At 41.2% G+C, this 57,671-nt stretch carries 51 protein-coding genes, 1 riboswitch and 1 other annotated feature (2 of these 53 running past the window's edge); of the genes, 13 read left to right on the plus strand and 38 right to left on the minus strand.

Annotated features, from left to right (window positions below):
* Together leuS and AADZ70_RS09680 are read right to left on the minus strand one after the other, a co-directional pair.
* Nucleotides 1-1,492: the 5' portion of a leucine--tRNA ligase gene (gene leuS / locus AADZ70_RS09675; RefSeq protein ID WP_342006961.1), read on the minus strand. 923 nt of this gene lie to the left of the window's left edge; 1,492 of the gene's 2,415 nt are visible here — the first part of the coding sequence; it begins with the start codon at nucleotides 1,490-1,492; the stop codon falls past the left edge of the window.
* Nucleotides 1,493-1,601: 109 nt separating this feature from the next.
* Nucleotides 1,602-1,815, minus strand: a binding site (T-box leader).
* 102 nt (nucleotides 1,816-1,917) lie between these two features.
* A complete protein-coding gene (locus AADZ70_RS09680) occupies nucleotides 1,918-2,253 on the minus strand; it encodes a DUF4257 domain-containing protein (protein ID WP_015418038.1) in 336 nt (111 codons plus the stop codon).
* Nucleotides 2,254-2,642: 389 nt separating this feature from the next.
* On the opposite strand from AADZ70_RS09680, the gene AADZ70_RS09685 reads away from it, so the two are divergent.
* Nucleotides 2,643-3,428: an STAS domain-containing protein gene (locus AADZ70_RS09685; protein ID WP_016938511.1), complete on the plus strand. Its 786-nt coding sequence runs from the start codon at nucleotides 2,643-2,645 to the stop codon at nucleotides 3,426-3,428.
* Between the two features lie 39 nt (nucleotides 3,429-3,467).
* On the opposite strand, the gene AADZ70_RS09690 is transcribed toward AADZ70_RS09685, so the two are convergent.
* The 21 genes from AADZ70_RS09690 to AADZ70_RS09790 all read right to left on the minus strand — a co-directional run bounded on the left by AADZ70_RS09690 (nucleotide 3,468) and on the right by AADZ70_RS09790 (nucleotide 34,778).
* Nucleotides 3,468-4,652, minus strand: a complete 1,185-nt coding sequence (locus AADZ70_RS09690) for an MFS transporter (RefSeq protein ID WP_045926419.1) — start codon at nucleotides 4,650-4,652, stop codon at nucleotides 3,468-3,470.
* Nucleotides 4,653-4,847: 195 nt separating this feature from the next.
* Nucleotides 4,848-5,567 carry a TIGR02206 family membrane protein gene (locus tag AADZ70_RS09695; protein ID WP_342006962.1) on the minus strand — a complete coding sequence of 240 codons (720 nt, stop codon included), beginning with the start codon at nucleotides 5,565-5,567 and terminating at the stop codon, nucleotides 4,848-4,850.
* A 105-nt stretch (nucleotides 5,568-5,672) separates the two neighbouring features.
* Nucleotides 5,673-7,613, minus strand: a complete 1,941-nt coding sequence (locus AADZ70_RS09700; RefSeq protein ID WP_342006963.1) for an ABC transporter permease — start codon at nucleotides 7,611-7,613, stop codon at nucleotides 5,673-5,675.
* Entirely contained in the window at nucleotides 7,610-8,365 is a 756-nt protein-coding gene (locus AADZ70_RS09705; RefSeq protein WP_342008054.1) for an ABC transporter ATP-binding protein, read from the minus strand. Before AADZ70_RS09705 ends, AADZ70_RS09700 begins: the two co-directional genes overlap by 4 nt.
* Before the next feature lie 101 nt (nucleotides 8,366-8,466).
* Nucleotides 8,467-9,471 carry a sensor histidine kinase gene (locus AADZ70_RS09710; RefSeq protein WP_342006964.1) on the minus strand — a complete coding sequence of 335 codons (1,005 nt, stop codon included), beginning with the start codon at nucleotides 9,469-9,471 and terminating at the stop codon, nucleotides 8,467-8,469.
* A complete protein-coding gene (locus tag AADZ70_RS09715; RefSeq protein ID WP_016938505.1) occupies nucleotides 9,464-10,159 on the minus strand; it encodes a response regulator transcription factor in 696 nt (231 codons plus the stop codon). The genes AADZ70_RS09710 and AADZ70_RS09715 overlap by 8 nt, the downstream gene beginning before the upstream one ends.
* Before the next feature lie 65 nt (nucleotides 10,160-10,224).
* Nucleotides 10,225-11,538 carry an FtsX-like permease family protein gene (locus tag AADZ70_RS09720; protein ID WP_342006965.1) on the minus strand — a complete coding sequence of 438 codons (1,314 nt, stop codon included), beginning with the start codon at nucleotides 11,536-11,538 and terminating at the stop codon, nucleotides 10,225-10,227.
* Nucleotides 11,528-12,223, minus strand: a complete 696-nt coding sequence (locus AADZ70_RS09725; RefSeq protein WP_045926413.1) for an ABC transporter ATP-binding protein — start codon at nucleotides 12,221-12,223, stop codon at nucleotides 11,528-11,530. Before AADZ70_RS09725 ends, AADZ70_RS09720 begins: the two co-directional genes overlap by 11 nt.
* Nucleotides 12,224-12,238: 15 nt before the next feature.
* Nucleotides 12,239-13,225, minus strand: coding sequence for an ABC transporter permease (locus AADZ70_RS09730; RefSeq protein WP_342006966.1), 987 nt, complete (start codon nucleotides 13,223-13,225; stop codon nucleotides 12,239-12,241).
* 36 nt (nucleotides 13,226-13,261) lie between these two features.
* Complete coding sequence (locus AADZ70_RS09735; RefSeq protein WP_342006967.1) at nucleotides 13,262-14,248, minus strand: ABC transporter permease; 987 nt, start codon at nucleotides 14,246-14,248, stop codon at nucleotides 13,262-13,264.
* Between the two features lie 15 nt (nucleotides 14,249-14,263).
* Nucleotides 14,264-15,250, minus strand: a complete 987-nt coding sequence (locus tag AADZ70_RS09740; protein WP_342006968.1) for an ABC transporter permease subunit — start codon at nucleotides 15,248-15,250, stop codon at nucleotides 14,264-14,266.
* The gene (locus AADZ70_RS09745; RefSeq protein ID WP_342006969.1) at nucleotides 15,244-16,122 is read right to left on the minus strand and encodes an ABC transporter ATP-binding protein; all 879 of its coding nucleotides are present in this window, start codon (nucleotides 16,120-16,122) and stop codon (nucleotides 15,244-15,246) included. Before AADZ70_RS09745 ends, AADZ70_RS09740 begins: the two co-directional genes overlap by 7 nt.
* Nucleotides 16,115-16,507: a GntR family transcriptional regulator gene (locus AADZ70_RS09750; RefSeq protein ID WP_016938498.1), complete on the minus strand. Its 393-nt coding sequence runs from the start codon at nucleotides 16,505-16,507 to the stop codon at nucleotides 16,115-16,117. The genes AADZ70_RS09745 and AADZ70_RS09750 overlap by 8 nt, the downstream gene beginning before the upstream one ends.
* A gap of 38 nt (nucleotides 16,508-16,545) precedes the next feature.
* Nucleotides 16,546-16,662 (minus strand): hypothetical protein, encoded by a 117-nt coding sequence (locus AADZ70_RS09755; protein ID WP_016938497.1) that lies wholly within the window; start codon nucleotides 16,660-16,662, stop codon nucleotides 16,546-16,548.
* A 194-nt stretch (nucleotides 16,663-16,856) separates the two neighbouring features.
* Nucleotides 16,857-17,129 (minus strand): YtzC family protein, encoded by a 273-nt coding sequence (locus AADZ70_RS09760; protein ID WP_016938496.1) that lies wholly within the window; start codon nucleotides 17,127-17,129, stop codon nucleotides 16,857-16,859.
* 130 nt (nucleotides 17,130-17,259) lie between these two features.
* On the minus strand, nucleotides 17,260-18,909 hold the full coding sequence (locus AADZ70_RS09765) for an AMP-binding protein (RefSeq protein ID WP_342006970.1): 1,650 nt from the start codon (nucleotides 18,907-18,909) through the stop codon (nucleotides 17,260-17,262).
* Nucleotides 18,910-18,915: 6 nt separating this feature from the next.
* Nucleotides 18,916-20,028 (minus strand): metalloregulator ArsR/SmtB family transcription factor, encoded by a 1,113-nt coding sequence (locus AADZ70_RS09770; RefSeq protein ID WP_342006971.1) that lies wholly within the window; start codon nucleotides 20,026-20,028, stop codon nucleotides 18,916-18,918.
* Between the two features lie 9 nt (nucleotides 20,029-20,037).
* Complete coding sequence (locus AADZ70_RS09775; RefSeq protein WP_342006972.1) at nucleotides 20,038-22,797, minus strand: beta-ketoacyl synthase N-terminal-like domain-containing protein; 2,760 nt, start codon at nucleotides 22,795-22,797, stop codon at nucleotides 20,038-20,040.
* A 37-nt stretch (nucleotides 22,798-22,834) separates the two neighbouring features.
* On the minus strand, nucleotides 22,835-33,076 hold the full coding sequence (locus tag AADZ70_RS09780; protein WP_342006973.1) for an amino acid adenylation domain-containing protein: 10,242 nt from the start codon (nucleotides 33,074-33,076) through the stop codon (nucleotides 22,835-22,837).
* Nucleotides 33,073-34,056, minus strand: coding sequence for a SagB/ThcOx family dehydrogenase (locus tag AADZ70_RS09785; RefSeq protein WP_342006974.1), 984 nt, complete (start codon nucleotides 34,054-34,056; stop codon nucleotides 33,073-33,075). Before AADZ70_RS09785 ends, AADZ70_RS09780 begins: the two co-directional genes overlap by 4 nt.
* Nucleotides 34,057-34,073: 17 nt before the next feature.
* Nucleotides 34,074-34,778 (minus strand): thioesterase domain-containing protein, encoded by a 705-nt coding sequence (locus AADZ70_RS09790; RefSeq protein ID WP_342006975.1) that lies wholly within the window; start codon nucleotides 34,776-34,778, stop codon nucleotides 34,074-34,076.
* 266 nt (nucleotides 34,779-35,044) lie between these two features.
* On the opposite strand from AADZ70_RS09790, the gene AADZ70_RS09795 reads away from it, so the two are divergent.
* The 4 genes from AADZ70_RS09795 (at nucleotide 35,045) to AADZ70_RS09810 (ending at nucleotide 38,667) form a co-directional block, all read left to right on the plus strand.
* A complete protein-coding gene (locus AADZ70_RS09795) occupies nucleotides 35,045-36,712 on the plus strand; it encodes an MFS transporter (RefSeq protein WP_342006976.1) in 1,668 nt (555 codons plus the stop codon).
* A gap of 86 nt (nucleotides 36,713-36,798) precedes the next feature.
* Nucleotides 36,799-37,767, plus strand: coding sequence for a TIGR01212 family radical SAM protein (locus AADZ70_RS09800; RefSeq protein WP_342006977.1), 969 nt, complete (start codon nucleotides 36,799-36,801; stop codon nucleotides 37,765-37,767).
* Nucleotides 37,764-38,345 carry a class I SAM-dependent methyltransferase gene (locus AADZ70_RS09805; protein ID WP_326352368.1) on the plus strand — a complete coding sequence of 194 codons (582 nt, stop codon included), beginning with the start codon at nucleotides 37,764-37,766 and terminating at the stop codon, nucleotides 38,343-38,345. The genes AADZ70_RS09800 and AADZ70_RS09805 overlap by 4 nt, the downstream gene beginning before the upstream one ends.
* Nucleotides 38,346-38,472: 127 nt before the next feature.
* Nucleotides 38,473-38,667: a hypothetical protein gene (locus tag AADZ70_RS09810; protein WP_095241463.1), complete on the plus strand. Its 195-nt coding sequence runs from the start codon at nucleotides 38,473-38,475 to the stop codon at nucleotides 38,665-38,667.
* Nucleotides 38,668-38,686: 19 nt separating this feature from the next.
* Here the strand turns inward: AADZ70_RS09810 and AADZ70_RS09815 are convergent, their stop codons facing one another.
* The 3 genes from AADZ70_RS09815 to AADZ70_RS09825 form a co-directional block, all read right to left on the minus strand.
* Complete coding sequence (locus tag AADZ70_RS09815; RefSeq protein ID WP_342006978.1) at nucleotides 38,687-39,493, minus strand: glycerophosphodiester phosphodiesterase family protein; 807 nt, start codon at nucleotides 39,491-39,493, stop codon at nucleotides 38,687-38,689.
* Nucleotides 39,494-39,585: 92 nt separating this feature from the next.
* Nucleotides 39,586-40,665, minus strand: coding sequence for a tetraprenyl-beta-curcumene synthase family protein (locus AADZ70_RS09820; RefSeq protein ID WP_029575344.1), 1,080 nt, complete (start codon nucleotides 40,663-40,665; stop codon nucleotides 39,586-39,588).
* 20 nt (nucleotides 40,666-40,685) lie between these two features.
* A complete protein-coding gene (locus AADZ70_RS09825) occupies nucleotides 40,686-41,465 on the minus strand; it encodes an alpha/beta hydrolase (protein ID WP_049627221.1) in 780 nt (259 codons plus the stop codon).
* A gap of 46 nt (nucleotides 41,466-41,511) precedes the next feature.
* Between AADZ70_RS09825 and AADZ70_RS09830 the strand changes: the two genes are divergently transcribed.
* Entirely contained in the window at nucleotides 41,512-42,027 is a 516-nt protein-coding gene (locus tag AADZ70_RS09830; RefSeq protein ID WP_342008055.1) for a gamma carbonic anhydrase family protein, read from the plus strand.
* Nucleotides 42,028-42,202: 175 nt separating this feature from the next.
* Here AADZ70_RS09830 and alaP read toward each other — a convergent pair whose 3' ends face one another.
* From alaP to metK, 3 genes are all read right to left on the minus strand, one after another.
* Nucleotides 42,203-43,606: an alanine permease AlaP gene (gene alaP, locus AADZ70_RS09835; protein ID WP_342006979.1), complete on the minus strand. Its 1,404-nt coding sequence runs from the start codon at nucleotides 43,604-43,606 to the stop codon at nucleotides 42,203-42,205.
* A gap of 200 nt (nucleotides 43,607-43,806) precedes the next feature.
* Complete coding sequence (gene asnB / locus AADZ70_RS09840) at nucleotides 43,807-45,705, minus strand: asparagine synthase (glutamine-hydrolyzing) (RefSeq protein ID WP_016938486.1); 1,899 nt, start codon at nucleotides 45,703-45,705, stop codon at nucleotides 43,807-43,809.
* A gap of 143 nt (nucleotides 45,706-45,848) precedes the next feature.
* On the minus strand, nucleotides 45,849-47,051 hold the full coding sequence (gene metK, locus AADZ70_RS09845) for a methionine adenosyltransferase (protein WP_016938485.1): 1,203 nt from the start codon (nucleotides 47,049-47,051) through the stop codon (nucleotides 45,849-45,851).
* Nucleotides 47,052-47,220: 169 nt separating this feature from the next.
* Nucleotides 47,221-47,359, minus strand: a riboswitch (SAM riboswitch).
* Nucleotides 47,360-47,556: 197 nt separating this feature from the next.
* Here metK and pckA point away from each other — a divergent pair.
* Nucleotides 47,557-49,140, plus strand: coding sequence for a phosphoenolpyruvate carboxykinase (ATP) (gene pckA / locus AADZ70_RS09850; RefSeq protein WP_049627222.1), 1,584 nt, complete (start codon nucleotides 47,557-47,559; stop codon nucleotides 49,138-49,140).
* 42 nt (nucleotides 49,141-49,182) lie between these two features.
* On the opposite strand, the gene AADZ70_RS09855 is transcribed toward pckA, so the two are convergent.
* Together AADZ70_RS09855 and AADZ70_RS09860 are read right to left on the minus strand one after the other, a co-directional pair.
* On the minus strand, nucleotides 49,183-49,425 hold the full coding sequence (locus tag AADZ70_RS09855; protein ID WP_013353269.1) for a DUF2584 domain-containing protein: 243 nt from the start codon (nucleotides 49,423-49,425) through the stop codon (nucleotides 49,183-49,185).
* 57 nt (nucleotides 49,426-49,482) lie between these two features.
* A complete protein-coding gene (locus tag AADZ70_RS09860; protein ID WP_016938483.1) occupies nucleotides 49,483-50,256 on the minus strand; it encodes a prolyl oligopeptidase family serine peptidase in 774 nt (257 codons plus the stop codon).
* A gap of 166 nt (nucleotides 50,257-50,422) precedes the next feature.
* Here AADZ70_RS09860 and AADZ70_RS09865 point away from each other — a divergent pair, with 166 nt between their 5' ends.
* The 3 genes from AADZ70_RS09865 to AADZ70_RS09875 are packed head-to-tail and all read left to right on the plus strand — an operon-like array spanning nucleotide 50,423 to nucleotide 52,981.
* Nucleotides 50,423-51,400, plus strand: a complete 978-nt coding sequence (locus AADZ70_RS09865) for an ABC transporter substrate-binding protein (protein WP_342008056.1) — start codon at nucleotides 50,423-50,425, stop codon at nucleotides 51,398-51,400.
* Nucleotides 51,401-51,411: 11 nt separating this feature from the next.
* Entirely contained in the window at nucleotides 51,412-52,194 is a 783-nt protein-coding gene (locus tag AADZ70_RS09870; RefSeq protein ID WP_016938481.1) for an ABC transporter ATP-binding protein, read from the plus strand.
* Nucleotides 52,169-52,981: an ABC transporter permease gene (locus AADZ70_RS09875; RefSeq protein ID WP_016938480.1), complete on the plus strand. Its 813-nt coding sequence runs from the start codon at nucleotides 52,169-52,171 to the stop codon at nucleotides 52,979-52,981. Before AADZ70_RS09870 ends, AADZ70_RS09875 begins: the two co-directional genes overlap by 26 nt.
* Before the next feature lie 34 nt (nucleotides 52,982-53,015).
* Here the strand turns inward: AADZ70_RS09875 and ytkD are convergent, their stop codons facing one another.
* The 3 genes from ytkD to AADZ70_RS09890 all read right to left on the minus strand — a co-directional run bounded on the left by ytkD (nucleotide 53,016) and on the right by AADZ70_RS09890 (nucleotide 54,617).
* Nucleotides 53,016-53,495, minus strand: a complete 480-nt coding sequence (gene ytkD / locus AADZ70_RS09880) for an RNA deprotection pyrophosphohydrolase (protein WP_016938479.1) — start codon at nucleotides 53,493-53,495, stop codon at nucleotides 53,016-53,018.
* 132 nt (nucleotides 53,496-53,627) lie between these two features.
* Nucleotides 53,628-54,032, minus strand: a complete 405-nt coding sequence (locus AADZ70_RS09885) for a holin family protein (protein WP_016938478.1) — start codon at nucleotides 54,030-54,032, stop codon at nucleotides 53,628-53,630.
* Nucleotides 54,033-54,179: 147 nt separating this feature from the next.
* A complete protein-coding gene (locus tag AADZ70_RS09890) occupies nucleotides 54,180-54,617 on the minus strand; it encodes a Dps family protein (RefSeq protein WP_016938477.1) in 438 nt (145 codons plus the stop codon).
* A gap of 124 nt (nucleotides 54,618-54,741) precedes the next feature.
* Between AADZ70_RS09890 and ytzI the strand changes: the two genes are divergently transcribed.
* Nucleotides 54,742-54,891 (plus strand): YtzI protein, encoded by a 150-nt coding sequence (ytzI, locus tag AADZ70_RS09895; protein WP_016938476.1) that lies wholly within the window; start codon nucleotides 54,742-54,744, stop codon nucleotides 54,889-54,891.
* Here the strand turns inward: ytzI and AADZ70_RS09900 are convergent.
* Together AADZ70_RS09900 and AADZ70_RS09905 are read right to left on the minus strand one after the other, a co-directional pair.
* Complete coding sequence (locus AADZ70_RS09900; protein ID WP_016938475.1) at nucleotides 54,888-55,331, minus strand: FixH family protein; 444 nt, start codon at nucleotides 55,329-55,331, stop codon at nucleotides 54,888-54,890. The genes ytzI and AADZ70_RS09900 overlap by 4 nt on opposite strands.
* Before the next feature lie 114 nt (nucleotides 55,332-55,445).
* Entirely contained in the window at nucleotides 55,446-55,919 is a 474-nt protein-coding gene (locus tag AADZ70_RS09905; RefSeq protein WP_003152237.1) for an S-ribosylhomocysteine lyase, read from the minus strand.
* A 125-nt stretch (nucleotides 55,920-56,044) separates the two neighbouring features.
* Between AADZ70_RS09905 and yidD the strand changes: the two genes are divergently transcribed.
* Nucleotides 56,045-56,272, plus strand: a complete 228-nt coding sequence (gene yidD / locus AADZ70_RS09910) for a membrane protein insertion efficiency factor YidD (RefSeq protein WP_016938474.1) — start codon at nucleotides 56,045-56,047, stop codon at nucleotides 56,270-56,272.
* Here yidD and AADZ70_RS09915 read toward each other — a convergent pair.
* Both AADZ70_RS09915 and AADZ70_RS09920 read right to left on the minus strand, forming a co-directional pair.
* Nucleotides 56,269-56,838 (minus strand): carbonic anhydrase, encoded by a 570-nt coding sequence (locus AADZ70_RS09915; protein ID WP_016938473.1) that lies wholly within the window; start codon nucleotides 56,836-56,838, stop codon nucleotides 56,269-56,271. The genes yidD and AADZ70_RS09915 overlap by 4 nt on opposite strands.
* Nucleotides 56,839-56,964: 126 nt before the next feature.
* Nucleotides 56,965-57,213 (minus strand): type B 50S ribosomal protein L31, encoded by a 249-nt coding sequence (locus AADZ70_RS09920; protein ID WP_003152229.1) that lies wholly within the window; start codon nucleotides 57,211-57,213, stop codon nucleotides 56,965-56,967.
* A gap of 195 nt (nucleotides 57,214-57,408) precedes the next feature.
* Between AADZ70_RS09920 and AADZ70_RS09925 the strand changes: the two genes are divergently transcribed.
* Nucleotides 57,409-57,671 carry the 5' portion of a cytochrome ubiquinol oxidase subunit I gene (locus AADZ70_RS09925; protein ID WP_029575342.1) on the plus strand. Its footprint extends 1,069 nt past the window's final position, so the window shows 263 of its 1,332 coding nt (coding positions 1-263); its start codon is at nucleotides 57,409-57,411; its stop codon lies off the right edge, out of view.

Here is a 57,671-nt window from a genome sequence, read left to right on the forward strand (position 1 = left end):
AGCAGCTTCCCGCCCATTGCGGCATCGTGTTCGTTTCTCTTCTGCCTTTTCTGCCCGTTTCAGGATCAGTGACCTCTACCCACTCTTTAATGTTGGCAAGCGGTGATTCACCTGTTCCGCTCGGTTTGATCTCATCGGTTTTCGGCAGAATCAGCGGCAGCTCTTCTGCCGGAACGGCTGTTGAAATGCCGTCTTCCCAATGAATGACCGGAATCGGCTCGCCCCAATAGCGCTGGCGGCTGAACAGCCAATCACGCAGACGGTATGTCACTTTTTTCTCACCGTTTTTCGTTTCTTCAAGCCAGGCGATCATTTTTTCAATCGCTTCCGCTTTATTCAGTCCGTTCAGAAAGCCGGAATTGATATGTTCTCCGTCTCCCGTGTACGCTTCCTCTTCCGTGTTTCCGCCTTTTACGACTTCTTTGACAGGCAGGCTGAACACTTTGGCGAATTCAAAATCGCGTTCATCATGCGCCGGCACGGCCATTACAGCACCCGTTCCGTAAGAAGCGAGGACATAATCAGCTATCCAGATCGGCAGCTTTTCCCCGTTTGCCGGGTTTACCGCATATGCGCCCGTGAAGACACCCGTTTTTGTTTTCGCAAGATCCGTCCGTTCCAGGTCACTTTTCGCCTGAACTTCTTTAATATAAGCGTCTACTGCTTCTCTTTGTTCAGCCGTCGTGATGGCCTCCACAAGCTCATGCTCTGGAGCCAGCACGGCATAAGCCGCGCCGAACAGCGTGTCCGGTCTTGTCGTAAACACCGTGAATGTGTCGTCAGTGCCGTCGATCGCGAAATGGACGTTTGCGCCTTCTGAGCGTCCGATCCAGTTGCGCTGCATGTCTTTAATGCTTTCAGGCCAGTCAAGCTCTTCTAAATCTTCAAGAAGCCTGTCCGCATAAGCAGTGATTTTCAGCATCCATTGTCTCATCGGGCGGCGTTCAACCGGATGGCCGCCCCGCTCGCTTTTGCCGTCAATGACTTCTTCGTTCGCAAGCACCGTTCCGAGTGCCGGGCACCAGTTGACCGGCACTTCGTCTACATAAGCGAGACCTTTTTCATACAGCTTGGTGAAGATCCACTGCGTCCACTTGTAGTAGTCAGGATCCGTCGTATTGATTTCACGGTCCCAATCATATGAAAAACCGAGCGATTGGATCTGGCGGCGGAAATTATCGATATTGTGTTTCGTAAACTCAGCCGGATCATTCCCCGTGTCAAGCGCGTATTGCTCGGCGGGAAGCCCGAACGCGTCCCATCCCATCGGATGAAGCACGTTGTACCCTTGCATGCGTCTCATGCGTGAAAGAATATCGGTTGCCGTATAGCCTTCCGGATGCCCGACATGAAGGCCGGCTCCTGAAGGATACGGGAACATGTCAAGCGCGTAAAACTTCGGCTTGTCACTCTCTTCGCTGACGGCGAACGTTTTATGCTTCAACCAGTAATTCTGCCATTTCTTTTCTATTTTTTCGTGCTGAAAACTCAACGCAAAAACCTCCTTCTGATTGAATACGGCGTATGTAGTCCAAGTATTGACGGGATAAGGAAGATGATATTCAGATTATTCTAAAACTAAAAAAAACTCCCTCATCCCAAAAAGGGACGAGAGATTTTTGTTTCCCGCGGTACCACCCTCGTTAGCGCGGTTTTAAGCCGCACTCACTTGATACTTTTAACGCAGTTATGCGTCAGCGGTTTTGCCGCTGCAACTCTGAGGCGAGTTCGGAAACAGACTTGATTGACTTGCACCGGCCGTCAACTCTCTGACTGCAAAATCTGCTTCTTACTGCTCCTCTTCACTGTTCTTATCGCTACCGTAATCTTACCTGTATTTTATAGAATTCTGTTCATAAGTGCAAGCAGGTTTGTATACAATGGGAATGTACCCAGAACGGGTCATGAGCGGGGATATTATTTTGATGGAGGATTTTTTTGCTGGTGTGGTTTTGCTTCGGCCGAATCACTGTTTTGTTCCCTGACAAAATCAAAGCTCCTGAGAACAGCTTCTCCGCCGTAGCCTGCGATTATGGATAAGATGACGAGTTGAATTCCTGAATCGGGGTCAGCGGATAAGACAAGTAAGATGGAAGCAGCCATTCCGATAAAACCATCTTCCAAAAAACCGAGATAGATAAACCGCTTTGTCATTCTGGGTTTCTCCAGCCTGCCTCTTTTTTTCACATGACCGAGAACCCCCATGATTCCTCCAATTACACAAGCAATAATTACCTGATGCAGCATCTTCATCACCTTCCTAAAGCCCTTATTTAGTAAAGCGACTTCAGGCCATCCAGCCCCCTTACGAATACGATGATTTTCGATATCTACATACCGGCGAATGAGCAGGAAAGTAAAAAGCTTGTTTCTTCCATTATATGTGAACACATGATCGGTAAGCTTGATGCATTAGATTCATTTTTCACCCAGTGACAATGACCTAGTCACTTACTTAGCGATGATGTGCCTTCCCCTTATATATTCAGTGTATATGAGGACAAGCCCGAATGACAAATTGCAAACTGCGGCTGCTTGAAACAGAACATGTGTTATGCTACGGTTACTGTAGATTCATTTAAAAAGGGGAGAAACAATGGCTGAAAAAAGTGCGCAGCTTTACGGCCAAAAGGGGGTTTTATATGGCTGACTCAAATGTACTCGGAAATCTGGAGCAGCTGGAGCTTATCAAAAAGGCGCTTGATCACGCACGCATCGGCGTGGTGATTACAGACCCCTCTCTTGAGGACAATCCCATCATTTATACGAATCAGGGATTTATGGATATGACAGGCTATTCTTCCGAAGAGATATTAGGTAAGAACTGCAGATTTCTGCAAGGAAAAGAAACCGACCGAAAACAAGTCGCGAAAATAAGAAAAGGCCTAAAACATAAAGAAAAGATCACGGTGCGGCTGAAAAATGTAAAAAAAGACGGCACCCCGTTTTGGAATGAACTCAATATTGATCCTCTTTATGTTGAAGACAAGCTCTATTTTGTCGGTTTTCAAAAAGACATCACAGAGCAGAAAGAGTACGAAAAGCTTCTTGAGGATTCCCTCGGAGAAATTGCGACGCTGTCAACGCCGATCGTTCCGATTCGAAACGGGATCTCCGCCATGCCGTTAGTGGGGAATTTAACAGAAGAACGATTTGATTCCATTGTGACAACTTTGACAGACATATTAACCGCATCTAAAGATGATTACTTAATTATAGACTTATCAGGTTTAGCTGAGGTAAACGAACAGACCGCAGACCGGATTTTCAAATTGCATCATCTGCTTAATTTAATTGGCACAGAATTGATCATCACCGGTATCAAGCCTTCCCTTGCCATGAAAATGAATCAGCTTGATGCCAGCTTTACTTCATTAAAGACATATTTAAATGTTAAGGACGCCGTCAACGTGCTTCCGCTCTTATAATCAAAAAATCCCGCCGAAACAGCGGGATTTTTTATGTCGTCATCGCACTTGGACGTTTTGTTTATTAACGGTTTTCAGACGTTTGTCATACAGCACCGTCGCTAGGATGCTGACGACAAGAAGCGCCATCAGGAACAAAAGCAGCACGCTCATGCCGTATTGATCAACCAGCACGCCGCCAAGGAGCGGCCCGATCATTCTGCCGCCCGTCGCCGCACTGTTGACGAACCCTTGGTAAAACCCTTCTTTCCCCTTAGGCGCAAGCTGATTGGCAATAGTAGGCACGGCAGGCCAGACAAGCATTTCTCCGATCGTTAAAATCACCATCGCGGTAAGGTACATCGGAAAGTGCTTGGCGCCAAGGAGCACGCCGAACGAGACGATAAAAATACAAAAGCCGATGACCATCTGCGTTTTTAACGCACCGGACCATTTTTTCAGAACAGCACCTATAAGCGGCTGTCCGGCGACAATCAGTATTCCGTTTACGGTCCAGAGCACACTGTATAATGAAAGCGGCATACCGATGCTTTGAGTATGTGACGCAACGGTTGTGGACCACTGCGAATAGGCAATCCACCCGAGAACATACCCGCCGCTCAGTATAAGAAGCGCCGTAAATTTCGTTCTGCTGCTGACAGGCTCGTAGTCCAGTACAGAGACCTGGCCCGCATTTCCGGTTTTAATATTTCGAAACCCGAAAAATACGATAAGGAAAAACAGCACATACAGCAAAGCATTGGCTAAAAACACGTACGTAAACGAGTACGCCGCAACCATTCCGCCGAGTGCTGAACCGACCGCGACACCTGCGTTCTGAGCTACATAAATCGCATTAAAAGCTCTCCGTCCGCCCTCTTTCCAGACCGCTCCCGCCATGGCGTAGCTGGCCGGAAACACGATGCCGGAACCGAACCCGACAATGACGAGCAGCCAAATATAAACGGGCCACTGGTGAAACAGAACGAGTCCGAGAAGACTTGCCAAGGTGATGATAATGCCCAGCATAATGGATTTGAATCCGCCGATTTTATCAAACAAAAATCCGCCGCATAAATTCCCCGCCACACTGGCTCCGGAATTCAGCATCAGAACAACCCCCGCGACAGTCAGCGATTTCCCTAAATGATTATGAATATAGATCGTATTCAGCGGCCACAAAAAAGATGCGCCCGTCACATTGATAAACATTCCGATAATTAATATCTTCAAAGCGCGCGGCATACCGATCCCCCTTTCTCTATAAAAAAACCCATGAAAAAACGGAAACCGCAAGCTGCAGCTCCGTATCGATCCCATTATCATAGCAGATTCATTTTATCGCCGCGGACGTCTTTTTACAACATCAGAATCTGAAAAAAATAATGCCGGAATGTTGAAAAAATTCCAAATGATCGGCTTCACAAACATAAGCGGGCTTCATGCTCTTTTCCTCAGCAGCCAAAACGGAATATACAGAATGAAAAAGCTCAGCATCACCGCCGCTTCCATTGAAAGAAGATACCACGGCCAAGGGCCGAGAACATTCAGAAGCGAAGCGGTCTTCGGTTTTTTCATTAAATAGAGGTAGTTTGCATTCAGCACATGGTCAATCAAAAAGACACACGCCCCGTACAGATTTACGATCAGCAATGACACCCAGAGCGCGCGCACCGACGGCCTGTACTTTTGGGCACCGGCCATAAACAGACAGGCTAGAAACACACAGCCGTGCGAGATGAAAAATACGATGTACCGAAAATGAGGGAAAGAATACGCCCCTAAATCAGGTGTGGCCATCGCTTGTATGGCGCTGCCCAAGCCGGCAAAATAGAGAAAGGAGAACAGCTTTTTGCTTTTTGTCATGACCATCAGCATCGCCAAATAGACGGAAAGGTCGCTCAGCTGCAGCGGCAGAGATATTTTCAGCGACCAGGCATGATGCCAGAGCAGCCATATATGATAGCTGATCTGCGACACGGCTAGAAGAATGAACAGCACATATCGGAAAACGCGATTCGGCCGGCCGTGATGGAGCGTTTTCCGGAATACGATCACGCCCGCCCCCAGCAATCCGATGATCAACAGCGTGAAAATGTGTTCCTTGGAAAAAAGATGAAAAGCCCCTGTTTCAGATTTCAATTGAAAATACTTCTGCATAAGGCTCCCCCGCGCGAAAAAATGACGTATGTCTATTCTTTTAAAAATCGCTTTTTTCTATTCATGCAGAAAAAAGCCCCGCACAGCGGGGCTCCTCAACCTGTTTTACAATGCGGACCGAATGACCTTTTTATAATAAAGCACCGACAGCATGCCGAAAATGGAGTACAGCAGCGTATACAGCGCCATGACGATAATCATCGGCGTCCATACTTCCGTTCCGAATAAAAACCACCCTGACTGAATGGCAAAATAGCTGTGGAACAGCCCGAGAACGAGCGGAATGCCGAAATGATACGCCTGCTTCCGGCGGATGCCTTTCAGCAGATCTCCCGTTGTGAAGCCGAGCTTCCGCAATATCGTGTAATCAGCCTTCTCATCCTCACACTCGCCCATTTGTTTAAAATAAAGGATACAGCCTGAGGTGATCAGAAAGGTTAATCCCAAAAAGCCGACAATAAACATGATCAGCCCCATGTTTTTCTTTTGCGTGTCAGCCGTTTCAAATTGTGAAAGCGCGCCGTCTGAATAGTGCTGCGCCTGAAACAAACCATCAGCTTTTTGGATGTCCTCTTCTCGTTTGAGTGTAATGCCGAAGAACCGATTTGATTTTCCCTGAATGGACGGATCGATATCTTTCTCGATCCTGTCAAATACGTGCTGCGTGACGATAACGGTCGGCAGCCCTCCGCTTGTAAATGTATATGACAGGAGGAAGTCGTTCTTCAAGCCCTTATACGCCAGCGGTATTTTATCCGTTTTGCCGTTTATATCAATGGAACCTGACGTTTTCAAGTCGAGAAATCTTTTCATCATATCATTATATCCGGTAAACACGGCTTCTCCGTCAGAAAGCTCCGTCCCTTCTGCGTCTTTCTCGCTTATAATCGGCAGCGCCAAGCTGGACGGGTCTTGTTTGAAGCTTTTCATATCGCCGTTTACGATATTCTTCATATTGACACCGGCTTGAATGGTCTTGATTGTTTTTACTTTGTGTTCAATTCCGTTTTTCTTCAATAAAGCGGTAAATGAGTCAGTCTCCTTTTGGTTATCAAACGCAAAGTCCGCGGCTGTATTTTGCTCAGCCGATTTTTCCGCGGAGTAGTACGAGATATAGCTTAAAGACAGCAAACCGATTGCCAGTGCCGAAAGCGTCGTAATAATCGTCAGCAGCACGGCGTTTGACTTCATTCGGAACATGATGGATGACAAAGACAGCACTTCACTGACATTCAGATACCCGCCTTTTGATTTCCGGATGAGATTTGCCAGAAAGCTGACCGAACCTTTATAAAACAGATAGGTTCCGATAATGACCGAGCCGAGAATAAACACCATTGCCGAAAACAGTTCATTCATGGTTGTAAAACTGCCTCCGAATAAATCTGCGGACACGGCATAGCCGGCGATAATGGCCGCAATACCGACAACGCCGATTGTCATCTGCACCCAAGAGAGCCGTCTTATACTGCTTTCTGACGATGACGCGGTTTTAAATAAAGACAAAATGCTTTGCCGTTTAATAAATAGGTAATTCATCATCATAATCAGCACATAAATTGCCCCGAACACAATTAACGTCTGAACGAGCGCCTTGCTTGAAAAAAACAGTGAGACAGAGGCTTTCACACCGACTGTATGAAACAGCATCATCATACATAATTTCGAGAGAGAAAAGCCGGCAAAAATACCGATCCATATCGATCCGAAATACAAAATGAAGTTTTCTGTGCTGAGTATGCGGAAAATATGCATTTTCGTCATGCCGATTAATCGGAATAAGCCGATTTCCCGGCCGCGGCGTTTGATAAAAATGGTGTTGGCGTATAAAAGAAATACCGAGACGATCGCCACAAGCAGTATGGAGGCGGCCCGGATTGCCGCCGCCCCTTTTATGGAGCTTTTCATTTCATCAAGCGCCGGATCGTATTGCATCGTGACAAACGCGAAATAAAGGGCCGCGCTGAACACCAGCGCAAAAACGTAAAGGTAATAGTTTTTCATATTCTTTTTCAGGTTCTGGAAGATTAAATGATGAATGCTCATGCCTGAACCCCGCCCAATACACCTTGCGTTTTCATAATATCATGAAAAAAGTCCGGTCTGTCCTGGCCGCCTTTATTCAGCTGTGTATACACGCGGCCGTCTTTAATGAAAACCACACGGCCGGAATAGCTGGCGGCAACCGGATCATGCGTCACCATCACAATGGTAGCGCGGCGTTTTTGATTCAGGCGGCTGAGTTTATTCAGCAAGTCGGAGGCGGCTTTAGAATCAAGCGCTCCCGTCGGCTCATCAGCAAAAATAATGCCCGGCTCGTGAATAACAGCTCTCGCGGCAGACGTCCGCTGTTTTTGTCCGCCGGAAATTTCACTCGGATACTTATCTCTCAACTCATAGATGCCAAGCTCCTCTGCCGTCTCGGCAAATCGCCGGTCCGCCTCTTTTTTAGGCATTTTCGTAATGGATAACGGCAGGAGTATGTTTTCTTTCACGGTCAGCGTATCCAATAAATTATAATCCTGAAAGATAAAACCGAGGTGCCGTTTTCTGAATTCGGCAAGCTGTTTTTCTTTCATGGATGTGATCTCCGTCTCATTCAGTCTGATCGTGCCCGCGCTCACTTTATCAATGGAAGATAGCACATTTAAAAGAGTGGTTTTCCCTGATCCTGACGGGCCCATAATGCTGACAAATTCCCCTTTTTGGATCTGAAGATCAATTCCTTTCAGCACCTCCTGCTTATTCAGCTTATTTCCGTAGTTTTTTCGAATATTGCCTGCTTCTAAAATCATCAGTTACGATTCTCCTTTTACATTGGTTATCTTCATTTTAAAAACAAAAGCCGTTTTTTTCGTTTGATTAAGCGAACAAAAGAGAAAAGCATGTGACACTTTTGTCACACGCTGAACATGCTGACGGCGTCGTTTTGTTTCGGAAATACCAAGGTGAAAACCGTGCCTCGTTTCGGCTCTGATCGCACGCTGATCTGGATGTGAAGCGGAGCCGCAACTTTTTGAGCCAAATACAGACCCATTCCCGTTGACGCGTGATCACGGCTCATCCGCGTGGAAGTAAACCCCTTTTCAAAAATGCGCGGAAGATCTTTAGGCTTGATGCCGATGCCGCGGTCTTTGATATCCACATGCACCCGGCCGTTTAGTTCATAGCTTTTTACGGTTATATCATCCGCTTCACTGTATTTGACGGCATTGCTTAACAGCTGTCTGATAATGAAGGAAAGCCATTTTCCGTCACTGAGAACGTCCGGTGCCTCAAGCTGAATGTCAAATCCGATTCCTTTTTGTATACACCATGATTGCAGATTTTTAATTTCTTTGAAAACGAGCGGGCGGAGCTGAATGCGCTGGAACGATAAATCATTTTCGATAAAGGACAATCGTTTCTGATGAAGCTGCTGGTCGAGGAGATGGTGAATCCGCAGCCATTCATAATGCAAAGGGGCTTTCAGCGGCTGTTCATCAAGGCGCTCGATCATGAGATGCATCGCTGTCAGCGGTGTTTTGACTTCGTGAATCCACGACATCAGCTCATCCTTCTCATGCTCTGATGCCGCCTGCATATGAAGTGAGCTACTTCTTAATAGCTCTGTTTGTTCTTCAATGCTTTCTTCAATGATCGACTCAAACGGACTGTCGGGCGTTTTAAGACCGGAAATATCTAAATCAGCGTCCCAATCTTTTAAGCTTTTATAAAAAGCTGTCTCTTTCCGATAGCGGAACAAGAGAAAAACAAGAAACACAAGAAGCGACAGGTAAACAAAATACAGCACTGAAAGAAACGGAATAGACGGATCAATATATGCCGCAAAAAGGAGCACAGCCTGCTGAAAAAGAAACATCGCGATCCAGCTTTTTCTTTCGAGCAGAAATGATTTAATCATAAAGACCGTCTTCTTCCTTTGCGATGTATCCCTGCCCCACCTTGGTTTCAATCATTTTCCCGATGCCTAAATGATCGAGCTTTTTCCGCAGCCGGTTGACATTCACCGTCAGTGTGTTATCGCTGACGAAACGTTCATCATTCCATAGGCTTCTGATGAGTTCTTCGCGGCTGACGATTTTATTTTTCTGCTCGGCCAGCAGTTTTAAAATCAGCATTTCGTTTTTGGTCAGTTCGACCGAACCGTTTTTATGGCTGACTGTGCCGGTTTCTGTGTCAATGACCGCCCCGCACCATCTTTTCATCAGCGCCGGTTCTGTGCCATATTGGTGCACGCGGCGGAATACCGCCTGGATTTTCGCGATTAACACATCAAAATGAAAAGGCTTCTGTATAAAATCATCCGCTCCGAGCTGCATCGACATGACCATATCTGCCGGATGGTCGCGCGAGGACAAAAACAGAATCGGTACGTTTGATTGAGAGCGTATCATTCTGCACCAGTGAAAGCCGTCAAATTTCGGCAGCTGTACATCAATGATCACCAAATCAGGCTTGATTGCTGCAAACTCCTGAATGATCCGGCTGAAATCCTTTATTCCGTGCACCGCAAATGACCAGCCCGTTAATCTTTCTTTCATCTCGTGAAACAAAGTGTTATCATCTTCTATTAACAAAATGTGAAACATGGTATCCGCCCTTTTCTGATAGATAGATGAAAAACCGGCTGTTGCGTCCAGCCGGTTTTTTCTCTTTACAATTCTCTTCTTAATGCGGTCAGAACGTTGGTTTTTGTCGCTTTCCGTGCCGGATTCATACCCGAAATCACCGCGACCCCCGCACAAATGACAACTGCGATCACCACGAGGCTGAGCGGTATATAGGAGAAGGTATAATGAAGATCTTCAGCTCCGGTATTTCCCCCTACCGCTTTCAAGATAACCGGCACAGCCAGATTGACGGCAAAACTCACTCCGTAAGAAATGATAATCCCGATGACAGAGCCTAGTATCCCGATATAGGCGCTTTCCATCAAAAACATTCTGCGGATAATGGACGGGCTTGCGCCGATCGCTTTCATAATCCCGATTTCCTGCGTTCTTTCCGTAACCGCCATCGTCATCGTATTGAAAATACCGATGGCAGAAATGACGACGGCGATAAAGCCGACAAAGATCAGGCCGATTTTAAAGACGAGGAAAAAGGTGTTGACGCCTTGCAGCTCGGTTGTGACGGACATGACTTGATAACCGTCATCACTCAAATCATTCGTTAACTGTTCAACATTGTCAAATTTGTCAGCGTAGACTTTTATGCTTTTTTCAGCATTTCCGCCTTTAAAATCTAAGAATTTCGAAAAATCCTTTTTGAATTGATCACTGATAAAAATATTTGTGTCCTCCATCCAATCTTGGGACGGTTTTTTTGTAATCCCGACAATTTTAAAGTCGTATGTTCTGGTTCCTTCCGTTTTTCCGCTATCATTGTTCGTCTTAGAAATGCTCAGCTGTATGGTTTTATTCAGCAGATCCTTCGTGTAGCCTTTTGGCTTTTTCACATCTGAGACATCGTCTTGATGATCCTTTAAGTCCTTGTTGTAAGCCTCAGCTTCTTTTTTCGTCAATAGGTTTTTCGCGAAATCATAACCGACCACAATTTCATTTTCTGATTTGGCTACTCTTCCCTGATCAAGCTCCATATTGGCTTTTACTTCGTCTTTCATATTTGTTAACACGATCGTTGAACCTTCGTTTGTCCTGTTATCCAATGACGCTTTATTCGGTTCATATACTTCGGTTCTTTCAACGACAGACTTGACATTCTTATATTTTTCCAAGTTTGATTTCTTCACGGCTTTTCCGTTCTCTTGGCCGAGCACTCTTATTTCCGTTACGATCTGCTGGCTCATGGTTATGTCTGTTATCGTTTTTTGAATGCCGAATCCGACGGAGGCCAGCACAACCAAAAATGCACATGCCATCGTTGTTGCAAGCACAGTCATGAAAACACGCAGGCGGTTTTTTTTCATATTTCTTCTGATAAAGTGAACCTGATCCTTAAATCTCAACAGTAACGCCCCCTTTTAATACGCCGTCATGCAGCTGGAATTTTGAGTGCGCAATCGAAGCGACTTCATCGTCATGCGTGATGATGACAAAAGTAATCCCGCGCTCCCGGTTCAGCTGCTGAATTAATGAAAGCACCTCAAGTTCCGTTTCTGAATCAAGGCTTCCCGTCGGCTCATCTGCTAAAATGATCGACGGATTTAAAATCAGCGCTCTTGCGATACTGACACGCTGCTGCTGGCCGCCCGACAGCTCATTCGGATAATGATTCGCATGATTCTCAAGTCCGACCCGTTTCAGCATGTCCGCGACTTTCTGCTTCCGTTCAGACGGTTTAATCCCTTTGAGGGCAAGCGGCATTTCAACATTTTCATAGGTTGTCAGACTCGGAATGAGCTGGAAGCTTTGAAAAATAAAGCCGAAATGCCCGAGGCGGAACTGAGCCCACTCCTTTTCACTGAAGCCCGTCACATCAGTGCCGTTAATGACGATACGCCCCTTCGTCGGCGCTATGTAGCCGGAAATTAAATTCAGAAGCGTCGATTTTCCGGAACCGCTTCGCCCGACGATACAGGCGATCTCCCCTTTTTCAACCGTCAAAGAGACGTCCTTCAGCACCGGAACCTGACTCTCTCTGCCTTTCCTGCCGATTTTAAATGAATGATCGATATGCTGCACCTCTATCACGTAAACCACTCCCCTTTATATTTGTTTCGTTTTTTTATAGATGAAGTAATAACTGATGAAAAACCCGATAACCGCGCCGATCAGCATGCCGAATATGTAACCGGTATATGAACCGTTACCGTTATAAGCATATCCGCATACACCCGCACTTCCCAGCATGCTAAGCGCTATGACCAGCCCTTGGATTATACGTTCTGTATGTTTGTTCAAGATAAAATGTCCGCTTCGCTCACTCGGCATTTTCAGGAAATTCACATAGCCGAAAAGATAGAAACAAAATCCCATTAACGCAGATATAAGCAAGGCATGTTTCGTGTAATACATCCATGGTGTATGGATGTAAGCGGCAGGCATGAAATAGATCAGAAATCCGCTCCAAGGAAAATGAATATTCTGCACAGCCTGGCTGCCAAAAAGGAACTCAGCGTTTAACAGGTAAATGATCAAGACAACGATCGGAAAAACGGAGACCATGAACGCTGTGATCAGCTGTGCTGCTAAATTGCCTGTTATCGTGCCGGCGGCTGTCACTAATGCATAAATCATCAAGCTGATGACCAGCATCCCGGCGCTGAATGAGTGAAAATGATGTACAGCGTCAGGTTTAAGCGCAAGAAACAATATGTCAGATAATCCGTAAGAAACAAGCTGCGAGCCGGCTAACACGGCTGCTCCCAACAAAAACTTAGTATGGAATATCCGGCTTCTCGAATACGGCAGACTCAATGTAAACATGTTTTCAGCCCGTCCCGCTCTTGTCAGAAAAAGCCCCATCATAACCGGAGGAATGAAGTACAGCCCAATCAAATTCTGATTGCTGTAATTCATGCTGAATGTACAAACTGAACCTGAATATTGATGAAGCGCACCCAAACAATCCTTATAGTGAAAATACTCATTTATAATTGCCAAAGGGCCTAAAATAGATAAGAATCCCGCTGTAAGAAGCAGCAGCGTCTGCCGCTGCTTCCATTCTTTATAAAGCAAACCGTTAATCGGCACCTTGCCTTCCCCCAAACTACACATTTTCATACAAACTTACATATGCTTTGTTTTCCTGTAAACCGTAAAATAAGTGATAAAAAAACCGATCACAGCGCCGAAGAACACGCCGGCTAAATAGCCGAATATCGTGTTTGTGACTCCATATCCGAATAAACCAAACCCCATAACGGCAAACACAATCACCAAGATCTGCACCGGGCGGTCCAATTTTCTCCAAAGAAAGAATCTGCCGTTCCGTTCATTCGGATGTTTCAGAAAGCTGACATAACCGATCAGATAAAAGACGAGGCTCATCACTGCCGGAATTATTAAGACTAAATCTCTTTCTCTGATCCAGTCGTTAAACACATATCCAATAGGAGTTATAAATACAAAAAGACGAGATTCGATATAGCTGCTGATGAAAGAGAATTGATTTCCTACACTAATATCGAAAACAACCTCCAGATTCGCGGCCGGCAGACCGATGAGTAAAAAGGGCAGAACTGTTACTGTAAACGCAGTTAACAGCTGGGCGAATATATGTCCCGTTAATGCGCCGGCTGCCATTAACAGGGCGTAAGCCATAAAACTGATGACAATCATTCCGATTGAAAAATGATCAAAATCGTACGTATGGCTCGGTTTCAGCAAAGATATGAGCAATGACGCCGCTCCGTAGCCTATCGCCTGAGAAACAACAATGACTGCTGCGCCAAGCCAGAATTTAGTCTGAAAGATTTGGCCTCTGCTGTAAGGCATGCTTAACAAGGCATCCATCGTTCCTTTGGTCCGTTCCAAGCCCATTAAGCAGACAGCAATAACGACACTCACAACCCAGCTGAAAGAAAGAAGCGACCCATTCGTATAACTCACGGTAAATTCACAATATTGCGGATCCAGATACTTCAAACGTCCTTGGTATGATAAATAGTAGTAATAAATCATAAAAGGGTTTGCCGCTATTAAGAAAATACCGCTCAACAAAAACAGCCACTGATTTTTCTTCCATTCTGTGTACAATAATCCCCGCGGTATCATTCCGGTTCTCCTCTCTTACACATGCTTTGCTTTTTTATAAATTACAAAATAACTGACTAAAAATCCGACCGCTCCCCCGACAATCATCCCGGCCACATATCCTGTCATTGACTGTCCCGTCGAGTACCCCGCGAGACCAAAACCGAGAACGCCGATCATGATGACCACAATCTGAACGGGGCGGTCAAGCTGTCTCCAGAGGAAAAAACGGCCGTTCCGTTCCACCGGCTGTCTGACATAGCAAAAGTACCCGATGGCATAAAATACAATGCACATCACTGCCGGGATGATTAATATGTACTTGCTGGCAGATACCCAACCCGTATCAACGTACGTAATCGGATTCAAATATTGAATAAAATGGTATGCTTTTATATAAGCATCTTCTGACGGCATCAGCTCATACATGCCGACCCCGAAAATGACTTCCGCATTTGACAGCGGCAACGTAATAATCAGGTAAGGCGCTATCGACACAGTAAACGCCGTTAACAGCTGGGCGAACGGATTGCCCGTTAAGCAGCCTGCACTCGCGACCAATGCAAAAGCCAAAATACTCACAATGATCTCACCGACGCTGTAATGATGGAAGAAATATACGCGCTCAGGCTTTAACAGAAGAATGAGCAGCTCAGCCAGCCCGTAGCCGATGATTTGGAATCCGGCAATGACCGCCGCTCCGAGCCAAAATTTGGTGTGAAACACCTGAGCGCGGGAATAAGGCAGACTGAACAGCGCATCAATCGTTCCTTTCGTACGCTCCAGTCCGAATAAGCAAACCGCCAAGATCACACCGGGCGCCCAGTTCAAGTTCAGCATTCCGCTATCCAAAGAATTCACATAAAACTTACAATATGCTCCGTGGGTATCCAGACAGCCTTGGTAGACCAGATAGGTATTTAATACTTCAAACGGATTAACTGCCGCTAAAAAAATGCCGACCATCACGAGAACAGTTCGATTCTGCATCCATTCTCTGTACAGCAATCCCCTGTCTACCATCTCCGGTTCCCCCCAAACTTCGCGATGAAGACTTCTTCTAAATTCACAGGAAGTTCGTTCCATACTTTCGGCCGCAACTTTTGCAGAAATTCCTTTTTCTTCTCATCGTTTTTCGGAATCAGCACTGTATAAAATACACCGGCATGGTCGAGAATCGGTATGTTTTGTTCTCTGATCATCAAGTTGACATCCTCTTCAAACGCCATTTGGATTTTCATGTATTCTTCCTTCATATCATCCAAATCCATCACATTCGTCAGCTGGTTGCCTTCCAAAAATCCGATCCGGTTGCACATTCGCTCAATATCTTCTAAACGATGTGAGGTAATCAGGATGCTCGTTTCCCGTTCAGCCACTTCGTCCACCATAAGCTGAAGCACGTCGTGACGCGTTACGGCGTCAATGCCGTCCGTCGGTTCATCCAAAAGAATCAGTGCCGGCCGTGAAGCAAAGGCAAGGACGAGCGCGAGCTGTTTTTTCAGCCCTGTTGATAGTTCACGGTATTTCTTCGTTTCCGGAATATTGTACCTGTTCATCAGCTCATTGGCGTAAGTTACATCAAAATTCGGATAAATTCTGCTTACAATCGCAACAAGCTGTTTATATGTATATTTGTCATAAAAAGGATTTTCAACAGGCATATAAATGATATTCTGTTTTACTTTTGGGTGCCGCTTTATTTCCACCTGATTAAATAAAACCGTCCCTTGGTCCGGCAGGAGAATCTGCTGAATGAGCCGGAGCAGCGTTGTTTTCCCTGATCCGTTTCGGCCTAGCAGCCCGAAAATTTCTCCTTTTCCGATAGTGAGTGAAATATCTTTGAGCACTTCTTTACCGTCAATTGTTTTTGAGAGATTGCGCAATTCAATCATGATCCGTGCCTCCTTTCACATCAGCGCTGATTTCCTTTATCCATTCCTGCAGCTTCTCCAGCTCAACTCCCGCGTAATGGGCATCGATGATGAGCTGTTTCAATTGCTCTTTTATCATCGTCATCTTCCCTTCAACCAATGTCTTTTTTGCATTCTCCGATATATACGTTCCTCTTCCCCGCAGCGTTTCAATAACGCCATCGCGTTCAAGCTCCTTGTACGCTTTGCTGACGGTATTCGGATTGGCGATAATGATCGTTGCCAATTCTCTTACAGAAGGAAGTTTATCCCCCGGCTTCATGATCCCTTTCAAACAAAGCTCTTTCAATTGCTGTATGATTTGCTCATAAATCGGAGTTGAGCTTCTCGGGTCGATTTGAATCATTTACTTCCCTTCTTTCTTTTACGAGCTGCTCGATTTCTTTAAATGTTCTGCCACTGAAAACCGATGACGACAAGAATGACAAACAGACTGCTGGCCAAAACCGAAGCGGCGATAATAAGAGGCACGTCTTGTTTTACGGATCTTTTGTTTTTCATGAAAGCTCTCCTTTCCTTTGCTCAGCATTTATATGTCGTTTTTATTTTTTGAGTGTTTGTAGTGTATTACGTCAAGTAGTACACATAATACAATAAACACACTCCGCCTTATTGTCAATTCTTTTTTGAAAAGAAATACAAAAAAACCCGCCGGGATTCCGGCAGGTTTTTTTGCACCATCTGAAACAGCGCGGTCAGTAATCGAAATTACGCTGCAAAATCATATTGTTTTGCAAAGTCTGCAGCTGCAGCCTCATTCGGTAAAGCTGTTCTCTCTGCTGATCATTCGCAGATAATGACAGCTTGTTTAATTCATTTACCGCGTTTTCAAGCATCATTTGCGCTTCACTGTACTCATTATCATTATAATGCTCTTGTTTTGAAGCGGTTATAAATTGCTCATTCGCAAATTCATACGCCTGTTCGCTTCTTTGGAGATGTTCATCTACTGATTGTCTTGTTGCCATAAACAGGTCCTCCTATTGATAATGTCATATCAATAGTATTTCTAATTCCAAACAAATTCTCACATGAAATATCTGGTAATTCAGATACACGACAGAGAAAGTATAAAATACGAACAAATGTATAATTTAATCAAGACAGAATTAAATCTTTATAAAAATCCGCCATTTTAGAACGTTGCACTTTACCGCTTGTAGTTTTAAAAATTTTCCTAACAGGTATAACTTGATGTACATTCAAACCCAATTGTTTTGTTAATTCTCTTTTCAATTCCTTCTCTGCTGTTGTAATATCATAACTTTTCTTACATTTTACAAATATCACAAGATCTTCTTCCGCCTTTGTTTCATTCGGAACCCCACATGCCACAACATTACCCAATTCAATATCCTTTACATTCTCTGCTACTCTCTCTATATCATGTGAATAATAATTTTGGCCATTCTTTATAATGATATCTTTTGTTCTTCCAGTAATAACCAAACTATTATTATGTATAAACCCTAGGTCTCCTGTATTTAACCATCCATCTGCTGTTATAGCGTCTTTGGTAGCAGATTCATTATTGTAATACCCAGACGTTACGTTTTCCCCCTTTATTTGCACATGACCTATAAAATCATCATCCAGAATGTAATTATTAGAATCACATATACGGAAAGAACAATGACGTACAGCTGGGCCAACTTCAACAAAAGTTATTCCCTCTTCTTCTTCAACAGTTTTTTGAATTTTTTGACCTATTTCTAAAGCTTCCCTATTAAGGGTTACAGGAACAAAAGGGTTTCCTAATTTTGGGACACTAACAGCAACTGTAGCCTCAGCTAAACCATATACAGTATTTAGGGTTTCATATTTTAAACCGAATTGTTTCATTTCCTCTAAAAATCTCTGGCACAAAGAAGTAGAAATCGGTTCTGCTCCATTAGCTAATAATCTAACACAAGTTAAATCCCAGTTATAGATTTGATTTTTTTTGTAGTTATCCAACAAAAACTTATATCCAAAGTTAGGGGAGTATAATTGTGTAACACGGTGTTGATGTGTTTTCAATAACCACAAAGTCGGTCTTCGGATAAAAACGGAGGTTGGAATTATATATTGTTGAATTTTTTTATATGTTGATGCTAAGTGGATAGCAATGAGGCCCATATCATGAGTTAAAGGCATCCAGCTTAGTGAGGAATCGGATTCCGATGTCTCCCAAGCCTCATTTAATGCTGATATATTGGTAATAAGATTTTTATGTGTTAATATTACACCCTTAGGATTTCCAGTTGTACCAGAAGAGAATTGAATAAAAGCAATTTCTTCTGGTTCCGGGGAAATTAATTCACCCACTTCATTAGAATTCTTAACTTCATCTAAATAAATTGAATGCTTTACAATTGATGAATAAGTTTCTGCATCCGCAACTTTCTCAAGTGAATGTAATGTTCTTTGATCAGAAATACAATAAGGATTATTAAGAATACTCCATATACGAAGTATTTTTTGTTTATGCTCTTCATTATACCCCACACTTAAAGGAATAGGTATGATTCCACCTAATATGCACGCCCAAAAAACTTTAATAAATTGTTCATTATCCTCAATTTGTATAATTAGTTCATCTTTCTTTTTCAAACCCTTTTTTTGTAAAAACCCTAATATTTTTCTGGATTTTTCAAATAAGTGAGCATAAGAAATATACACTTCATTGTCGGTTCCATTTATAAATGTAATTCCTTTATCATCTCGATTTTCCGCATCAACTATAAAATCATATACTGTTTTATACACTTAATTTTACTCCTCTTTCTCTAAAATTAAAGCAGAGTTGAATTTCCCTAATAAACCATTCAGAAGAGAGTGAAATTTAGAAGAATTAAGATAATAGTATGTTTTATTTTGATTTCTCGTACTCTCAACTAAACCTTGCAATGTCAAAATTCTCATATGGTGTGAAATCGTTGCGTTGGTTAAATTTAGCTGTTCGGCAATCTCATTAGCATACATTTTTTTATGACTAAGTAAGATTAATATCTTGAACTTACTTTTATCTGATAAAAGCTTCAAAAAATCAATGATGTGATTAATCTCTGCTTTCTCTAATGTATTTTCAAAAATTTGATCAACTTTATAACCAAGTCCAACATAAATGTTATCTTCACTTTTCGTAATAGTTGCAGTATAAGGTAAAAGTGTTGGATATATATTAATATAATCACAAGATAAGTATTCCTTACCTTTTAACGTACTGATTATCTTTTTTGGAAAATCCATATTGATGTTTTTTAATTGATTCATCCACTCATCTCTAAATTTAATTAAATTATAAATCGCCTCGTTAAGATAACCATTCACCAACATTAATTTGTTGCAAAATTGATCTACATAAGTTTTAGGAGATTTCATTACCTTAAATATTATCCACTTGTATTCGGGCTTTATATTAAGATTATTAAGCAGCTCAAATAAACTTTCCCTATCATTTAAATACTGTTGGGTAGATGTTTCGGTTTTAAGCTCTCCTTGTAAATAAATTAGAGACTCTAAAATATTTTTTCTTATCTCATCTTCTGTAACTCCAGACAAATGATCAATAATTTCAAAAAAATCTTTCGTATAAATTTTCGGTATTTTAAAAAAGGTTGTGGCTAAACAAAAAATATTTGCATTCCTAACATCTTTGTAGTCACAAAAGCTGCCAAAATAAAAATTTAAAAACTCACTATCTAACTCTTTTATTCGTTTAAGATCATCTATTAATACAAAATATTCATTATCTAAGTTTATACCCATTTTATTGCTATAATCTTTGAAGAATCCTTCGTGTTTTAAGAAAAGCAGAGAAGAAATCTTATCAAAAAAATCCGAAACACTGTCACTAATCACCAACTTCACATCTAAACACCTCATAAAATAAAATCAAAAATCATAAATTCTTTTTTTCACAAATGAAATTGTTGTAATATCTTCATGGCCAGGGCATATTATAGTATTATCTTCAGTATTATTAATTAAATAAGAAATGGATTTCTTTAAATAATCTTCATTTCCTGTTTTTTTATCAATTTTTGCTTTCTTATCTTTAAAAATAGTATCACCTGTAAATAAAAGTTTGTCATAAAGCACGCATACGCTACCTGTTGTATGACCCGGACTGAGAATTATCTTGAGGCTAATATCCCCAATGTTTAAAACTGTATATTTATCTTTAATTAGGATATCACCGCTTTCAAATTTAAAACTTTTCCCAAGAAGAGCAAGTCCATTATTTATGATATCTTTCGCAAAATTTATTTCTCTTTCATGAATTATGAAATTACAATTGAATTTTTCTTTTATTTCGTTTGCAGAATAAGTATGATCAAAGTGAGCATGTGTAAGAACAATATAATCTATTCGATTCAATTTCAATCTTTCACAGAACTCTGTTAGATATTCTAAACTAACTCCAGAATCAATAAGGATATTCTTATGAGGACTATAAATTAAATACGTGTTTGAATTATTTATTCCATTCGAGAATTTATAAACTTTACAATTATTCTTTTCAAATATTAATTCATCTGTTTCATTATTTTTTTGTGATGATTCATTAACGTAATCTAGAATTTCGTTTAATGTTTCTTTTTCTATAAACACTTCTAATGAAATATTGGGTATTTTCGACTCAATTTCATGATACATACTTACCAAACTTAAGGAATCTCCACCTGCTTGGTAAATATCTTGAGAAAAGTCTATTTTATTTAGACCAAATAGTTTTGCCCATGTTTCAACTACAATTTTTTCTTGTTCATTTAAAATAACATCGTCATTTAAGACAAAGTCTATTTTTTCTTCACTATACCAGCACCGAGTTTTCTTAAAGGTGAAAACAGGCAAAGAAACAACTTGATTATGTTCTTTATAATACATGTCCCAACTTATTTCACCGCCCATAATATACCTTCTGCAAATTTGCCTTAAATCGTCTTGAGGCTCATCTCCTAAAGACAATTCTTTTACATTAGAGGTTATATCACTAACGTTAAAATAAATTTCACTATCTTTAATAACTTTATTTCCTTGTTGAATCATGTTTAATACTTCTTTTAATTTTTCTAATAAATCTTCCTTACAAGATGCTATTATAGCCACTCTATTTGCTAAATGATCTCTTCTGCAATTCAATGTATATCCAATATCACTTAGTAGCATCTGATTCTCTTCAAGAAGAAAATTATATAAATCACTTAATAGAAAAGTTAAAGTATCCAAATCGTTTGCCGAAAATGTGAATATTTGAGGCTCTAAAAAATCCTCATTTGGAATATTTCTTTTTTTGTCGTAATTAGAAATAATCATATGGCAATTAGTTCCGCTCATACCAAATGAACTTATACATCCTAACAGCAATTCTTTTTTTTGCAACTCTACTTTCTCAGTATTAATAAACACAGGTGAGTTACTAAAATCTATATTTTTATTAGGAGTATTATAATTTATCGTTGGTGGATACATTTGATTTTTTAATGCAAGCACGCTTTTTAATAATCCAGCAGCTCCGGACGCACTTAATAAATGACCTATATTATTTTTTACAGACCCCATAGGCAAATAATTTTTTTTGTTAATTTCGGAGAAAGCACGATTGATTGCTTCTATCTCTATTACATCTCCGATTGCAGTTCCTGTTCCATGCCCTTCTATAAATGAAATGTCATTGATACCTATATTGGACTTGTTAATATTTTCTGAAATAAGGTTTTCCTGTCCTTCAATACTTGGAGTAGCAACCCCAAAAGAAAACCCTTGATTACTAACACTACTTCCTTCTATCACAGAATAAATGTTATCATTATCTCTTAAAGCACTGAATAAAGGTTTTAAAATAAATGTAATAATACCTTCTCCAAATCCTGTTCCATCTGAGTCATTGTCATAAGCCCTCGTTCTAAAAGTACTCGATTCAATGCCGAGCCTTACTTCATGCTGAAGAGGAATAAGATTTAAGTTACATCCCCCTGCAATAGCCATCTCACATTCATTATGAATTATAGCTTTACATGCTTCGTGAACTGCTACAAGAGAGGAGGAACAAGAAGTATCTAGAGTCATACTAGGTCCTTTTAAATCCAAATAATAAGAAACCCGACTAGCAATCATTGAAGGAAGGTTATTAACAATACTTACAGGATTTCGAATAGATGAATCATATATAACCTTATCATAATTATATATTGAATCACTATTACTGCTACCAACGTATACACCAATATTACTTCCATTAACTTTTTTTTCTGGGTATCCTGCATCCAATAATGCATGAATACTTGACTCTAAAAATAACCTTTGACGAGGGTCCATCAAAGATGCTTCTTGATAAGGAATATTAAAATATTTGTAATCAAATTTATCCACATCGTTTACAAAAGCCATTTGCTGATAGTTTATTTTTTTCGTATCTACACCTTTATTCTCAAAAAAATAATCGCAATCCTTTTTTCTCTGGCTATCTATTTCTCCAATACAATCAACCCCATTTATCAAATTACTCCAAAAATCCCTGAAGTTATTTGATTTAGGTAATCTCGAGCTTATTCCAATTATAGCAACTTTGGTTTCTATTTCTTTTTTAGTGAACTTAATTTCATTTTTATCTAGTTGTTCAAAAACATTAAACATAAAAACATCACTCACCTTTTTAGAGCACCTGAAAAAGGTGCTCTTTCTACTTTTATATTAAACCAGAAATAATATTTATATAAGTATTAAAAAAATTCTCTACTGATATTTCCTGCAATTTATTATTTTTAAATGTTAATTCGAGATTTATATTGTTATCATTAACTAAATAACTAAATATAAATTCATAAGATTCGCTAATATTATTTTTAATTTTTTGTTTATCTACTATTAAAACATTAATATGAGCGTTATCTCTCTCAAAACCCAGGTTGCTACGCAAAGTTATTTTGGATACTATCTTTCTTTTTATATTATTCTCCTCTATGTTTTTTATAAAACCTGTTAAATCACTATACTCTTCTATATATATTTTTTCCAAATCTATATAACTCGATTTTAAAAGAGATACATAATATTTATCGTTTTCTATAAAGTTGCTAAATAAATATAAAAATGTATTTATTACTTTATTATTTACTTCTTCTAAGTCGGTTTTAACCTTAATGTCCAACTGTTTTTCTAAAATTATGGTCTTTTCATTTTTATTATCTTTTCTGTTAGCAAGAATTTTTGGAGGCAATTTTACTGATTTTAATTTTAAATTCTTATTCTCCTCTTTCATATCACTAATAAAATGTGATAATTCACTAATTTTTTGATACTTGAATAAATCAATTATATTCAAATCCGAATATTTTTTTTCGATTTTAGTGTATACATTTGAAAGGGAAATTGAATTACCGCCTAATTCAAAAAAGTTGTCATCTATGCTGATTTCATCTGTTTTCAAAACGCTTTTCCAAATATCAACTAAATCTCTCTCAATTTCTGTTCGAGGCTCTTTGATTTTCCTTCCAATCGATGCTTGATCTGTAACGTCTAGAGCCAGCAGTTTTTTACGATCAACTTTTCCGTTACCTGTTAAAGGAACCTCTTCAATTTGTACGATATAGCTAGGTATCATATATTCCGGCATTTTCCGGCTTAAAAACTCTTTCAGATCAGTTGGCGGTAAAGATTGGTGCCCCGCTACGTACGCATATAACACATCTTGATTTCTGGCATCCTTTTGATTAATGACTACCGCGTTTCTCACCTGTCGGTGCTCTAATATTACACTTTCTATTTCACCTAACTCCACGCGATATCCGCGAACTTTAATCTGATGATCTTTCCGTCCCAAAAACTCAATATAACCCTCTTGCGTCAAGACCCCCATATCCCCCGTACGGTAAATTCTTCCGAAATCCGGGTGATCAATAAATGACGCTTCAGTTTTTTCTTTATCGTTTAAATAGCCTTCTGCTACACCTTTTCCCCCTATATAAAGTTCACCTTTCACTCCGATTGGACAAGGATCATTTTCATAGTTTAAAACATAGTAAGTTTGATTTGATAATGGATAACCGTAAGGAATGCTGGTCCATTCAGCCTTGACTATTTTAATTGGATAATAAATCGACCAAATAGACGCTTCAGTAGCCCCGCCTAAGCTTATGACTTCACTTTCAACGAAGTGATCCTTAATCCTCTCAGGAAGATGAACAGGTATCCAATCCCCGCTTAATAATACCAGTCTTAATTCAGGAAGCTCATCATAGTTAATAACTCCAGCGTTAGATTTGTTTTCTGTTTCATCCATGTAGTTTACTAACATTTCCATGATCATGGGAACGGAGTTCCAGACTGTTATTTTTTCCTCTTTTACGATGTCATGAATCTTTTTAATATCTCTCTGATCTTCGACCATTACTAATGTTGCTCCTGCAGAAAAAGCACCGAAAATATCATATATTGATAAATCAAAGGACATAGACGATAATCCGATAAATCGATCTGCTTCATTCACACCGTACTTTTCATTGATATCAATTATAGTATTGGTTACAGCTTTATTTTTTATGATTACACCTTTAGGTTTCCCCGTACTGCCTGAAGTGTATATCGCATAAGCTATTTGTTCCGGCGCTGCCAAACTTTCCTTTTTGGACTCTTTATAGCTTGATATAACAGTTTTTGCCAGTTCAGCTGTTAACACAAGTTTACAATTTCCATCTTTCGCAATATATGTTTGTCTTTCTTTTGGAAATTCCGGATTAATTGGGATATAGGCAGCTCCAATTTTTAACACTGCGAGGATACCGGCGATTGTCTCGATCTCACGATCAACAATAACCCCAACATACTCATTTGGCTGAATTCCCTTCTCTTCCAAAAAACTAGATATACGGTTGGACATGACTTGTAACTCTTGATAGGTAACTGCTCTTCCTTGACACTCAATCGCAATATTCTCAGGTGTTTTTATTGTTTGTCTGGCAAACAAGTGATATAAAGTATCCGGCTCGATGGCCTTCTCAGTTTGATTATAATCAGTAATTGCTTGTTCCAGTGCTGTGTCTTCAAAAGAAATCATCTCACCGAATGATAATTGGTCAATAATGTGGGTATATTCTTCAAACATTGACTCAATTACGTCATTTTCAAAAGCTTCTGAAACATAGTCCCAACTAAGCATGACTCCATCATTAAGCTCTATCACTTGATGATCCAAATAAACTTGTGATGTCTGGCTGACTGCCATTTTTAACTCACCAATATTCAATAGATCATTATTATTAAGATTAAACATGTTTCCAAATAACATACTGGTGAACACTACTGGCATGGTCGCACTTTTGTGTTTTAGATTATTATATTTAGCATATTCTCTTATAAATTCAACTCCATCATAGTCTCTATGTTCAAGTGCTTCCATGAAAGTAACCTGAACCTTTTTTGCCTCCTCCCAAAAGTTCATTTCTTTCTCAAAACTCGCTTTTAACATAATCAGCGATGTAAAATCACCTATTATATCATTAACTTGTTTATGGAGAGGCTGTCTATTAAATACTGTTGTATTTACCGCTAAGTTTTGTTGGTTACTCCACTTCGACAACACTTTTGCGTAGGCTGTAAATAATATTATTGCAGGTGTAATATTATAGCTTGCAGCTTTTTTACAAAGTATTTGCCATAGAGGCTTGTCAATTATTTTAGATTTTCTTTTGAAAGTTGGCTTGCTTATTGCACCTAATCTGTCTTTTAATGGCACCGCAGGTGCTTTTGGAAAATCTTCGAGCTGACTTAACCAATAGGCTTTATCATTTTCATATTTTTGAGTGGTCTTGACTTTTTGGTATGCTAACATATAATCTCTATAGCTTATTTCTAATGGCACCATTTTATCTTTTCCATTATAAAATTCAGATATCTGTTTAAATAAAAGCTGGATACTGGCGCCATCAGCTATTAACATATCAATGCCAAAAAATAATCTATGTTTATCCCCTTGAATTTTCAAGGCTTTGAATTCAAATAAAGGCCACTCATTTGGATTAAAGATATGATGTGATGCTCTGTCTCTTTCTTCTGCTATTTTCTTCTCTTGTTCTATATCACTTAATTGACTAATATCCTGTACAGATATTTCATACTGAGGGACTTGTTGAAGAATCTTTTGCTTTCCATTCGGAAGAATGACCGCACGCAGCATGTCTTGATGATCTATTACTTTTTGTAAACTTTTGTTGAGTTTTTCAATATTCAGCTCAGTCTCAATTTCTAAATAAGCATGCGTTGAGGTGCCACCAAGTTCAAATTGTTTATCTCTTCCCATAAGATAAGCCATTTGAACGTTAGTTAAATCGAATTCCGTATTTATATGCTTGATATCAGCTTGAATTTCCATCAAATTACCATTTGTTTTACTTTTTCTTTCAGAGACACTGATTACTTTTGCTAGTTTCTCAATGGTACTATTAGATATAAAATTTTTAAAATCTAATTTAATAAATAAACGATCCTCAATAGCAGTAATTAAATTAATGATCAATATGGAATTACCGCCTAATTCAAAAAAGTTGTCATCTATGCTGATTTCATCTGTTTTCAGAACGCTTTTCCAAATATCAACTAAATCTCTCTCAATTTCTGTTCGAGGCTCTTTGATTTTCCTTCCAATCGATGCTTGATCTGTAACGTCTAGAGCCAGCAGTTTTTTACGATCAACTTTTCCGTTACCTGTTAATGGAACCTCTTCAATTTGTACGATATAGCTAGGTATCATATATTCCGGCATTTTCCGGCTTAAAAACTCTTTCAGATCAGTTGGCGGTAAGAATTGGTGCCCCGCTACGTACGCATATAACACATCTTGATTTCTGGCATCCTTTTGATTGATGACTACCGCGTTTCTCACCTGTCGGTGTTCTAATATTACACTTTCTATTTCACCTAACTCCACGCGATATCCGCGAACTTTAATCTGATGATCTTTCCGTCCCAAAAACTCAATATAACCCTCTTGCGTCAAGACCCCCATATCCCCCGTACGGTAAATTCTTCCGAAATCCGGGTGATCAATAAATGACGCTTCAGTTTTTTCTTTATCGTTTAAATAGCCTTCTGCTACACCTTTTCCCCCTATATAAAGTTCACCTTTCACTCCGATTGGACAAGGATCATTTTCATAGTTTAAAACATAGTAAGTTTGATTTGATAATGGATAACCGTAAGGAATGCTGGTCCATTCAGCCTTGACTGTTTTAATTGGATAATAAATCGACCAAATAGACGCTTCAGTAGCCCCGCCTAAGCTTATGACTTCACTTTCAACGAAGTGATCCTTAATCCTCTCAGGAAGATGAACAGGTATCCAATCCCCGCTTAATAATACCAGTCTTAATTCAGGAAGCTCATCATAGTTAATAACTCCAGCGTTAGATTTGTTTTCTGTTTCATCCATGTAGTTTACTAACATTTCCATGATCATGGGAACGGAGTTCCAGACTGTTATTTTTTCCTCTTTTACGATGTCATGAATCTTTTTAATATCTCTCTGATCTTCGACCATTACTAATGTTGCTCCTGCAGAAAAAGCACCGAAAATATCATATATTGATAAATCAAAGGACATAGACGATAATCCGATAAATCGATCTGCTTCATTCACACCGTACTTTTCATTGATATCAATTATAGTATTGGTTACAGCTTTATTTTTTATGATTACACCTTTAGGTTTCCCCGTACTGCCTGAAGTGTATATCGCATAAGCTATTTGTTCCGGCGCTGCCAAACTTTCCTTTTTGGACTCTTTATAGCTTGATATAACAGTTTTTGCCAGTTCAGCTGTTAACACAAGTTTACAATTTCCATCTTTCGCAATATATGTTTGTCTTTCTTTTGGAAATTCCGGATTAATTGGGATATAGGCAGCTCCAATTTTTAACACTGCGAGGATACCGGCGATTGTCTCGATCTCACGATCAACAATAACCCCAACATACTCATTTGGCTGAATTCCCTTCTCTTCCAAAAAACTAGATATACGGTTGGACATGACTTGTAACTCTTGATAGGTAACTGCTCTTCCTTGACACTCAATCGCAATATTCTCAGGTGTTTTTATTGTTTGTCTGGCAAACAAGTGATATAAAGTATCCGGCTCGATGGCCTTCTCAGTTTGATTATAATCAGTAATTGCTTGTTCCAGTGCTGTGTCTTCAAAAGAAATCATCTCACCGAATGATAATTGGTCAATAATGTGGGTATATTCTTCAAACATTGACTCAATTACGTCATTTTCAAAAGCTTCTGAAACATAGTCCCAACTAAGCATGACTCCATCATTAAGCTCTATCACTTGATGATCCAAATAAACTTGTGATGTCTGGCTGACTGCCATTTTTAACTCACCAATATTCAATAGATCATTATTATTAAGATTAAACATGTTTCCAAATAACATACTGGTGAACACTACTGGCATGGTCGCACTTTTGTGTTTTAGATTATTATATTTAGCATATTCTCTTATAAATTCAACTCCATCATAGTCTCTATGTTCAAGTGCTTCCATGAAAGTAACCTGAACCTTTTTTGCCTCCTCCCAAAAGTTCATTTCTTTCTCAAAACTCGCTTTTAACATAATCAGCGATGTAAAATCACCTATTATATCATTAACTTGTTTATGGAGAGGCTGTCTATTAAATACTGTTGTATTTACCGCTAAGTTTTGTTGGTTACTCCACTTCGACAACACTTTTGCGTAGGCTGTAAATAATATTATTGCAGGTGTAATATTATAGCTTGCAGCTTTTTTACAAAGTATTTGCCATAGAGGCTTGTCAATTATTTTAGATTTTCTTTTGAAAGTTGGCTTGCTTATTGCACCTAATCTGTCTTTTAATGGCACCGCAGGTGCTTTTGGAAAATCTTCGAGCTGACTTAACCAATAGGCTTTATCATTTTCATATTTTTGAGTGGTCTTGACTTTTTGGTATGCTAACATATAATCTCTATAGCTTATTTCTAATGGCACCATTTTATCTTTTCCATTATAAAATTCAGATATCTGTTTAAATAAAAGCTGGATACTGGCGCCATCAGCTATTAACATATCAATGCCAAAAAATAATCTATGTTTATCCCCTTGAATTTTCAAGGCTTTGAATTCAAATAAAGGCCACTCATTTGGATTAAAGATATGATGTGATGCTCTGTCTCTTTCTTCTGCTATTTTCTTCTCTTGTTCTATATCACTTAATTGACTAATATCCTGTACAGATATTTCATACTGAGGGACTTGTTGAAGAATCTTTTGCTTTCCATTCGGAAGAATGACCGCACGCAGCATGTCTTGATGATCTATTACTTTTTGTAAACTTTTGTTGAGTTTTTCAATATTCAGCTCAGTCTCAATTTCTAAATAAGCATGCGTTGAGGTGCCACCAAGTTCAAATTGTTTATCTCTTCCCATAAGATAAGCCATTTGAACGTTAGTTAAATCGAATTCCGTATTTATATGCTTGATATCAGCTTGAATTTCCATCAAATTACCATTTGTTTTACTTTTTCTTTCAGAGACACTGATTACTTTTGCTAGTTTCTCAATGGTACTATTAGATATAAAATTTTTAAAATCTAATTTAATAAATAAACGATCCTCAATAGCAGTAATTAAATTAATGATCAATATGGAATTACCGCCTAATTCAAAAAAGTTGTCATCTATGCTGATTTCATCTGTTTTCAGAACGCTTTTCCAAATATCAACTAAATCTCTCTCAATTTCTGTTCGAGGCTCTTTGATTTTCCTTCCAATCGATGCTTGATCTGTAACGTCTAGAGCCAGCAGTTTTTTACGATCAACTTTTCCGTTACCTGTTAAAGGAACCTCTTCAATTTGTACGATATAGCTAGGTATCATATATTCCGGCATTTTCCGGCTTAAAAACTCTTTCAGATCAGTTGGCGGTAAGAATTGGTGCCCCGCTACGTACGCATATAACACATCTTGATTTCTGGCATCCTTTTGATTGATGACTACCGCGTTTCTCACCTGTCGGTGTTCTAATATTACACTTTCTATTTCACCTAACTCCACGCGATATCCGCGAACTTTAATCTGATGATCTTTCCGTCCCAAAAACTCAATATAACCCTCTTGCGTCAAGACCCCCATATCCCCCGTACGGTAAATTCTTCCGAAATCCGGGTGATCAATAAATGACGCTTCAGTTTTTTCTTTATCATTTAAATAGCCTTCTGCTACACCTTTTCCCCCTATATAAAGTTCGCCTTTCACTCCGATTGGACAAGGATCATTTTCATAGTTTAAAACATAGTAAGTTTGATTTGATAATGGATAACCGTAAGGAATGCTGGTCCATTCAGCCTTGACTGTTTTAATTGGATAATAAATCGACCAAATAGATGCTTCAGTAGCCCCGCCTAAGCTTATGACTTCACTTTCAACGAAGTGATCCTTAATCCTCTCAGGAAGATGAACAGGTATCCAATCCCCGCTTAATAATACCAGTCTTAATTCAGGAAGCTCATCATAGTTAATAACTCCAGCGTTAGATTTGTTTTCTGTTTCATCCATGTAGTTTACTAACATTTCCATGATCATGGGAACGGAGTTCCAGACTGTTATTTTTTCCTCTTTTACGATGTCATGAATCTTTTTAATATCTCTCTGATCTTCGACCATTACTAATGTTGCTCCTGCAGAAAAAGCACCGAAAATATCATATATTGATAAATCAAAGGACATAGACGATAATCCGATAAATCGATCTGCTTCATTCACACCGTACTTTTCATTGATATCAATTATAGTATTGGTTACAGCTTTATTTTTTATGATTACACCTTTAGGTTTCCCCGTACTGCCTGAAGTGTATATCGCATAAGCTATTTGTTCCGGCGCTGCCAAACTTTCCTTTTTGGACTCTTTATAGCTTGATATAACAGTTTTTGCCAGTTCAGCTGTTAACACAAGTTTACAATTTCCATCTTTCGCAATATATGTTTGTCTTTCTTTTGGAAATTCCGGATTAATTGGGATATAGGCAGCTCCAATTTTTAACACTGCGAGGATACCGGCGATTGTCTCGATCTCACGATCAACAATAACCCCAACATACTCATTTGGCTGAATTCCCTTCTCTTCCAAAAAACTAGATATACGGTTGGACATGACTTGTAACTCTTGATAGGTAACTGCTCTTCCTTGACACTCAATCGCAATATTCTCAGGTGTTTTTATTGTTTGTCTGGCAAACAAGTGATATAAAGTATCCGGCTCGATGGCCTTCTCAGTTTGATTATAATCAGTAATTGCTTGTTCCAGTGCTGTGTCTTCAAAAGAAATCATCTCACCGGATGATAATTGGTCAATAATGTGGGTATATTCCTCAAACATTGACTCAATTACGTCATTTTCAAAAGCTTCCGAAACATAGTCCCAACTAAGCATGACTCCATCATTAAGCTCTATCACTTGATGATCCAAATAAACTTGTGATGTCTGGCTGATACTCTCTATAAAAACTCCTAGAGAATCTAAATAGTTTAATTCGTTTTCAAATAACATACTTGTAAAAACAATCGGAAAAACAGCTTTCCTTCTATCTATATCATTAAATTCACAGTATTCTCTGGTAAACTCTATTCCATCAAAATCATTATGTGATAAGCATTTAAAAAAGTTATCCTGAATATTTTTTACTTCTTCCCAAAAATGATTTAAATTGTTGAAGCATACATCAAATATCATAATTTCTGTAAAATCGCCTATAACGTTATTAATCTGCTTATGCAAAGGTCTTCTTTTAAATAGTGTAGTGTTTAACGCAATATTTTGCTGATTACTCCATTTAGACAACACTTTTGAATAAATAAACAAAAGTAGTATACTAGGTCTAATATTCTTCTGAGAGCATAAATTCACAAATTGATTCCAATTTCTTTTCTCAATAATTTTTTTCTTTCTTTTAAAAGTAGGTTTTTTTATACATGCTAAATCTACTTTTACTGGAAGAGCTGGTGTTGAAGGAAAACCTTTAAGTTTATTTAACCAATATTCCTTGTCATTCTGATATTTATGATTTTCCTTTAATTTTTTATAAGCTAACATATAATCTCTATAGGATACTTCTAAAGGCTCTTGAATCTTTCCATTGTACAATTCAGATATCTCTTTAAATAAAAGCTGGATACTAGCTCCATCTGCTATTAACATATCGATATCAAAGAATATTCTATATAGATTATCACTGATTTTTAAAGCTTTAAATTCAAACAATGGCCATTGGTATGGATCGAAGATTCGTTCGTTAGTTACTTTTCTTGCTTCTAATATTTTGTCTTCTTGGTCTGATTTTTTAAGATAACTCACATCTTGAATAGCTAATTTATAATTCGGTACGTGTTCAAGTATTTTTTGCTTACCATTTGATAAAAAAACTGCACGTAGCATGTGTTGACGCTCTATCACAGCTTGTAAACTTTTATTGAATTTTTCAATATCTAGTTCAGCCTCAAGTTCTACAAAAGCATGGGTGGAAGTTCCCCCCAATTCAAATTGCTTGTCTCTTCCAGATAAATAAGCAACTTGAACATTTGTAAGATCAAATTCTTTATAGGCATTTTCTTCATCGTTTAATAAATGTATTATATTATGCTCTATTTTATTATCTAATAACTGAAACTTTTCATATACAACTTGACAAAATGACAGTACATCTGGGTTGTCAATATAATCATAAAATTCAATATTTATATTATATGTATCTTCAATGGCTCCAAGTAATTTTAATATATTCAAAGAAGATATTTGATAATCAAAAATATTAGTTCTTAAATCAACTGAATCATCTTTACTTAATTCACGAATTTTTTTTATTATAAAGTTAGAAATCTCTTTAAATTTATTACTCGTTACTAGCGTGTTATTAATCAATGATTTACCTCCTTGTTCTTTAGTCCTACCTCTACCGAATGTAAATAGATTTCATTGCTATTCAAATTAAATTCATCTTTAATTTTATCGAAGTCTATTTCTCCTATGGAGCACGATCCAACATCAAAATATTCTGCTATATTAGCCAATGTAGCTGACATAACACCACATTCGAGAATACCATAGTAATACCCCGCACCCTTATATTTGGGCATGATTACATCACAATCAAGGGTGAAAAAGATAGAGAAATTCGAAGTATTAAATGCACTGTGGTTTATAAAATAATGATATTTTTTTTCAGCCAGTTTTACTCTATTAAGTAAATTGATAGAGTGGCTGTGAGGATTATAAAAATATAGCCCTTCCTCAAGATTTTCGACTCTCCCATCTTTAATATACAAATATATGTTGACAGGATACAGTCCTCCTGCACTTGGGTAGAAATATTTAATATCCTCTTGAATTGGAGACTGTTTAAAGACATTTAACAACTGACTAAACTTAGAAAAATTCATCATTTTACTAGTATCAAAATTCCTAGTACTTTTTCTATTTTGAACTAAAGAGGGTAAATCTGAGCATTCCTCCAAATCAATTGATTGAAGAGTATTCTTTGACATAAACCTAGTTAATTGTTTCTTCTTATACGATTCTATATTTTCTTTATATAAAAAAAACTCATCGTCATATTCTTGATAAACAAATTTGTTTTGCGTTTCGAAAAGCTCTGTCGGTGTGCTTACATTGCAAACTAAAACTCTATTACGTATTAAATCTTTTAGAAACATTTTTAAAATTTTTGGATTAAAGTCTTTAAAAATAACATATATTTCGCTTAAAGAAATGCCTTTTTGAAAATGAAAATAAATATCAGGAAAAAGTTCAACTACTTTCCCTCTAAATTGAAAATCATTAATAATAATATGGTTATTTTCGTTTCTCCAGTGAACATGAGGAGCCCAAAAGTATTTTTTCACGTTAAAAACCTCCATACTTAAACTAATAATTTATCTTTAATAATTGATATAACTTCTGTAACGGATTCATTAATAAAGAAATGCCCTCCGTTAATCTGGTATACGTCAACCTCCTTATCTGAATATTCTTTCCACCCTTCAACTTCTCTTATAGTTAATGATTCATCAAACTTGCCTGTTAAAACAGTTAATGTAACATTTGATAATTTTTTTTTGATGTTGTGGTTGTAACTTTCTATTAGTTTATAATCATTTCTTATTACTGGCAGAAATAGTTTCATTAGTTCATAATTCTCCATAAGATCCTTGGGAATCCCCCCTAATTTGTTTAACCATTGAATAACTTGTTTATCAGGAAGACCGCTTATAAATGTTTCCTTAGTTAAATAAGGTGCGCCTTTGCCAGATACAAATAAATGCTGAGGAAGATTATCTGTAAGTTTCATTAATTTAAGTATTACTTCATACGATATATATGCACCCATACTATGGCCGTAAATTGCATAGCACTTATTATCACACTTTCTTAATATTAATTCTGTAATATCATCTATAGCCTGATCTATTGTTTTGTAGGGCTTTTCAGAAAATCTAGAACCTCTTCCTGCTAGCTCCACAGGTATTAGTTCAATTTCTGGCCCAACTGAGTTACTCCATTCACTATAAATACTTGACAATCCTCCAGCATGCGGAATGCAAAAAAGTTTAATTGGATAGGTCATTAGCTCCTCCTTTTTCAAAAAAACCCATGAAAAACCAACTTTTAAATAATAATAAGGAATTATTGTCTATTTGTAAAGTATTAATTTGGAATTTTAATAGATTTAAAGTAACGGTTATCTTAATAAAGTTTGTTATTTTATAATATATTGGATCCAAAAACCATATTATGAATAATATTGACACCAATGATTTTTTTTCTTATTATGTTTTTAGACATATGTCAAAGTTTTTATTAGATTGTTTTCTAAAAGGAGCTGTATGTATATTGAATTTCAAAAAATTAATTATGTTATCTGCATTATTATTAGGTACATTCATTTCGGTAATGGACACCACTATAGTAAATATAGCCTTACCTAAGATGCTGGATTATTTTTCAAGCAACCTTTCTCAAGTAGCTTGGGTGGCTACAGGTTATACTTTAGCTTTTGCAGTATTATTAGTAGGTGCCTCAAAACTGGCAGACCATTTTGGAAGAAAAAAAGCTTTTATATTTGGATTAGCACTTTTTATTTTGACATCGGTTATTGCCTGTTTGAGCACTTCAATTGAAATGCTTATCACAATTAGAGTGATTCAGGGATTATCTGCTGCTTTCATTGTGCCAGTTACAATGCCTATTGCTTTGGCCATCGTTCCTCCAAATAAAAAAGGATTGATCATTGGAGTTTGGGGGGCTTTCTCAGGATTAGCAGCTACTTTAGGACCTGTTCTTGGAGGATTATTAACTGAAAATTTTAATTGGCAAGCTATCTTCTTCATAAATATTCCTTTAGGTCTGATTTCTCTTTTTTTAGCAGCATTTTTTATTACTGAGAGTTACGATGAGACAGTAAGTAAAAAAATTGATTATATTGGAATTATTATTTTATCCGGAGCTCTTTTCTGTTTAACCTTTGGTTTTGCAAAAGTATCTGACTTAGGCTGGTCATCATCATTAATTATCACTCTATTTGTAATCTCTGTATTATTATTCTGTTTGTTTTTCTTTATTGAATCTAAAATTAAACACCCGATGATTCCCTTATCCATGCTGAAGATACGTACGTTTAGTTTCAGTTCTTTCACCCTCTTTATGCAAGGCCTTGGATTAACAAGCGGTACCCTTATTATTACTTTACTCCTCACGAATTTAATGGGGAAAACTGAATTAGAAGCAGGGTTAATTGTTTCTACATTAGCTCTATCATCTATGTTTACCTCTGTCCTTTCCGGAAAGCTATCTGATAAACTCGGGGGCATTTGGCTTTCGGGCTTAGGAATGCTCGGTTTAACAATCACAACATATTTATATGGATACATACGATACGACAGTTCTATAACAACAGTAATTATTCTATTATGTCTGACCGGCTTAGCCTTAGGGCTTGTAATAGGTCCGGCTATGAGTTCAGGGATACGACTTATTCCTCCTGAAAAAGTAGGAATTGCTTCTGGTATTCTTAATATGATGAGAACAGTTGGTCAGGCACTAGGCATCGCGATACTTACATCTGTGCTTACAATGAATATAAATGATCAGACAGTTTCCGCCAAAAAAGAAGCCATTAAAATTGTAGAAAACAACCAGGTTTTTGATAAGAATGCAAAAAAAGAAATAATAACCCATTTAAAGCATTCTGACGGTAAAGGTTTCGATCGGAAAAAAAGTATTGCAGAATTAAACAAAAAAGAGGATGAAATTCTCTCAGTAACTCCTGACCCATATAAGGAAAAAGTTCAAAGAAGCTTCGATATTCAAAAGAAGGAAGTTATCGCCCTCCAGAAAAAAATTTCAAATATATATAATGAAAAAATAAGTGACAGTTTTAATATTACTTTCAAAGCAGGCGGTTTAATTCTTATATTAGGAATTATTTTTGCACTGTTCAGTGATATATCTCCAAAAAGATTAAAACAACAACAGAAAAGCCAGGTAGATATTACGTCTTGACCGTTCCATAATTGTTTCATTGTTCCTCTCTGTCATTCATGCTACAATTTTAGGATGCATCTGATGTGAGGGAGGCTTTTTGAACATTGAACGAGAATAACCCTTTTCCTTATTCAAATACGGAAAAACGGTACCATACATTAAATTATCATCTGCGGGAGCATTTCGGACATAAAGTGTTTAAAGTCGCGCTTGACGGCGGTTTTGACTGTCCGAATCGGGACGGCACGGTCGCACACGGCGGCTGCACGTTCTGCAGCGCTGCGGGCTCCGGCGATTTTGCCGGCAATCGGGCCGATGACTTAATCACGCAATTTCACGATATCAAAAACCGCATGCACGAAAAGTGGAAAGACGGCAAATATATCGCCTATTTTCAAGCGTTCACGAATACGCATGCTCCGGTAGAGGAGCTGCGTGAGAAATTTGAATCCGTACTCAAGCTTGACGGCGTTGTCGGCATGTCTATCGCAACCCGTCCGGACTGCCTGCCCGATGATGTGGTGGAATATTTAGCCGAACTGAATGAGCGGACATATTTGTGGGTTGAGCTCGGGCTGCAGACCGTACATGAGCGGACCGCCCTTCTGATCAACCGCGCCCATGATTTTGACTGCTATGTTGAGGGCGTCAATAAGCTGAGAAAACACGGCATCCGCGTTTGTTCCCATATCATTAACGGGCTTCCGCTCGAAAACAGGGACATGATGATGGACACGGCCAAAGCGGTTGCCGATTTGGATGTTCAAGGCATTAAAATTCACCTGCTTCATTTATTAAAAGGCACACCGATGGTGAAGCAGTATGAAAAAGGAAAGCTTGAATTCCTTTCTCAGGAAGAATATGTCCAGCTTGTATGTGATCAGCTCGAAATCATTCCCCCGGAAATGATCGTTCACCGCATTACGGGAGACGGGCCGATTGAATTAATGGTCGGGCCGATGTGGAGCGTCAACAAGTGGGAAGTACTGGGCGCCATTCAAAAAGAGCTGGAAGCACGGGGAAGCTATCAAGGAAAGCATTTCAGGAAAATCGGGGAGGAGACTGCCCTATGACCTTGATGCATATCCTCCCTTTCAGTAAAGAATTGCTGAAGTCAGCCGCTCAAGAAGGAGATATCACGGTTGACGCGACGATGGGCAACGGACATGATACATATTTTCTGGCAGGCCTTGTCGGTGAGACAGGACATGTTCATGCCTTCGATATTCAAGCGGACGCACTCGCCAAAACGAAGGAGCGGCTCGGTGCCGCCTTCAGCCCGCGCGTCACGCTTCACCATAAGAGCCATGATCAAATCAAGGCCGCTCTGCCCAAGGAAGCGCACGGGCATGTGGCTTGTGCGGTGTTTAATCTCGGCTATCTGCCCGGCGGCGATAAAAGCATTACGACAAACGGCCGTTCTACCATTTCTGCCATCGAACAGCTCCTTGAACTGCTGAAGGAAAACGGGCTGATCGTTCTCGTTGTGTACCACGGGCATCCTGAAGGCAAGACGGAAAAGAATGCGCTTCTAAAGTATTGCGAAAACCTAGATCAGGAAAAGGCGCGCGTGCTGAGCTACGGCTTTCTCAATCAGCGAAACGATCCGCCGTTTATTATAGCGATTGAAAAGAAATCTGCCGCCAAATAAAGAATCGGCCTGTCATAAGCGGGCCGATTCTTTTTGTGAATGGTGTTTACATTTTTTCGAAAGTCCCTTACCATGAATAATGGAAAAAAGTACATGTTTAAATGTAACATCCGGGAGGAGCAGCAGTTTGAATATTCTTCGCATCATATTTTCCAGTGTTCCCTATGTCATGTTCGTCATCATCTTATCAAGACATTTAGGATTTGAGTTCGCAAAAACCTATTATTGGTGGTTTGCCGCATTTTTCGTCATCGGGCTGATCGGCAAATTTGCAATGCACCTTGCGGCAAAAAAGAAAACATTAAAAAAAGAGACAGCGTAAATTGCATGTCTCTTTTTATTTACTGCTTTTGCAGCACGTTACGTGTATACGCAGGATTATTTGTAAATACCCCATCTACTTTTTGTTTCAGCATAATCGGCGTCAGCGCCCGCTCATCTTCCTTATCAAAAAAGACGTGAACCTTCATCTTATTGTGGTGGATACGTTTGACGGCGGCTTCATTTGTTAATTTAGCATTAAGACCGACTGTATCAGCATATGTTCTGATGGCTTGCAGCTGCTTATCATTTATGTTCTCAGCCTCTTTATCTTTTAATAACCGAACAAGAGGAACGCTTTTATTCATAGATCGAACTTTCTTTAAGCTCTTCTCGCTAAAGGATTCAATGACTGCTTTATGACTGGAAATCAGCTTATATTTTTGTAATATGTCAATCAGCTTCTTTTCCATTACCAAGCTGCCGTTGCTTTCTCTTGTCTCAATATAGTAATTGGCAGTTTGTCCGAATTTTTCTATGATTTCTTCAATCGTTAAAATCTTTTCTCCTTTTCCGGCATTCAGTTTTTTGACCTCAGCCAAAGACAGATCCTCTGTCAAACCTTTACCATCAGTTGTCCGATCGACTGTTTTATCATGAATTGCAATCAGATGGCCGTCCTTTGTCACTCTTAAGTCTATCTCAATATAGTCTGCTTTGTCTTTAATGGCACGTGCATAGGATAAAGCGGTATGTTCCGGTTCAATCGCAGAAGAGCCCCTGTGAGCTATTAATACGGGATGATAGCCGGCGGAAGCATGTATGACGGAGCAGCCGGCCGTCATGGAAATTAATCCTATGATGACTAAATACTTTAATTTTTTCATAAAATTAAAGTATCATATTATGCCTGCGCAAACAATGTTTCATTCTAAGAATAAAAAAACCGCGCCTTCATGAGAAAGGCGCAGTTCACCCATTATGAACTTTTCGTCCAAGCCATCTTCTGAAATTTGCGGTAGGCTCTTCCGTTGATATAAAAGAAAAATGACGTTTTTCCGCTTGCTCTGATCAGCTTTCGCGCGAGGCGGCCCATTTCTTTTTGGCTGGCGACTTTGTCATCGGATAAATAGACGCCGAGCAGCCCCCTGTTAATCAGCCGGTGAAAGTTTTCATGCGGAATGCCGTGCAGATGTTCATCCGCTTTTTCAATAAAATGCTTCAGTCTCTGCATCATTTCTTCATGAGACTGATAATACGTACAGAAATTCAAATCGCCTTCAAGCAGATCCTCTTCCTGGTCAATTAAATAATCGAGCAGAATGTGCAAGCCTTGTATGTACGGAAAATAACTGCTGCGGATTTTCTCAGCGGTATGTTCGTTAAAATCAGGCTGGAATGAATAAGCAACGAGACAGAAAATGCCTAATGTCGATCCGGCGCAGGCCGAAAATTCAAACCATTCCATTTCCGGAAGCTTTGACTGATACTGCTCAAACCAGGCTTTAAGCCTCGGAACGCGTTCATGTTCTACGACATGCTTATGAACCTGAAGATCGCAATAATAATCGCACAGCTCAAGCAGATACGGTTTAATAAGGCTGTAATGTTCTATTGACCCAAGCACCCGCTGGCATGTTTTGACCAGCTCATGAAGATAACCGCCGTCATCCTGCTCCTCTCTGTACTGATAGTACGGCTGCACCTCTGCACCGACCGTCAGCGCGTCACGCATGGAAAGGTGAAGCATGCGGAAATCCTCCGGGTCAAGCGATGTGCTGCGGTCGCACAGATTGTCCAGATAATCACTGATCGTCTGATACGCAATGATAAATTGCACGCACTTCTCTTTTTGCTCTCCCGACAGCAGTGCTAAAATGCCGCCGCCTTCACAATGAAACGATTTATCACGGATACTTGCGGCCGCCTGCTGCCGCAGCTCGGTATTTTTAATGGAATCTGATTTTTCCCGCCACATATTCAATTCCTGATGAACGAGCGGAAAAATTTCCCGATACACTTTTGCCATAAGGTTAAAAGGATGTTCCGGTACTGTCAACATATGCACCTCCAGCGAATTCAAATATACTGATCTGTAAAGGCTTTCGCCGCCTTAAACACAGCTTCTCTTTCCGGTTCATTGAAAATTTCATGATAAAGCCCTTCCCACTCCCGGTAAGACTTATTATGGGAAGCCACACCGGAAAACCATTTGCGGACTTTCATTTTATCGACGATTTTGTCATCACCGCCCTGCATAAGCAAAAGCGGCACCTTTAAAAACGCATCAGTCGGCACCATAGCAGCGTCAATCGTTTTTATAAGCTCTCTGTACCATCTTACAGATACTTTCGTGACATATAAAGAATCGTTTTGATCCGCTTCAATCATATCCGCATTCCTCGTCGCCATATCAGGCGATAAACCGGAGTCCACTCTGATGGACGGAGCGAGGACATTCAGCCCTTTAGACGCAAAATCAAGCACTTTATTGACTTTTATTTGCAGCCCGAGACAAGGTGATGATAAAATGAGTGCCGTAATGCGGGGATTTCTCTGCTGCTTAAACCATTCTATCGCAATCAGTCCGCCCATGCTGTGGCCCAAAAGGAAAACGGGTGCTTCAAGCGTTCTCGCTTGATCAATCCATATATCTACTTCATCAATGTATTCTTGGAAAGAGCGAATATGCCCTCTGGCGCGGGTGGATGTTCCCTGACCCGGCAAATCGCCCATCACCACGTTATATCCGGAAGATCTCCACATTTCAACGAGCCATTTATAACGCCCGTGATATTCGCTTGCCCCGTGGATGATGACAATGGTACCGACGGGCCTGTCTGCTTTCCAAGTCCACATGCAGTTCACCTCTTACATAAATTTAAAGAAAGAAGGATGAGACATGATAATCTACCCTTATAAACAATTTACGCCGGATATACATCCTGATGCGTTTATTGCGGATAACGCCGTCATTACGGGTGACGTCGTGATCGGAGAACAATCAAGCATTTGGTTCTCAGCCGTCATCCGCGGGGATGTTGCGCCGACAAGGATCGGAAAAAGAGTCAGCATACAAGACTTGAGCTGTCTGCATCAAAGTCCCGGGCTCCCGCTTCTTATTGAAGATGACGTCACGATCGGCCATCAGGTTACACTGCACAGCGCAGTCATCAGAAAGAATGCTTTAATCGGTATGGGCTCCGTCATTCTGGACGGGGCGGAAATCGGAGAAGGCGCGTTTATCGGCGCCGGAAGTCTCGTTCCTCCGGGCAAAACCATTCCTCCCGGCTGTCTTGCGTTCGGCCGGCCCGCAAAGGTCATCCGCCGGCTGACAGAAGAAGACATACGGGACATGGAGAGAATCAGATCAGAATATGTTGAAAAAGGCCGATACTATAAAACACTGCAAGAGAAATAAAAAAGATCAGCTTTGTTTTACTACTGTACCATTTTTCAAAATATTATTTAAGTAATAACCATTTGCGTTCCGCTGATTGTCAGGAAACAGTAGCAAAATGTTCAGGAATTTGTTTTATTCTTCCCCCTTTTACCCGATCCTATGAAAAAAGAGCCCATTTCAGCGGGCTCTTTTTTTACGCTTTTTCGGCGAATGTCTGTCCATTTTCCAGGTTTATGTGTTTTCTTTTGTGGAAGCCTTTCCCGTAATAGGCTGCTAATAAAATGCCGAACCAGGCAGGGCCGATGATGACAGCCACCCTGGTTTCTGCATCAAAAGCCATCAGCACAACGACAAATGCGAGAAAAGCCAGTGAGATGTATGAGGAAAAAGGGTATAAAGGCATTTTATATTTTAGTTTTTTCCGTTCTTCCGGCTGTAAACTTTTACGGTATTTCATTTGGGAAAGCAAAATAATCGCCCATGTCCAAATTGCTCCGAACGTCGCAATGCTTGTCACCCACGTAAACACTTTCGCCGGCACCACGTAGTTCAGCAGAACGCCGATGCATAACGCACCCGCTGAAACCAATACCGCTTTTCCCGGCACGCCGCCTTTTGTGACCGTGCCATAGGCTTTTGGGGCTTCATTTTGCTCCGCGAGATTAAACAGCATGCGTCCCGTGCTGAAGATTCCGCTGTTGCAGGAAGAAAGAGCCGCTGTCAAAACGACAAAATTAATGATTCCGGCTGCTGCGGGAATTCCGATTTTTTCAAATGTCAAAACAAACGGACTTCCGCCTGAACCGATTTCCTGCCACGGATAAATTGACATAATGACAAATAAAGCTCCGACGTAAAAAATGAGAATGCGCCAAAAAACAGTATCAATGGCCCGCGCCAATGATTTTTCCGGATTTTTGACCTCACCGGCTGTGACACCGATCAGCTCAATTCCGAGATATGCAAACATGACCATCTGCAGCGACAGCAGCACCCCTTTAATCCCATTCGGGAAAAAGCCGCCGTTGCTCCATAAATTGCTGATTCCAAGCGCGACGCCTCCGTTTCCGAGACCGAATACGATCATCACCAGACCGATCGCAATCATTGACAGAATCGCCAAGACTTTAATGAGTGCAAACCAGAATTCAAGTTCACCATACGCTTTGACCGCCAGAAAGTTGACAGCTGTCATAATGACGAGTGCACAAAGCGCCCAGATCCATGACGGCACGTCAGGGAACCAGTAGCCCATATAAATGCCGACCGCGGTGATTTCCGCCATACAGGTCACGACCCATAAAAACCAATAATTCCAGCCTGTTAAAAAACCGGCCAGCGGCCCGAGATAATCTCTTGCATAGCGGCTGAATGAGCCGGCAACAGGCTTTTGAATCGCCATTTCCCCTAATGCCCGCATAATAAAAAACATAATCAGCCCGCTGCAGGCGTAAGCGGCTAAAATCCCCGGTCCTGCAAGCTTTATGGCAGAAGCTGACCCGAGAAACAGTCCGACCCCTATCGCGGCGCCCAAAGACATAAGCGAGATATGCCTCTCTTCCAAACCGCGGTGAAGCGTTTTTCCTTTGTTTTGCATAACTCTCCCCCCTGATTTTGACAGAAAAGTAACAAACCGAGACGAAATAGCCAGAAAGCACTTTCCGGCATCTGCCCGATTAGTCCTATTATAACCTTTTTCTGAATATTGCGTAATACTTTACTGAAAACATAGCGGAATAGACGGTTTGCATAAAACAATAGAAAAAAGGCTTTCGATAACATCGAAAGCCTTTTGGATTAAACGAAAATGACTTCTTTCGGCTGATGATTCAGCTCTTCCGGCACCAGTCTTTTTTCGACATTGATGCTGTGCCAGATCATGAAGATCAGCACGGTCCAGATTTTGCGGCTGTTGTCCGCTCTGTCTGCGCAATGATCTTCCAGAAGCTGAAGGACATAATCCTTTTCAATATAAGCGTCTGTTTCACTTTCACGAATGATGTTGCGCACCCATTCGTTCATTTCATTTTTCAGCCAGTGGCGGATCGGCACAGGGAAACCGAGTTTTTTGCGGTTCAGCACATGATCAGGCACAACTCCTTCAGCGGCTTTACGCAGAAGGTATTTCGTCGTACCGTTTTTCGTTTTCAGTTCATCCGGAATTTTAGATGCCACGTCAAACACGACTTTATCAAGGAACGGCACGCGCAGCTCCAATGAATTGGCCATCGTCATTTTGTCAGCCTTTAACAGGATATCGCCGCGCATCCACGTGTGAATGTCAACATACTGCATTTTATTAATGTCGCTGTATGAACGGCTTTCCGTAAAGTACGGCTTCGTAACATCACGGTATGAAAGCTCTGGGTTGTAATGTTTGAGCAGCTGTTTTTTCACTGGCTCTTCAAAAATCTTCGCATTCCCGATATAACGGTCCTCAAGCGGTGTGCAGCCGCGGACTAAGAGGCTTTTTCCTCTCATTCCCTCGGGCATGACGGACGCCACATGAAGAAGCATTTTTTTCAGACCGGACGGAATGCGTTCAAACGGTTTAAGAGACAGCGGTTCGCGGTAAATATTGTACCCGCCGAACAGCTCGTCCGCGCCTTCCCCGGATAATGCGACCGTTACATGCTTTTTCGCTTCTTTCGCGACAAAATACAAAGGAATCGCCGCCGGATCTGCAAGCGGGTCATCAAAGTGCCAGACGATTTTCGGAAGCTCGTTCATATACTCCTCAGGAGAAATGACTTTGCTGATATTTTCAATCCCGAGCGCGGCAGCTGTTTCCTTCGCTACGTCAACCTCACTGAAGCCCTGCTGTTCAAAGCCGACAGAAAATGTTTTAAGGTTCGGGTGAAATTCTTTCGCAACTGAGACGATAAAAGAAGAGTCGATGCCGCCGGATAGAAACGAACCGACAGGAACGTCACTTCTCATGTGGACTTTGACAGAGTCAAAGATTGCGTCTCTGACTTCTTTCACCAATTTATCTTCATCGGACTGAACAGGCTTAAAGTTCGCTTTGAAATACGTTTTAAACGCGATTTCGCCTTCCGGGCGGATCGTAAACTGGCTGCCCGGCTCGACTTTTTTCACTTCAGCGTCAAGCGTGCTCGGTTCAGGGACGAATTGGAAAGACATATATTGCTGTAAAGAAGCTTTATCGAGATCAATACCGTTTTGAGCGGCCATTAAACTTTTTCTTTCAGATGCAAAATACACTTTGTCCCCGATGGTTGTGTAATACAGCGGTTTAATGCCGAACGGGTCTCTCGCGCCGTACATGACACGGTCAGTTTTGTTCCAGATTAAAAACGCAAACATTCCGCGAAGCTTTGAAGCAGCTTCTTCTTTATAATGACGGTATGTCGCAAGGAGCACCTCTGTATCGGAATCTGTATTGAAAGTGTAGCCTTTCGCTTCAAGCTCTTCTCTCAATTCAATGTAGTTATAGATTTCGCCGTTAAAAATGATCCAATATTTCTCATCTTCATATGATAAAGGCTGTCCGCCGTTTTCTACGTCAATAATACTGAGCCGTCTGAAGCCGAATCCGACGTGCTCATCATGATAATACCCATCGCTGTCAGGACCGCGGTGAACGATCATTTGGTTCATTTGTTTGATTAGCTCTTCTTGATCTGCGGTTTGAGTTAATGGATGCTTATTAAAAACACCGACAAATCCACACATAGTATAGCCTCCATAAGTGTAATTTTCTAATTGAACCCCCTTTTTATAGACGCTTTGTTACGCCATTGGTTTCACGCTATGTAAAAAATAAGCATGGCAGCATCTGCAAAAAGGGAAAGCCGCTTAAATAAGCGGCTATAAAATTATTCTCCTAGTGCTTCTTTGCGAAGCGCATCCGCCTTGTCAGTACGCTCCCAAGGAAGATCCACATCGTGACGTCCGAAGTGGCCGTAAGCGGCAGTCTGTTTATAGATCGGACGGCGCAAATCAAGCATTTTAATAATGCCGGCAGGTCTCAGGTCGAAGTTATTCCGTACGACTTCGATCAGTTTCTCTTCAGAAGCTTTTCCTGTATCAAATGTATTGATGGAAATAGATACAGGCTGCGCCACGCCGATTGCGTATGCAAGCTGCACTTCACAAGAATCAGCAAGTCCTGCAGCCACGATGTTTTTCGCTACGTATCTCGCAGCGTAAGCCGCTGAACGGTCTACTTTCGTCGCATCCTTACCGGAGAATGCACCGCCGCCGTGGCGTGCATATCCGCCGTATGTGTCAACGATGATTTTACGGCCGGTAAGTCCCGCATCGCCTTGAGGACCGCCGATTACGAAACGTCCCGTAGGGTTGATGAAGTATTTTGTTTCGTCATCAATCAGTTCCTCAGGCACGACAGGGTTAATGACATGCTCTTTCAGATTGCGCTGAATCTGCTCAAGCGTAATTTCCGGATGGTGCTGAGTTGAGATGACGATCGCATCGATGCGGACCGGCTTATTGTTTTCATCATATTCAACGGTAACTTGCGTTTTTCCGTCAGGGCGAAGGTACGGAAGAATGTCTTCTTTGCGGACTTCGCTCAAACGGCGGGCCAATTTATGCGCCAAAGAGATCGGAAGCGGCATAAGCTCTTTCGTTTCGTTACACGCATAACCGAACATCAGACCTTGGTCACCCGCTCCGATAGCTTCGATTTCAGCATCGCTCATTGTGCCTTCACGCGCTTCAAGAGCCTGATCGACACCCATCGCGATATCCGCAGACTGTTCATCAATTGATGTTAAAACAGCGCAAGTCTCCGCATCAAATCCGTATTTTGCCCGTGTGTAGCCGATTTCTTTAATCGTTTCACGGACTGTTTTCGGAATGTCAACGTATGTTGATGTTGTAATCTCTCCGCTTACCAGCACAAGGCCTGTCGTTACAGATGTTTCACAGGCTACGCGCGCGTTCGGGTCTTTTTTTAAAATCTCATCTAAGATGCTGTCAGAAATTTGGTCACAGATTTTATCCGGATGACCCTCAGTAACAGATTCAGATGTAAATAGTCGACGGTTTTTACTCATTCACTTTTCCTCCTGAAAAAAGATCTTTTGAAAGACCTTCTCATATGATACGGAACTCGCTCCCTCTTAATACAATGTCATACTATATCAGAGAATGTTAATTGGCATATTTTATGAAATAAAAAAACCTTTTCCACTCGAGGAAAGGGTTTGGTCTGTGTGCCTTTCACTCTTATCGCTCAAGGAAATATTAAACCTTGCATCAGGTTAGCACCTTGGTTTCCCACAGTGTTTTCACCTGCTTTTTTACAGAGAAACCGGTTGCTGGGCTTCATCGGGCCTGTCCCTCCGCCAGCTCGGGATAAGAGTATCCGCTCAATGAAATATCTTATCGTAAAAGGGCGGAAAGTGTCAATATGAATTAAAGCGATTACGCGCCTTTATTTCAGGAAGCAATGGAAAAACACAAACAAAAAACAATAAACAGTATAGACTATTTTTATATATGTGTTATACTAATTCCACATTCAGCGAAATACAAATAAACCGGCAAAGGAAGGGTTTTATGAAATTAGTTGATTTAACCGCAGATCTTCAAGCACTACTCGCAAGTCCAAATGTGCATCATAATTTATCGGCGCCAAAACTTACCGAAAAAGTGATCACCCGAAATGAAGGCACACTGACATCTACGGGCGCCGTACGCGCCACTACCGGTGCATATACGGGGCGATCACCTAAAGATAAATTTATCGTTCGTGAAAAAAGCACAGAAAATCAAATTGATTGGGGCGCAGTGAACCAGCCCATTTCTGAAGAGGCGTTTGAAAAGCTGTACGCCAAAGTCGTCAGCTACTTAAAACAGAGAGATGAACTGTTTGTTTTTGAAGGATTCGCAGGCGCAGATGAAAAATACAGACTGCCGATTACAGTCGTAAATGAATTTGCATGGCACAACCTGTTCGCGCGCCAGCTGTTTATCAGACCGGAGACGGCTGAAAGGGATCCGGAAGCACAGCCGTTTACCATTCTCTCAGCTCCGCATTTTAAAGCGGATCCGGAGACGGACGGCACGCATTCGGAAACATTTATCATTGTATCTTTCGAAAAGCGCGTCATTTTAATCGGCGGCACCGAATACGCCGGAGAAATGAAAAAATCAATTTTCTCCATTATGAACTTCCTTCTTCCGCAGCAAGATATTCTGCCGATGCACTGCTCAGCCAACGTCGGTGAAAAAGGTGATGTCGCCTTGTTCTTCGGTCTTTCCGGCACGGGGAAAACGACGCTTTCGGCCGATGAGGACCGGAAACTGATCGGCGATGACGAGCACGGCTGGTCAGACTCCGGCGTGTTTAACATTGAAGGCGGATGTTATGCTAAATGTATCAATCTGAGCGAAGAAAAAGAACCGCAGATTTTTCGTGCGATCCGCTTTGGGTCTGTTCTTGAGAATGTTGTGCTTGATGAAAAAACGGGTGAGGCGGATTACGACAATTCCTTCTACACGGAAAACACAAGAGCCGCGTATCCGATTGAGATGATCGGCAATATCGTGCAGCCGAGCATTGCCGGCCATCCGCAGGCGATCGTCTTTTTAACGGCGGACGCGTTCGGGGTGCTCCCTCCGATCAGCAAACTGACGAAGGAACAGGCAATGTATCATTTCTTAAGCGGGTACACAAGCAAACTCGCGGGAACCGAGCGCGGCGTGACATCTCCGCAAACGACTTTCTCCACGTGCTTCGGTTCACCTTTCCTGCCGCTTCCGGCTCACGTCTATGCCGAAATGCTCGGGCATAAAATCGACGAGCACGGCGCTCAAGTCTTCCTGGTCAACACAGGCTGGACCGGCGGAGGGTACGGAGTCGGAGAGCGGATGAAACTTTCGTATACAAGAGCGATGGTAAAAGCCGCAATTGACGGCACGCTTGATCAGACAGATATGACGGCAGACAGCATTTTCGGCCTGCACAGTCCCGTTCACGTTCCGGGCGTTCCGGATGAAGTTCTTCAGCCTGAAAACACATGGAGTGATAAAAAAGCATACAACGAAAAGGCGCTGTTTTTAGCCAATGAGTTTAAAGAAAACTTTAAAAAGTTTTCTCATGCAGACTCGATCGCCAAAGCCGGCGGGCCTCTCGTTTAATCAAAAAAGCCAAGGGCGCTGCTGCCCTCGGCTTTTGTTTTTTCAGTTAGTCGAATGAAGCGAAGTGAGTCTGTATGTAATGCTCGTCCGTCCGTTCGCCCATTCGAGCTTTTGGACTTCGCCGGTCCCGGATTTCTCGCCGTTTTTTGTTTTGCGCACGTCCATCGGAATATCAAGAGGATAAACGCGGTAGCCCTCTTTCTCCAATAAAAAAATATTTTCCTCTATCCGTTTTTCATTGCCTTTTGTCACAATCATTGTATTAAATTCAACAGGCATTCCCAAAATGAAAATCCCCTTTCATTCTCTTTTTCTTTATTATCATATCATAAATCCGTTATCTTACCTTGTCTTCATCCATTCCGCCAGACGCCTGACTATGCGTCTGTTTTCCTGCGGCGGAAAATAATGCGTAAAACCGCTGTAATACCAGGTTTCCACCGGTTTTCCCGCCTCTTTCAGCCTGTCCTCAATCATCCGCGCATGTTCGATCGAAACATTTTCGTCATTCTCGCCATGAATGAGCAGCACAGGCGCTTGAATACGGTCTGCTTTTTCAAACGGCGAGCGCCATCTGTATTCATCCGGCACCTTTTTCGGCGTGCCGCCGATCACCCGCTTCATCATCCGCCGCATATCCTTCCGCTCTTCATAAGTAAGCACCATATCACTCACACCGCCCCAAGAGACGAGCGAAGCCGCCTGATGCCCCATCTCGATCGCAGTCAAAAGCCCCATGATGCCGCCCCGGGAGAACCCGAAAATATGAACCCGGCCTTCCCTGACGTTCGGGTGATCCCGAAGCAGGCGGAAAGCGGAAAACGCGTCCTCTCTGTCCTCTCCCGCAAAATCTTCATTTCCCTCGCCGCCCTGATTGCCTCTGTAATAAGGTGCAAACACGACAAAGCCTTGGGAAGCGAACTGAACGATTCTTCCCGGGCGGACCATGCCGACATTTTTTATGCCGCCGCGCAAATATAAAAAACCGTCGTATGTTCCCGGCGCCGCAGGCTCGGCAAGGAGCCCCTTTACCTTCAGCCCTTCTGACTCATAGCACACCGCAAAGAGCCGGACATGCGGGCTCGGAGACGGAAACCTTCTCTTTTCAACCAGCAAAGCAAATGAGCCTCCTTCATCATCAGTTTTTTTATTCTTTCCCAACCTGAATATGGGCACTCACACATTTTTTATACCCATCATACGATATGTAAAGCAAAAAGGGTTATTTTAACGCTTAATATAAGGAGGTTACAACGTGAACAAATGGCTCAAAACGAGCTGTATCTTTGTCATATGCGCCTTATTCCTGCTCATTCTTCCGGCCTGCAGACAGGAAGAAAGTCTGACAAAGGTGAAGGTGGCGGAAGTCACACACTCCGTCTTCTATACGCCTATGTATGTCGCTGAAGCGAAGGGTTTCTTTAAAAAAGAAGGGCTTCAAGTGTCTCTTCAAACAACATGGGGCGGAGACAAAACGATGACATCGCTTTTGTCAAACGGCTCTGACATCGCGCTGGTCGGTTCTGAAACATCTATTTACGTGGAAGCGCAAGGAGCTAAAGATCCTATCATCAACTTCGCGCAGCTGACGCAGACAGACGGCACTTTTCTCGTGGCGCGGAAGGATGAGACATCATTCAAGTGGGACGATTTAAAAGGAAAAACATTTCTCGGCCAGCGAAAAGGCGGCATGCCTCAAATGGCCGGTGAGTACGTCCTGAAAAAACATCACATACAGCCGAAAAAAGACATCAACCTGATTCAAAACATTGATTTCGCCAACATTTCCAACGCATTTGCATCCGGCACCGGTGATTATGTGCAGCTGTTTGAACCGACGGCATCCCAATTTGAAAAAGAAGGCATCGGCCATATCGTCGCATCCTTCGGAGAAGCTTCAGGCCAAGTGCCTTACACAACTTTTATGGCAAAAGAAAGCTATTTAAAAAACAATGAAAAAACGGCGGAAAAATTCACCCGCGCCATTTACCGCGCCCAGCAATGGGTGGAAAGCCACCCGGCCAAAGACATCGCAAAAACGATTCAAAAGGAATTTGCCGATACCGACCCGGCCATTATTGAAGCATCAATAGAACGCTATAAAAAACAAAAATCATTCTCTTCAGACCCTGTTCTGCAAGAGGATGAATGGGAACAGCTCCAATCAATTATGGATGAAGCCGGAGAGCTCCCGAAACATATTCCGTACAGCAAACTCGTCAACACAACAATCGCCAAAAAAGCCACCTCAGAACAATAGGAGGAACATGAATGTCTTTTTTACAAGTGGATCATGTGACACATACTTATTTCTCGCTGAAAGAAAGAACAACCGCCGTGAAAGATATACATTTTCATATTGAAAAAGGGGATTTCATCTCTTTTCTCGGGCCGAGCGGATGCGGAAAAACCACACTCCTGTCCATTCTGGCCGGCCTTATCGCCCCCGCGCAAGGCCGGGTGCTGATTGAAGGAAGCGTGCCGAACCATAAAGAACACCAAATCGGCTATATGCTTCAGCAGGATTATTTATTTCCTTGGAAATCAATTGAGGAAAACGTCCTGCTCGGTTTACACATTTCCAAAACATTAACAGAAGAAAAAAGGGCTGAAGTTCTCAGCCTTCTGCCTAAACTCGGATTAATCGGCGTCGAAAAAAAATATCCGAAAGAGCTGTCAGGCGGAATGCGGCAGCGGGCGGCACTTGCCAGAACGCTTGCGTCCGACCCGGGACTGCTGCTTCTGGATGAGCCGTTTTCCGCGCTGGACTTTCAAACGAAGCTTTCTTTAGAAAACCTTGTCTTCAAAACATTAAAAGATTTTCAAAAAACCGCCGTGCTCGTCACCCACGATATCGGTGAAGCCATCGCCATGAGCGATACGATCTATTTATTTTCGAATCAGCCGGGCACCATCCATCAAATCTTCACCGTGCCCAAGGAGCTCGCGTCCTTAGATCCATTTGACGCGCGTCAGGACCCGGCCTTTCAGCCGCTGTTTCAAACGATATGGAAGGAGCTGAACTCCCTTGAAAAACAGCAGCGGCACGATTGAACAGCTTCATCAGGAGTTTAAGAAAAAACACCAAAAAGAAAAACGCCGGATCCGTGCGTATCAGGCCGCCATTTTCATCGTATTTTTTGCCGGGTGGGAAATATCGAGCAAGGCAGGCTGGATCGATCAGTTAATCTTCAGCTCACCCTCTGCCGTTTGCCGGCTCTTGGCGGAAAAGATCGCGGACGGATCTCTTGCGGCTCACATCGGCGTTACATTAGGAGAAACCGTTCTGGGCTTTTTGCTCGGCACACTTCTCGGCACATGCCTCGCCGCTCTGTTATGGTGGTCAAACAGGCTCGCCCGTGTGTTAGACCCGTACCTCGTCATTTTAAACGCGATGCCGAAGGTCGCACTCGGGCCGATTCTTATCGTCGCACTCGGGCCGAGTTTCACAAGCATCGTAGCCATGGGTGCAGTCATCAGTGTCATTATCACGACGATCGTCGTCTTTACGGCTTTTCAGGAAGTGGATGAGAATTATATTAAGGTCATGAAAACCTTCGGAGCGAAAAGGCGCATCATATTTAAAGAAGTCATCTTGCCGGCGTGCTCCCCCGCGATTGTTTCTGCGCTTAAAGTGAATGTCGGTTTATCCTGGGTCGGGGTCATTGTCGGCGAATTTCTTGTGTCCGAAAAGGGCCTGGGCTACATGATCATTTACGGCTTCCAAGTCTTCAATTTCACTTTGGTGTTCTTAAGCCTTCTGATCATCGCGGTTTTTGCGACATTGATGTATCAGGGAGTCGAATGGTTAGAAAGAAAATGGACGAAAGGAAAAATATAAAAAAGACCCGTGCGGTATCGCCGGGTCTCCGTTTTTATGATTGAAATACGCCGTCCTCTTTCAGCTTTTTCAGGCTGATCGGAAGCACTGAATCTTTCATGATGAAACTGAACTTTTTATTTCTCGGGAGATTCTCCGGCAGTTCGCTGAACAGCACTGGCCCCTTCGTTTCAAAATAATCAGCCTGTTTTTCAAGCCTTTCAATATCGGCAAAATATATATTCTTAATGATTATCTTTTCCCTGCCGAGAACTTTATACTGTCCGACGTACTGAAGGTGTCTTACCGCAGCGCCGGTTTCTTCTTTCACCTCGCGCAGGGCCGCTTCCTCCGCACATTCCATCGGCTCCACTTTTCCGCCCGGAAATTCAAACCCCCGGTCTTCATGCTCAGTCAAAAGCCATTTATCGCCATATCGGCATATGACCCATACGTGCTTCGGGCTGTCTGAAAAAGGCTGGTGTTCAAAGGAGAGCTGAACAGTATTCTGATAATAGTCTTTAAACTCGTACATGTTTATCCCTCTAATCCGTTCCTTCATATCTTCCATACATCATACCACAGTTGCGTTTGTTCGGAAGCCCTTTATCAAAAATTCAGAGGAAAACCATCATACCCGCTAGTATAGCCTCGTTTGAAGCAAATGTTACGGTTTGCGCTTGAATTTATTTTTCAAGGCGTCCAAAAGATCGACGAGCACCTGCGGAACCGGGATGCCCAGTGAGCTTGCCGTGATCACAATCTGTACCGATTCGTATAAGATATAAAACATGATAGCCAAATTACGGATAGCGCCTTCGGTATAAAGCAGCTGATCAAAAAAATGGCAAACTGAGACTAATGCCAGGGTCACAATTTTTTTGACCAGCCGCGCAAAAAGCCTTTTGGGGCTCAGCTGATGCAAAAGAGACTCTTTTAAGCTTGTACTGATAAATTCGATCGCCATGACCGATAGCAAAATCAGAAACGAATACTGAAAACCGCCAAAGAAAAATCCCGCTGCCGACACAATCACTGCAAAAAACGAAAAGATGCCAAAGTCTCTGCCCATTTGATCCAACATCCTTTCACAGAAACGGCCTTACATTATTCTATGAAAAGTGAACGGAACGGTCTGGATTTTTCAGAAAAATGGACAACATCTTCGGCAGCCAAATAAAAGACCGGACGCTCTAAAGCCCCGGTCTTCCCTTGTTAATTATCCTAAATACGCTTTCAGCATCCAGTTATGTTTTTCGATATTCTGGTGAATGGCCAGCAGCATATCGCCGGTCGTTTCATCCCCGACCTCATCTGCGAGATCCATTCCGCTTTTCAGCTCTTCTGCAATGACAGTGAAATCATCATAAACGTTCTGTACCATTTGTTCTGCGCTCTCATTGCCTTCCGCTTCTTTTATAGAAGCAGTCTTCAATGATTCCGTCATGGTGCCGATCGGCTTGCCGTTTAATGCCAGCAGACGCTCTGCAAGGTCATCAATATATGTAGCCGTTTCGTTATACAGCTCTTCGAATTTCTCATGCAATGTGAAAAAGTCCTTCCCTTTGACGTACCAATGATAGTTATGTAATTTCACATACATGACCGTCCAGTTTGCAACTTGTTTATTAACTGCTTCCAATAGTTTTTCTGACATGCCAATCTTCCTCCTTTGGTTTACTATTGATATACCCTATATATCGTGTGTTAAAACATAAATTTTTAGCCCTTGGTTTTCCAGATGGAAAATATGTTATCATTTGTTAAAAAGGAGGGATTTCATGCTGCTTCTACTGAGTCTCGGCTTTCTTATCGTGCTTGCCGTGCTGCTTTTATCCATCTGGTCGACGGTAAGAGCCTATAACGTAAAGCATACGATCGATCCGCCGCAGGACGCATCAAACGGATTGACGGATAAAAACAAGCCTTAATGATGTTGCGCCTTTTCCTCACGGCCGGAGGAATCATCGGCAGCTTCAGCATCCCCGACACGCACTTTTACAGTCGGCATATTGTGCTGCTGTTTTGCCGTTACGTGGGATTGAACGGTATATACACCTTCTTTATCGAATTCAGTCCGCAGATAATACGCCCCTTTTTCCTCCTTGGCCTTGCTTGTTTTGCCGCTGCCTTTTTTTCCTTCTTTCCATACTTCAAACATGACTTCATCCGCATCCGTGACCCGCTTACCGCCGTAAAAAACTTCCGCCTTGTATTCTGCTTTTTCATGCGGCTCTGCCGTTTCCGGTCCGGTAAGCTTGACTTCAAGCGCTTTCGGCTCTTCATCCGCGGAGGTTTTGTCCGCATTGCCTCCGCAAGAAGATAAAAGAAATACCATACCGCACATACCCGCCAATACAGCCCGTTTCATTCCATCACTCCTTCATGTTTGCTTCTATTTTAGCAAACGCTTACACATAAGGTGTGACATTTTTTAGAAATATGTAAAAAAGCCTTTTTGCATGACAGCAAAAAGGCCTGTTTTTTATCCGAACACTTTGAGCAAATCTTCTTTATCCTGTGACAGCCAGAAACGCATCAGGCGTTTCGCGCCTTCCAAATCATGAAGTTTCGCCTGGCCGCACTGTTTTTCGTTGGCTGCCGGGATCTCCGTAATATCGATGGCTTCTTTCAGCGTAGCGTCAAGCAGGTCGACAATTTCTTCCGCTGTCGGCTCGCCGCTCACAACTAGATAATAGCCTGTCTGGCAGCCCATCGGTGAAATATCTATGATGTCGAAGTGATCGTATTTCTCAGAATGTGTGCGAATCGTAAACGCAAGCAAGTGCTCAAGCGTATGAATCGTATCCGGCTTCATCGCCTGTTTGTTCGGCTGACAGAAGCGGATGTCAAACTTATTCACGACGCCGTCTGTTCCGACTTTATGCACCCCGCAATGTCTTACATACGGAGCCACAACCGCATTATGGTCAAGCTCAAAGCTTTCTACTGAAGGCATAATAGCACTCCCTTTTTTTCAGAATATGCATCCATTATAACACAGTTTTCCGATAAGAATTGCGGCGGAAGCTTTTCAATCTGAAATTTTTTTTCTATACTGGCATTAGAAAGGTGGTTTTTTTGATGAAAACCATAATGATTGCGTTAATCCGCGGATACCAGAAGTTCATCTCTCCGCTGACGCCGCCGTCATGCCGCTTCTATCCGACATGTTCTCAGTACGGAATCGAAGCCGTCAGGACTCACGGCGCATTAAAAGGCGGATGGCTGACCTTGAAGCGAATCTTAAAGTGCCATCCGTTTCATCCGGGCGGGGTTGATCCCGTACCGGAAAAAAAACAAAAGCATTAGTCCATATGCTGGTAGCCGTCGATCACCAGATCAAGTTTACCGGTTTCAGGATCAATCACCAGACCGTGCACCGGCACATTGTCAGGGAAAAGCGGATGGTGTTTAATGACGTTTACGCTGTCTGTCACACTCGCTTCTACAGAATCAAAGCTTTTCAGCCATTGATCAAGATCAACACCTGAGTGCTTCAGCATGTCAATCCGCTCTTTCGGAATACCGCGGTCAATAATTTTACCGAGCATATCCTCGCTGTTGATTTTGCTCATGCCGCAATCATGATGGCCGATCACGCAGACTTCATCAGCGTTTAATTCATATACGGCCACTAAAAGGCTGCGCATGATGCTTCCGAACGGGTGGGCGACAAGCGCGCCGGCACTTTTAATTATTTTCACATCGCCGTTTCGCATGTTCATCGCGTGAGGAAGCAATTCAACAAGGCGTGTGTCCATGCAGGACAAAATCGCCATCTTTTTATCCGGGAATTTAGATGTTTGGTATTTTTCATAATCTTTGTTTTTAGTGAACTGCTCATTAAAATTCATGATATCGTTTAGAAGACTCATCTTGGTGTTTCCTTTCTGTCTTTTTATTCACAATATAACACAAGGCGGGCCATTTCGTCACTACCCGCACCTGATCCCAAAGTAACAGACGGCCCAATAAATAAGACAAACCCCCTCGGGCTTGTCTTATTTTCCCATATTGTATTTTTTGTTGAACTGTTCGACTCTCCCGCCTTTTTCGTTGAACTTTTGGCGGCCTGTATAAAACGGATGCGTATCTGAGCTGACTTCTACTTTAATCAGCGGATATGTTTTTCCGTCCTCCCACTCTGCCGTTTCCTCTGACGTTTTCGTTGAATGGCTTAAAAATCGGTAGCCGCTGTTCACATCTTGAAAAATCACTTGATGGTTATCCGGATGAATATCTTTTTTCATGCTGATCTCCCTTTCTTAAATCGTAATAATTACGTTTTATTCTAAACCTTAAATAGGCGCTTGTCAATCATATATGCCCTGATCCCTTGATTTCTAAACCCTGCCCATATATGGAATCAGAAGAATAATCTAATGGCTTCAGCAAATAATATAACCACATTACATAAAACGGTAATAAGAAAGGCGGTTTATGACGTGGATGATTTAGTGTTAGCCAGAAGCCTGTTCGGGACAACCATGGGCTTTCATATTATTTTTGCGACGCTTGGTGTCGGCTTGCCTCTGATGATTTTAATGGCTGAATTAATTTATCAAAAAACCAAAGATCCTCATTATGCCATTATGGCGAAAAGGTGGACAAAGGCGCAGGCGGTTCTGCTCGGCGTGGCGATACCGACCGGAACGATCGCGGGTACACAGCTTGCTCTTTTGTGGCCCGGATTTATGGAAGTCATCGG

The organism is Bacillus sp. YBsi01 (assembly GCF_038406745.1).
In the GTDB taxonomy this organism is placed as follows: domain Bacteria; phylum Bacillota; class Bacilli; order Bacillales; family Bacillaceae; genus Bacillus; species Bacillus siamensis.

Excerpts from the sequence above, each read along its gene's own strand:
- AADZ70_RS09680 (WP_015418038.1), bottom strand. The coding sequence starts at position 2,253 with ATGAAGATGCTGCATCAGGTAATTATTGCTTGTGTAATTGGAGGAATC.
- AADZ70_RS09685 (WP_016938511.1), top strand. The coding sequence starts at position 2,643 with ATGGCTGACTCAAATGTACTCGGAAATCTGGAGCAGCTGGAGCTTATC.
- AADZ70_RS09690 (WP_045926419.1), bottom strand. The coding sequence starts at position 4,652 with ATGCCGCGCGCTTTGAAGATATTAATTATCGGAATGTTTATCAATGTG.
- AADZ70_RS09695 (WP_342006962.1), bottom strand. The coding sequence starts at position 5,567 with ATGCAGAAGTATTTTCAATTGAAATCTGAAACAGGGGCTTTTCATCTT.
- AADZ70_RS09700 (WP_342006963.1), bottom strand. The coding sequence starts at position 7,613 with ATGAGCATTCATCATTTAATCTTCCAGAACCTGAAAAAGAATATGAAA.
- AADZ70_RS09710 (WP_342006964.1), bottom strand. The coding sequence starts at position 9,471 with ATGATTAAATCATTTCTGCTCGAAAGAAAAAGCTGGATCGCGATGTTT.
- AADZ70_RS09715 (WP_016938505.1), bottom strand. The coding sequence starts at position 10,159 with ATGTTTCACATTTTGTTAATAGAAGATGATAACACTTTGTTTCACGAG.
- AADZ70_RS09735 (WP_342006967.1), bottom strand. The coding sequence starts at position 14,248 with ATGATACCGCGGGGATTATTGTACACAGAATGGAAGAAAAATCAGTGG.
- AADZ70_RS09740 (WP_342006968.1), bottom strand. The coding sequence starts at position 15,250 with ATGGTAGACAGGGGATTGCTGTACAGAGAATGGATGCAGAATCGAACT.
- AADZ70_RS09745 (WP_342006969.1), bottom strand. The coding sequence starts at position 16,122 with ATGATTGAATTGCGCAATCTCTCAAAAACAATTGACGGTAAAGAAGTG.
- AADZ70_RS09750 (WP_016938498.1), bottom strand. The coding sequence starts at position 16,507 with ATGATTCAAATCGACCCGAGAAGCTCAACTCCGATTTATGAGCAAATC.
- AADZ70_RS09755 (WP_016938497.1), bottom strand. The coding sequence starts at position 16,662 with ATGAAAAACAAAAGATCCGTAAAACAAGACGTGCCTCTTATTATCGCC.
- AADZ70_RS09760 (WP_016938496.1), bottom strand. The coding sequence starts at position 17,129 with ATGGCAACAAGACAATCAGTAGATGAACATCTCCAAAGAAGCGAACAG.
- AADZ70_RS09770 (WP_342006971.1), bottom strand. The coding sequence starts at position 20,028 with ATGAGGTGTTTAGATGTGAAGTTGGTGATTAGTGACAGTGTTTCGGAT.
- AADZ70_RS09790 (WP_342006975.1), bottom strand. The coding sequence starts at position 34,778 with ATGACCTATCCAATTAAACTTTTTTGCATTCCGCATGCTGGAGGATTG.
- AADZ70_RS09805 (WP_326352368.1), top strand. The coding sequence starts at position 37,764 with ATGACCTTGATGCATATCCTCCCTTTCAGTAAAGAATTGCTGAAGTCA.
- AADZ70_RS09815 (WP_342006978.1), bottom strand. The coding sequence starts at position 39,493 with ATGAAAAAATTAAAGTATTTAGTCATCATAGGATTAATTTCCATGACG.
- AADZ70_RS09825 (WP_049627221.1), bottom strand. The coding sequence starts at position 41,465 with ATGTGGACTTGGAAAGCAGACAGGCCCGTCGGTACCATTGTCATCATC.
- alaP (WP_342006979.1), bottom strand. The coding sequence starts at position 43,606 with ATGCAAAACAAAGGAAAAACGCTTCACCGCGGTTTGGAAGAGAGGCAT.
- asnB (WP_016938486.1), bottom strand. The coding sequence starts at position 45,705 with ATGTGTGGATTTGTCGGTGTTTTTAATAAGCATCCATTAACTCAAACC.
- metK (WP_016938485.1), bottom strand. The coding sequence starts at position 47,051 with ATGAGTAAAAACCGTCGACTATTTACATCTGAATCTGTTACTGAGGGT.
- pckA (WP_049627222.1), top strand. The coding sequence starts at position 47,557 with ATGAAATTAGTTGATTTAACCGCAGATCTTCAAGCACTACTCGCAAGT.
- AADZ70_RS09870 (WP_016938481.1), top strand. The coding sequence starts at position 51,412 with ATGTCTTTTTTACAAGTGGATCATGTGACACATACTTATTTCTCGCTG.
- ytkD (WP_016938479.1), bottom strand. The coding sequence starts at position 53,495 with ATGTACGAGTTTAAAGACTATTATCAGAATACTGTTCAGCTCTCCTTT.
- AADZ70_RS09885 (WP_016938478.1), bottom strand. The coding sequence starts at position 54,032 with ATGGGCAGAGACTTTGGCATCTTTTCGTTTTTTGCAGTGATTGTGTCG.
- AADZ70_RS09890 (WP_016938477.1), bottom strand. The coding sequence starts at position 54,617 with ATGTCAGAAAAACTATTGGAAGCAGTTAATAAACAAGTTGCAAACTGG.
- ytzI (WP_016938476.1), top strand. The coding sequence starts at position 54,742 with ATGCTGCTTCTACTGAGTCTCGGCTTTCTTATCGTGCTTGCCGTGCTG.
- AADZ70_RS09900 (WP_016938475.1), bottom strand. The coding sequence starts at position 55,331 with ATGAAACGGGCTGTATTGGCGGGTATGTGCGGTATGGTATTTCTTTTA.
- AADZ70_RS09905 (WP_003152237.1), bottom strand. The coding sequence starts at position 55,919 with ATGCCTTCAGTAGAAAGCTTTGAGCTTGACCATAATGCGGTTGTGGCT.
- yidD (WP_016938474.1), top strand. The coding sequence starts at position 56,045 with ATGAAAACCATAATGATTGCGTTAATCCGCGGATACCAGAAGTTCATC.
- AADZ70_RS09915 (WP_016938473.1), bottom strand. The coding sequence starts at position 56,838 with ATGAGTCTTCTAAACGATATCATGAATTTTAATGAGCAGTTCACTAAA.
- AADZ70_RS09920 (WP_003152229.1), bottom strand. The coding sequence starts at position 57,213 with ATGAAAAAAGATATTCATCCGGATAACCATCAAGTGATTTTTCAAGAT.